This is a genomic window from Enterococcus sp. SMC-9 (assembly GCF_021011285.1).
GTDB classification, from domain to species: Bacteria; Bacillota; Bacilli; order Lactobacillales; family Enterococcaceae; genus Enterococcus_C; species Enterococcus_C montenegrensis.
This window is the reverse complement of sequence record NZ_JAILYE010000006.1, coordinates 114,657-172,327: the sequence shown is the minus strand read 5'-3', so window position 1 is coordinate 172,327 and position 57,671 is coordinate 114,657. Positions and strand designations below refer to the sequence as shown.

Below are 57,671 nucleotides of genomic sequence, written 5' to 3'. Positions count from 1 at the left end.
ATGCTTTAACTAAGCGAGCGCAACAAGTTCTAACAGAAGAATTGAATGGACATCAAATTATGGCGTTAGCAAAATCAGGAAATGAACAAATCTTGCAAGTTTTAGATGATTGGTTAGAGGATTTGGCGAAAGGTATTAGTACCATCATGTATCTGCTTAATCCCGAACAGATTATTTTAGGCGGAGGAATTATGGAACAGATAGACTTTATCCAACCGCGTCTAGAAGCGAAAATTACTGAACAGTTAATTTCGCCAATTTTTGGGGAAAGTCTGTTGTATTTTGCTAAACTAGGGAATAAAGCCGGAATGGTAGGCGCATTGTATCACTTTTTAGCAAGACAAATTAACTAGATGGTTTACTGACAACTAGAAAAGGGGGCCGGTAGCATGGATATCTTACAAACGATTCAACAAAAATATAATGAATTATCCGATAAAGAAAAGGCTATTGCCAATTATGTTTTACAAAATGATAGTAGTCTACAAAATATGAATATTACGAGTCTTTCCCAAGTAACTGGTGCCTCAACTTCAACAATTACACGTTTTTGTCGTAAAATGGGGGCAGTTTCTTATGTCGATATGAAAATGAAAATCAACTCCATTTCCAATCAATTTGAAGTGAAACAAGATGACTATTTTGATCAGATTTATTATTACTATAATAAAATTATCGATCGAACTAACAAAAGTCTTGATAAAAAATTGATTTATGAAGCAATTAAGAAAATTAAAACAGCAAAGCGAATTTATATTTATGGATTAGGGAGTTCCGGTTTTACTGCAGAGGAATTGAATCTACGGTTTTTAAAAATGGGAATGACCGCTCGTTGTTTAACAAATACTCATTTAATGTTAATTGGGAGTCGATCATTGACGGAAGATGATCTAGTTATTGCAATTTCTTCATCAGGCGCTACAGATGAAATTGTAGAGACTTTAGATATTTGTAAAGAACAAGGTGCTGGAATTATTTCCATTACTTCTTTTGCAGATAGTTATATTTCTGAAATCAGTGATATTTCACTCGTCGTTTTTAGCAGTAATTTTGCTGATGAGAAGAAATTCGTGAACACGCAATTTGCTATTATCTATTTACTGGACATCATTACAACAATTTTGATGAGTGGTGAAGAAGAGTATGAAAGAAATTATGAAGAAGTAGATGAGATGATGACAAAACGCAACCGTCATGATAAACACAATATTACTTCTAAAAGTCATTCTATTAAATAAATAAGCGAGAGAATCAGACTAGATTCTCTCGTTTATTTTTATGCTCATCCTCACAATAACTCCCACAATTTTTCTAACGCAGGCAGATAATTATCACTAGCAGGGCGTAACGCCGTAATTTCATTATGGAGTTTTATTTTAGAGACGGAGATTTCTACCAGTTCCTTTTTTTCTAGTTGGTTAGCCACTAAAGAGTATGGCAATAAGCTAATGCCCATTTTCTTCTTGCTGGCGGCAATTAAGCTAGCCGAGTCAGTACTTTCCCACAGAGGATAGCACCGTAGTCCTTTTAGCGTTAGGAAGGCTTCGAAGGTTTCTCTTACAGCTGAGCCGCGCTCTCTTAGCAGCAAGGGCTGATTTAAAAGTTCCGGCAAAGTCAGCTTGCCAGTTGCCGTGGGTAAAAAATTTGGTGCCGCCACAAAAACGAGGGGGTAGTTCGCAATTACTTTTTGCTGATACTTTTCACTGGGAACCCGCCCTTCTAAAATGGCTAAATCGACTTTTCCTGCCGCTAATTTCTTAAAGCAATCATCAGCAGGAGAAATATGCACAGTGATTTTTTGCTGCGGTAGTTGTTTTTTGAACTGCTGCAATACTTCAGGCAAGGTGATTTCACCATATGTAATGCAGGAAGCCAGCCGCAAAGGTGCGCTTTGTTCCAAATTTTGTAGTTGTATTTCGACTTGCTGAAATTTTTCGACCAACGGCGTAACAGCAGTCAGTAGCGTATTACCGGCCGCGGTCAGTTCGATTTTACGATGGAGGCGTTCAAATAAAGGGATGCCTGCTTCTGCCTCTAAATCTTTCATGGTATGGGAAATGGCAGATTGGGTCATAAAAAGTTTTGTAGCCGCCCGGGTAAAACTTTTTTCTTTTGCCACAGTATAAAAAATTAAACATTGACGATATTGCATCAAATTCACCTCATTTTGCATGAATTTTACTCATGTTATTATGCAAATAATAGCATTTCACACATGTGAAAACAAACCCTATACTTAAATAATGATAGGTAAAAATGACTGAAATTTTATGAGGTGAAAAAATGGAGAAGTTGAAATTTTACGCATGGATCTGCCGCGTTAATTTATACATTAGCGCCTTTACCTTTGGTGGCGGTTATGTTGTGGTACCCATGATTCGTAAATTTTATGTAGATGAAAAAAAATATTTTTCCCAAGACGACTTGATGGAAATGGCGGCGATTGCTCAATCTTCACCAGGTGCAATTGCGATTAATTTAAGTGTGTTAGCAGGAAAAAAAGCAGGCGGCTATGCAGGAGCGATTTTAAGTGCTGTTTGTGGCATTATTCCTCCTATTGTGATTCTCGCAGTGATTTCCAGTTTTTATGTTGCCTTCAGTCAAAATCTAATGGTAATGGCCGTCTTGCGGGGAATGCAAGCTTGTGTGGCCGCGATGATCGTGGATTTGCTCATTGATATGGTGCAGTTAATTGTGCAGGAAAAACAGCTACTACTAACCATATTAATTCCTTTTAGTTTTATCGCCAATGCCTTTTTTCAAGTCAATGTCTTAGTGATTTTAGGCATTACGGCGGTCTTGTGTTTCGCAACAGTCTACAAAAAGGGGGAGTTTTAAATGTTGGAACTTTTTTGGCGCTTTTTAACCATTGGCTTTTTAAGCATCGGTGGTGGTTATGCGATTATTCCGTTAATCCAAGAACAAATTGTGACTGAACTTCATTGGCTGTCAGAAAAAGTTTTTACCGATATTATTACGATCTCGCAAATGACGCCAGGACCTTTGGCTGTGAATACTTCAACATTTGTGGGCATGCAGCTCTTTGGTATCCCAGGGGCTGTCGTGGCCACGGTCGGCTGTATTGCCGGCGGAGTGGTTATTTCCTTAGCCTTGGCAGCCTTTTTTCAAAAAAAGCGAAAATCAAAACCTGTTCAAAGCTTACTTGCTGGTTTAAAGGCAGCTTCGGTTGGATTAATCATGTCAGCGGGGTTAACGATTTTATTGCTAACACTTTTTAATAATAGTGATTTGGCGCGTTTTAATTGGGCCAAATTGGATTGGATTGCCTTAATCTTAATGGCAATTTCACTTTTTATTATGCGAAAAACTAAAATCAACCCCATCGTACTAATGATCGCTGCCGGCATCATCGGCGGCCTTGTTTATAAGTAGAAAAGTTTTACAGAGTCGCACAACTCCCAAGTGGTAAGGGCTCATTTTAATAAATTGCACCTCAAATTTTTTTAAATTAGAGCTTAATGCCGTAGGGAGTTCGTCTGTAAAACTAGCCAAGTAGAAAAGTTTTACAGAGTCGCACAACTCCCAAGCGGTAAGGGCTCATTTTAATAAATTGCTCCTCAAATTTCTTAAAATTAGAACTTAACGCCGTAGGGAGTTCGTGCGGCTTTTCTTATATTTGGTAGTTTACCTGCAGTGAAACGGTTAAAATAATTCACCAAAGAAAACGCCTTTGAAAAAGGAAAGACTCAAAAAGATCAACATTAAAACGGTAAACTGAATCGGCACACCTTGTAAAAGTCGTGGAATGGGTGCGATTTTAAGTCGCTCTAAAATACCCGCAGAAAACATACTGACAACTAAAAAGAACAATAAGCTAAGTAAGTAGGTGTACCAAAAATCAGAAGAGCGGTCTATTTGATCTACAGGTACGAGCGCCAAATTTAAAATCAGCGGTAAAATCACAAGACAAGATTGTAACGTAGTACCTATTTTTTTCTTTGTAAACATGAGGATAACACCACTTGTTAAAAAGCTCATCAAACCGACTAAAAACGGGAGCATCACTACTTTATTACTGCCATTTATTCCGACTAAGTGGTAGTAGAGCGAAAATAAACTAGCGCCGCCCAAAGCAGCAATTACAATTAAACAGGTGAGTTGAATTTGTTTTAAAAACGGAGTAGTTTCTTTTTTACCGACTTTTGCTGGGGTTTGATTAACGACAAGTTGAAGTACTAAAATAACGAAAAAACAGGTTAAACGTAAAGGTAAAGTCATTGCTTTTGCCTCCTATCTTCTTAATTTTAACCCAAAAGGCAGTCCAGTTTGTTCGCCTAAAACTCGGCGGCGCAATAAGCGGTCAATAAGTGGTGTGGCACAATTCATAGTTAAAATTGCATAGCTGACTCCTTCGCTTGTCGCACCCCAAAAACGAAAGACAATAATCAAACAGCCAATGCCAAAAGCATAGAGGCATTCGCCAAATTTTAAAGCAGGGCTAGAAGCGTAATCGGTAGCCATAAAAATGGCACCTAATAATAATCCGCCGCCAAACAGGTGCCCGGTCACTGTTTGCCACGGTGCCAAACTACCGTCGCCAGCAAAAAGCCAAGCGCCGATAGCAACAGTGATTAAAATAATGAGGGGAATGTGGAGTTGAATAATTTTTTTGCGCCATAAAACCAAGCCCGCCACTAAAATCAGCAGACTACTGGTTTCGCCAATTCGACCGCCAGTCACCCCTAAGAAATTTTGCCACAATTGGGCTGGACTTAATGTTTCTGTTTTCATCTGTGCTAGTGGTGTCGCTTTGGTAAGAACATCTGGAGAGAAATTGGCAAATGGTGGGTTGGGCCAGCTGATTTTAAACATATCTTGGAAAAATAAGCCGACTAATAGTGCACGACCGCCCAATGCAGGATTTAAAAAATTATAACCTAAGCCCCCAAAAAATTCTTTTACAACAATAATGGCAAAAACAGCGCCAATCACAGGGAAATACCAAGGGGCAGAAGGGGGCAAGTTCATGGTCATTAATACAGCTGTCACAATAGCGCTCAAATCCCAAGTTAAATCTTTTTTCAAAAATTTAAACCAGATGATCTCACACAATTGGGCCGTAACAATTGCGATTAAAAACAACAGATAAATGCGCCAACCAAAGAAATAACCAGCAGTAAGCACAATTGGCAGTAAAGTAATTAAGACCCATTTCATAATTTCTCTGGTGGTGGTATCTCCGTGTAAATGAGGGGAGTCGGCCATTTTTAATGAAATTTTATTTGTTGGCATCTGCTAGCGCCTCCTTTTCTTGCTTAATTTCACCACTAGCCTGCGTAATATTGGCTGCTAAATTGCGTCTAGCCGGACAAACATACGTACAACAACCACAGTTAATACAAGCTGTGGCCAATAATTGATCACAGGTAAATAAATCGCCACTTCGATAAGCTAGATCAATATTTTGCGGTTCTAAGCGAACAGGACAAACCTCTACGCAACGATTGCAACGAATGCACGGGGATTCAGGGTATTTACCATCGTGGGCTTCGTTAAAAACAATGATGCCGTTACTACCTTTTGTTAAAGGGAGCGCTAAATCTGTGACGCTTTTTCCCATCATGGGTCCACCGTGAATAACGCGAGAAGGTGTTCCGATAAAACCGCCACAATAGTCAATTAAGTCTTTCACTTGTGTACCAAGTGGGAAACAAATTACTTGTGGCATTTTAACATCGCCGCAAATAGTAACGTAACGATGGGTCAAGGCTTTTCTTTCATCGACACTTTCTGAAATCGCAAAAGCCGTGGCTACGTTAATCGTAAAGGCACCCGTTTCAACCGAACGACCATCAAGAGGAGACTCAGCAGCGATTAAAGTTTCCAAGAGCTGTCCCTCACCGCCTTGAGGATATTTCACTGGCAGTGGGATGACGTGGCAATTGGGGATTTTTGCAGCAGCTTTTTTCATCGCTGTAATAGCTTTTGGTTTATCTTTTTCGATGCCGACTAAAATCGTTTTAGCACCTAAAATTTCTCTGGCAATTTCACCGCCGCGCAAAATTTTTCGGCTTTCTTTTTGCATTAAAAAATCGTCAGACGCGATAAACGGTTCACATTCAGCACCATTCAAAATGATCGTTTGGACATCGATATGACTAGCGGGATTTAATTTGACGTGAGTTGGAAATGTTGCACCACCAAGACCGACAATCCCGGCTGCCCGGACAGCTTTTTCAAAAGAAAAATCAGGAGAAATTAAACTTTCAGCAGTATTTTTAGACGGATCTCGTTTGATTACTGCGGCTGTTTGTGTTTTGCCACCAAGTGCAGGTACTTCGCAAACAGCGATGACTTTCCCAGTAACAGAAGTATGGACATGGCCGCTAATATCGGCAGAATTTTTGGCGATAATTTCTCCTTTTGTGACAAAGTCGCCGACCTTTTTGATTAATTTATTGGGAGATCCGATATGTTGATCAAAGGGGATAACGACTTTTTCAGGCTCAAAGTAGGCGACGTTGTTTTGCTTTACTTGAAATAATTCTTTTAATTTATTCGTACTGGCGTCAAAAAAGAAACCACCAGAAAATTGCTTTATTTTCATGCTTGTCCCTCCTTTTGAAAACGCTATATATTTATCGTAACATAAGGAAAAAAATCACAAAAGAAATATGGGAAAAACCAAAATGGTGAAAAAAGCGCAAAGCCGCCTTAATAAAATCTTAAAAAATAAAAAAGTATTGCTGAAATTCGGATAGGGCAAGTTTTAGATAAAAGTTATTTCAACTAAAAAAGAAAGCGGATACATATTGTTTGAAGTGTGTTTCCTTTATTCTTTATACTGAAATTAGCGAGGTAAATGTAAAGTGTTACGATTTACCTGACCTTAAGTAAAACAAGTTAAATAGGAGGAGATTCGGTGAAAAAACCTGCAGAATTACTGGATGACAAGTATTTGTTGTACATTGATGGAAATTGGACCCAAGGTGTTAAAGGAGAAACGTTAACTTCTAAAAACCCCAGTGATGGTACTACTTTAGCAACTTTTATTAGCGCAGAAGAAGAAGATGTGGATAATGCGGTAAAAGCTGCAACAGCAGCATTTGCTACTTGGAGTGTGACCAGTGTTGAAGAACGTAGTAAAATTTTGCTAGAAATTGCAGACGTCTTGGAAGCAAATGCAGAAAAATTGGCGTGGATTGAAACTTACGATAACGGAAAACCATTGCGGGAAACTAAAAATGCGGATATTCCGTTGGTTGTCGATCATTTCCGTTATTTTGCCGCACTTGTTCGTTCAGAAGAAGGTACGATCAAAGAGCTAGATGAGCATACACTGACGATGGTTTTAAAAGAACCAATCGGCGTTGTCGGACAAATCGTGCCTTGGAATTTCCCTTTATTAATGGCAGCGTGGAAAATTGCGCCGGCATTGGCTGCAGGAAATACAATTGTCATTCATCCTTCGTCCTCGACACCCCTTAGCTTATTAGAAGCAACAAAATTAATAGGGCCACTGTTGCCAAAAGGGGTATTAAATGTGATTACAGGCAAAGGTTCAGAGTCAGGGAATTATATGTTGACTCATCCTGGTTTTGCCAAAATTGCTTTTACGGGTTCGACTGAAGTAGGCTATCAGGTCGCAAAAGGAGCTGCTAAAAATTTAATTCCAGCTACGCTTGAATTAGGTGGAAAATCAGCCCATATCATTTTCAGTGATGCGAATCAAAAAAGGGCTTTAGAGTTTGCTAAAAATGGTATTTTAACCAATCAAGGCCAAGTTTGTTCTGCTGGGAGCCGTTTATTAGTACAAGCCGATATTTACGATGATTTCATCGCTAAGTTAGCAGAAAGCTTTGAAGCAGTAAAAGTGGGCTTGCCTTGGCAAGAAGATACGGTGATGGGATCACAAATTAATGAAGGACAAGTCGAAACGATTTTAGATTATATTGACATTGGCCAAAAAGAAGGGGCTCGCGTCGTCACAGGTGGAGATCGTTATACGGATGGTCCTTTGTCTCAGGGGGCATTTGTTAAACCAACAATTTTGGCCGATGTTACAAATGATATGCGCGTCGCCCAAGAAGAAATTTTTGGTCCGGTAATTGTAGTGATTAAATTTGAAACGGAAAAAGAAGCCATTGCGATTGCGAATGATTCAGATTACGGATTAGCTGGGGGCGTCTTTACTGAAAACATCAACAAAGCTTTCCGTGTAGCGCGAGCTGTTCGCACAGGAACGATGTGGGTCAATACCTATGGAGAGCTGCCGGCAGGTACACCTTTTGGCGGTTATAAAAAATCGGGAATTGGACGAGAAACCTATAAAACAATTCTCGATGCCTACTCTCAAACCAAAAATATTTATATGCATATTGAATAAGTTAGATTTTTAGTTGATAGTGTGAAAAAACGACCTGCTTTCTTTAATAGAAAGCAGGTCGTTTTTGCCTGTTTTGATTTTTAGCGTAAACTTTTTTGACTAATCTTTTTTTCCAGCTGTATAAATTGGCAAAAAGCCGTCTAAAAATTCGATTGTTAAAGGTAAGGCCGGTCCCTTGTCGCCGTCGATACGACTATAAATGGACTTTTGTTCCAAAGATTTGACAGTAATTTTTTTTGGTTTCAAATAAGTTAAAGTATTATTTTCTTTTTGACGCAAGTTACCAGTCAGTACAAAAAATAGCAACTGAAATAATTTTCCTAGACGCATATTGTGCAAGATACTAACATGAAACGCGTGGGGACTGGAAGCAACGTAATCGATACCTCCAACTAAGTGCGTGGTGGTGAGTAAGAAAATCCAGACTTTCATTTTTTTATCGAAATTTTCGGCTTGAATGTGAACATGATAAGAAGCTTTTTGACTAATCTGCTTTAGACCTTTTAATGGATAAATCAGTAAGCCAAATTTTCGCTTTTCACTTTGACGAACTTGGTTGGAGATATCTGCTAACGTACCGAAAGTCAAGGAGCTAACGATCGCTTTTTGACCGTCTTGGCAAGAACCGATCCCGACATGTTGTAGCTTTTGCGCTAAAATTAAAGAAATTGCCTGATCCAAATCTGTAGGGATTTCCCAACGAGTAGCAAAATTATTGATTGTCCCACCGGGAATAATCCCCAGCGGAATCGTTTTGTTTGCTTGTAAGAAAGCCGTGGCTACTAGGTTTAACGTTCCGTCACCACCAATTGAAATCAGCGCATCGTAATCTGTTAACGAGTTGCGAATTTTTTTGACGGCTTCTTCTGGATTGGGTGCAGTCAAAGCTTCAGATGTATGACCTGCTTTCTTTAATTTTGTGGCAATTTTTTTTGCGGTTGCTTCATTATCGCCACGTCCTGCAGTTGGATTATAAAAAATAGCATAATGCATTGCTATCACCTCTTCTTAAGGGTAACACTTTTTAGCTGGAAATAAGGAATAAAAGCGCCTAAATTTACTTTTTAATCAGCTTATTAAAATTCTAAAGTATTGAAGCCAGCACGCCTATTGGCGAGTTTCTTTCACTTCATTTTTATTTGGGGTGACAAAATCGCATAGGCGTGCTACCGCCAATTCTTTTGTATCTAAGCATTCCACGATGGCCACATTCTGATATTCCTTCACAAAAATAACTTCATGGACACCTTCTAAACCGACTATTTTAGCTTGGCATGTTTTTTTCGCATTCATGTTTGTCATTAGGCAACAGTCCTTCATTTTTAGGTAGAATAACCCATTTAGATAAAATAATCGAATGATTCGTCTTATAAGCGGCAAAATTACGAATTATTTATTTGAAATTTGAGCAGATTGATTTTTTGTCGTGGGAAAAAAGCGTATGATGAATAAAAGTAGCTATTTTAAAGTTAGCTTTTGACTATAAAAAGGAGGCAAGAAAGCGAGAAGATGAAGAGAATTGGACAGTGGTTGTTGTGTGTAATCGGCGTTGAAGCCGTTGGGATTTTATCAGGATTGCTAGCGGGGGATATTGCGGCTACCTATGCAAAATTGGACACACCGCCGTTTTCACCACCGGGAAATATTATTGGAATTATTTGGACAGTTTTGTATGGCCTAATTGGAACGGCGCTATTTTTCATTTTAGAGGCGAAGACAAGTAAGAAAGTGAAAAATCGCGCCTTATTTTTATTTTTCCTACAGCTACTATTAAACTTTATTTGGAGTATTGTGTTCTTTGGCGCAACGAATTTTTGGGTGGGCGTAGTCATTGTTTTATTGCTATTAGCAGTAGTTTTGGCTTGCATCATTTACTTTTATACAATTCAAAAGCTGGCGACGTTTTTATTTACCCCTTATTTTATCTGGTGTGTGTATGCCGCATACTTGGCTATCGGCTTGGCTATCAAAAATTAAAAAAATGAGGAGAAAACTACTGGATTTAGCAGTAGTTTTTTTTGTCCGTAAACCTCCAGTATACCCGCCATGGGTATACTGGAATTTCGTTGGAGTGTTATTTTCCTAAGTAAATCAGGCGCTTGGTTTGACAAAGAGCCTTTTCTACTATTAAATATACCTATTAGGGTATATAAGGAGCGAAGCGATGTTTTCTTTTTTTTCAAAGATAAAAAATATTACAACAATAGAGTTAGCAACAAAATTAGCCGATAACATTGTATTGTTAGATGTTCGGACGCCGTCTGAATACCGGCAGGGGCATATTGCAAAAGCAAAAAATGTTCCGCTAAATAAAATTGCGGCCTACAAAGAAAAAACAGATCAAAGAATTTACGTGATCTGCCAGTCGGGCATGCGTAGTAAACAAGCAGCAAAACAATTAAAACAAAAAGGCTATGACGTAATCAATGTTAAAGGCGGCATGAATCAGTGGTCTGATAAAGTTAGAGGAGGAAAATAATGAAGGTAATTATTGTAGGGGGTGTTGCTGGTGGTATGTCAGCAGCAACAAGACTTCGCCGCTTGGATGAAACAGCAGAAATTATTATTTTGGAAAAAGGCCCCTTTGTGTCTTTTGCCAACTGTGGCCTGCCCTATTATGTTTCAGGTGAAATAACAGAAAGAGAAGCGTTGCTTGTGCAAACGCCCGAAAGCCTGAAAGCACGCTTTAATCTGGATGTTCGCCCATTTAATGAAGCAATAGCAGTCGATGCCGTAAAAAAAGAAGTAACAATTCAAAATCAAAATGAAATCTATCGTGAAAATTATGACGTTTTAGTTTTATCGCCGGGGGCAAAACCCTTCATCCCACCAATTACAGGACTGAAGGAGGCAAAAAATACATTCACACTCCGCAATGTACCAGATTTGGACAAAATCATGCAGGCGTTAACACCTGACGTAAAACGGGCAACGGTTATTGGTGCAGGTTTTATCGGTTTGGAGATGGCGGAAAATCTACAAAAAGCCGGATTAGCAGTGACAATTGTGGAAAAGGCACCACATGTTTTGCCACCATTCGATCAAGAGATGGCAAGTTTTATTCAAAAAGAATTGGTGGAAAATGGGGTTAAAGTGATTACGGGTCAATCAGCAGTAGCATTCCAACAAGCCGGAGAAAAAATTATTCTTGAAGATGGCAGTAGTTTGACAACTGACATCACAATTTTATCTGTGGGGGTTCAACCAGATACGACGCTGGCTAAAGAAGCCGGCATTCAATTAGGTATGAAAGGTGGCATTATTGTTGATGAAAATTATCAAACGAATTTAGCGGGAATTTTTGCAGTGGGAGATGCCGTTGTGACAAAACAACAAATCACCCACGCAGATACGTTAATTTCGTTGGCCTCACCGGCTAATCGGCAAGGGCGCCAAGTTGCCGATGTAATTTTTGGTTTGCCTCGCAAAAACAAAGGAAGTATTGGAACCGCAATTGTCCGCGTCTTTCATTTAAGTGCGGCAGCAACTGGACTTAGTGAAACAGGCACCCTACAAGCAGGATTAGATTATGAGGTTATTCATATTAGCGGGAAAGATCATGCCGGCTATTATCCTGATGCGACTGAATTAACTTTGAAATTAATTTTTAATCCTAAAACGGGCGCTATTTACGGGGCTCAAGGTGTGGGAGCCAAAGGTGTCGACAAACGCATCGATATTTTGGCGACGGCAATTAAAGGCGGGCAGACTATTTTTGACTTACCAGAATTAGAGTTCACCTATGCGCCACCTTTTGGCTCGGCCAAAGATCCAGTCAACATGTTGGGTTATAGTGCTTTGAACATCCTAGAAGGCTTCAGTCAAAATATTCAATGGCATGAACTTGCTGAGGAAATGAAAAAAGGCAAGCTATTATTAGATGTCCGGAATAAAGCAGAATTAACTAAAAATGGAAAGTTTTCACAAGCTGTGAATATTCCTTTAGATACATTACGGGATAATTTAGCACAACTGGATAAAGAAAAAGCCTACATTGTAACGTGTCACAGTGGGTTACGCAGCTATATCGCCGAGCGAATTTTAAAGCAAAATGGCTTTGATGTGGTAAATTTAGATGGCGCTTTTGCTTTGTATAAAATGGTCAAACCAGAGGAGATTGAATATGAATAAAACAATTACAAATGATGAATTTGCTAAATTATGGCAAAATGTAGCTCTTGTGGATGTGCGAGAAGACGATGAATTTGTCGCCGGACATATCCCTGGCGCCCAAAATATTCCGTTAAGCCAATTAGAAAGCCGCTTTAAAGAATTAGACAAAGACACCCATTATTATGTTATCTGTCATTCTGGCAGACGTTCGGGACTAGCATGCGATTTTTTAAGTCAAAAAGGCTATCATGTGACGAATGTTTTAGGCGGAATGGTGGAATGGAGAGGGGAAATAACCGATGGCCACATGTGATAAAAACATATTAAATCGTTTAAAGCGCACGGAAGGTCAAATTCGCGGCATTCAAAAGATGATTGAAGATGAAAAAGAATGTGTGGATGTGATTACCCAATTAAGTGCTGTCCGTTCTAGTATTGACCGCGTCATGGGCATTATCGTGGCAGAAAACCTAAAAAATTGTTTGGAAAACCCAACAACGAATGCAACAATTCAGCAACAAAAAATTGATCAGGCCATTCAAATGATTATTAAAAAATAAAAAAAAGCGACGAACCTACCACTGTATGAAGATTGCCTTCAATAAATACAGCTTGTAAGTTCGTCGCTTTTTAAATGAGCTTTTAGAAATACTAGGTCCCACTAGGCCTGACTATAAAAGTACGAAGAAAACCTTTCGAGTAGTCTAGTTTTTAAAACTTTCCGAGCGTTCTAGTTTTAAATCTTTTCTTAACGCCAGCCTAATTCTGGGGCCACATCTTTAATGATTGTTTCCAAAATATGCATGTTATATTCAACGCCTAGCGTATTTGGAATCGTGATTAGGACAGTATCGGCTTCTTTGATTGCTTCGTCTTCAGCTAATTCTTTTACTAATTTGTCTGGTTCACCAGCAAATGTCCGACCAAAAATGGTTGGATTGCGGTGGTAAGCCAAATAGCCAACGGAGTCTTGTTGCGGTTGTCCGTCTTGGCCGAATAATTGACGATCCAAGTCCGTTGTAATTGGTTGGATTGAGCGAGTAACGAGGGTACGTGGTTCAAAATCGTGACCAGCTTCTTTCCAAGCTTGTTTAAATGCACGTAATTGATTAGCTTGTTGTACATGGAAAGGCTCGTTACTTTCATAATTTACCAAAGTAGAAGATTGCAAGTTCATTCCGTGTTTCGCTGCCCAAATCGCAGTTTCTTTTGAACCAGCACCCCACCAAATACGTTGACGCAAACCTTCTGAATAAGGTTCAATCCGCAATTTACCAGGTCCTTGTGGGAACATCGGTTGAGGATTTGGTTCGGCAAAATAATTGCCCTCTAATAAATCAAGAAATTCTAATGTCCGTTCCCGCGTAATTTCTTTAATTTCATCTTCGCTATAGTCATAGCCAAAATATTTCCAACCATCTAAAACTTGTTCTGGTGAACCACGGCCCACGCCAAGTTGCACGCGTCCTTGGGTAATAATATCTGTTAAGCCAGCATTTTCAGCCATCATATACGGATTTTCATACCGCATATCAATTAGACCGGTTCCAATTTCAATCTTGCTTGTTTTAGCACCAATTGCTGAAAGAAGTGGAAATGGTGAACCAATTTGAGGTGCAAAGTGATGAACGCGATAGTATGCACCGTCAATGCCGATTTTTTCGGCTTCAACAGCTAATTCAATCGATTGCAAATAAGCATCTTTAGCGGTCTTAACCAATGACCCCCGGTCCATCCAATGACCAAAACTCAAAAAACCAATTTTTTTCATGATGGATATCCTCCTTTATTTCTTTTATCAGCATAACCTTGCTGATAAATTACCATGAGTTTACTACGATTTTTTTTAAAAGACGAATAATTGTGCCGGAAAGAAAAATATTGCGAATATTGATCGAATTTCATATTTATTTTTTTAGAAAATGCAACATTGAGTGTAGTAATGTTTACGCAAAAAATAGTTTTTCCAATCAATCTTTTTTTTATCTTTGTCGGAAAGATTTGATTGGGGACTATAGCGCAATAGTACCCGATATATTTTGCGAGTTTAAATAAATGCAGGAATTAAAGTGATGCTTTTTATAAAATTATCATTTTTTTTTGTAAATCTATGAATTTTTGAAAAAAAGGAGGGCGTGTTTTTTTTATTTTATTGATTTATTTTATTAATTTTGAGAAATGGGTTTCAAGAATTTTTATATACTAAAAATGTGGCCTAAAAAAATTAGGTGTAGGTAAAACTGGCTTAGGTCGTTGGTTTTACTAAATAAACAGACGGAATATAAAAAGGAAGAGGGGGAACGAACATGTTTGGTAAGAAGAAAAAGGATGATTTGTTGGCTGAATTGGAGGAATTAGGATTTCAGAGTGACGGTGATGACGAAGTGGTTTCAGAATTAGAAGCAAAGAATACTGCACTCAGCAAAGAAATAGAAGCGTTGAAAGTAAAAAATGAAATGATAGAAAAAGAAAAGTTGACTTTAACAAATGAAAAAGAAAAATTACAAACTACTATTGAGAATATGGAGAACGAGTTAGCTTCTGTTCAGGCAATCCCAGCTGATTATGATGGACGTGTGGCAGAAGTGGAGCGATTAAACCAAAAGATTGAAACACTTAAGGCGGAGAATAAACAGTTAACAAACAATTTAGAATTTGCGAGTAACCGCGCAATGGAACTAACGCAACGTTTGGAAAGTCACGAACTTAAAGCCAGTAGTGAAGATAAAATTGATCCAATAGAGTTAACTGAATTGCAAGTGAAATATCAAAAAGTTCAAGAAGATTACCAACGAGTAAAAGAAGAGTTAATTTCGTCAAAATCCAATTCAGTACAGGATGAGTTAGAACTTACAAAAAATGAATTAGCAGACGTTTTAATAGAAGCAAAGTCTAAAGCTAAGGAAATTGTGCGAAAGGCTGAATTTGATGCTCATGACATAAAAATGAAGTCCGAAGAAGAATTAGATGAACTAAAGCAAGGTTGTATTCGTTATCAAAATTATATTGAAAAAATGCGGGATGAATCAATCGTATTGTTGGATCAATTGCTACAACAATCACAGCGCGCAACAAAATAATAAACAAAGTGAGGGGGATATCCATGAAAAAAACATTCGCACTTTTAACAGGTACATTTTTTGCTGTTTCTTCTTTTACAACGTTCTTTGCAGAGCAGACAAAAGCTAAAAATCTTGATGAAGATTTTAGTAGTCAAGATGAGAAGGGTGAAAACGATAAAATGGAAATTCCCCTCGTAAGTAGTGAAGCGTTAGATAAAACAGATGAAACAAAAGAATTAGATGAAGCAGAAAAAGAGGATGAAACGGCTGAAGTGAAAGAGGATCAGGATTCTTCTGACGCAATGGAAGAATCTCAAGAGGAAACAAACGAGTCGACAACGGAATCCGAAGAACCCGAAGAATCCGCTTCATCTGAAACTACAAGTGTTACAACGGAACAGTCGTCTGAAACAAGCAATGAAGGTGATAAAACAACATCTGATTCCAATTTTAATACAAATTCACCCCAAGTTAGTTCACCAACTGCCATTGAAAAAAATAGCCCGGTATCTGCTACGAAACAAAGTGAGGGTTCAATCGCAAAGAAAACGACTAAAGTAACGAGTCCCAAAAGTAAAAAAGTTGGTGCTTATCCATCATCTAAAAAACAGGCTTCCTTCATACCTACAAAAGTTACAAACAAGTCAAGTGGAATCAACGGTAACGAGTACATCGGTGAAAATAGTTACACTTTTTCACCCAATTTCACAACGCAACGCTTTGTTCAGGTTATTGGGGAAGACGCTAGGCGACTAGGGCAAAAGCACGGATTATACGCATCGGTGATGATTGCGCAAGCAATTTTAGAAAGTGCGTCAGGTAATAGTTCGCTTGCAAGCCCGCCTAATTATAATTTATTTGGTATTAAGGGAAGCTATCATGGGACAAGTGTTAATTTTGCAACGCAAGAAGATGACGGAAGTGGCAATCATTTTACTATTCGAGCAAATTTTAGAAAGTACCCTTCATACAAAGAGTCATTGGAAGATTACGTTCATCTGATTCGGGGGGGATTGCCTTATAATCATGGCTTTTACAGTGGTGTGTGGAAAAGTAATACACAAACATATCAAGATGCCACTCGATTTTTAATGGGGCGCTACGCAACCGATACTAGTTATGCTGCAAAGCTGAATGGTTTGATTAAAGCCTACAATTTGACCATTTATGATACACCCAATGGAAAAATTGAAAATATTGCTTCTACTATTATTTTAAGTGAAAAAAATGAGGTAGCAGATGTTAGAAATAGAAATACTACACCAACCAAAATACAAAGGAAACAAAAAGAAACAAGAAAAATAGAAAACAAAGCAACTGTGTATCACGAGGTTCAAGTGGGTGAATCATTGATTTCAATCTGTCGCTTGTATCAAGTTCCGCTTAATCAAATTGTTTCACACAATGATTTAAGCAGTTACCTTATAACAGTGGGACAAGTACTAGATATTGGTAAAACAATTCGGCTGAAAGAAGAAGAGAAATTAGATTATGCAACAGGATATTTTGATATGAACCTTGAGCATTTTAGTAAGCCAGCAGGAAAAGATCTGTTTTTGAGATTGAACACACCCTTTTTCAAAAATTATTCCGTCAAGGCCTACAGAGAACGTCCTGCTGGTTTTTATAGTGTTCAACGTGGTGATACGTTAGCTAAGATATCAAAACGTTTTGGGATATCGGTTCAGTCGCTACGAAGATGGAATAATTTAAATAGCTATTTAATCTACGAAGGACAACAACTGCGGTTAACACCTTGGTTGAATGATCCGCTTAGCCAAGGTTTCATCACTATTTAGTGATTGAAAATAACGCCCATTGCCTTTCTCCAATGAGCAGAAATTAGTATAGAAAGGAGTTGAGAATTGAATGAAAATAGAGAAAAAATTGTTTGTTGCAATAGTAATGATTGTTGGGTTGTTAGTGGTAGGCAATTCTGTGAGTTGGTTACACCCGTTGTTTGCACAAGAAAAGCAAACAGTGACTACTTTTGAAAGTTCTAGCATGTTAAGTTCGCCAATTGAAGAAACGTTAAAAGCTACCAGTGAAACAACAGAAACTAGTGGAAATATAATAGAAGGTTCTGAAAACTCGGATAATCTTACTAATGAAGATGAAAAATCTTTGCAAACAGATAACGCTATTCAGCCATTGAATATTGGCGTTCAAGCTGACGAAGTGGTTGCTGAAGTCACAAACTGGGCAGAATTAGTTAAAGCATTTGGTACAGTTACTGTGGATCGTATCGTTGTTAAAAATGACTTTGCTATCCCAACTGATTTACGGGAAGGGTTTGCATCTACTGCAGAAGCTAACACCTATATTGGACGAGATTATTCAACTTCAAGCGGAGGAGCAACCTATCCCAGGATGCAGCCCGCTGGTATAGCCAGAAAGCTAGTTGTCGATTTGAATGGTAGCACTATCGATTTTGGTGGTGTATGTATTATTTTTCGTGATGCAAATATAACCGGAGCCGGTAGTAGAGGAAATTGGGATATTACTTGGCAAAATGGAACTATTTATCATGGAAACTTCTATGGCTTTACGACATTGAATGATTTGAGTAACAATATTCAACAAAATTGTAAAATCACGTACAAAGATTTGACGAATATTGGAAATCAAATGATTCATTCTCCTTATACGGATGTTGAGATTCAAGGCCAAGTTTCTACTAAACAAGAAAGTCCATTTACCTCAGGCCTTAGAACAGATGCAGATGGAAACGTTATTTCATGGGAAAATAATGCAACCAATCAGTATAACATGCTTATTACCAATTTACATGTTGCTGAAGATGCTGTTTTTGAGATGAGTACTTTACAGGCTGGTAATGTTCGTTTAGAAAACAATGGTTCCCTGACCATGGGGAAAAACTCAAAAATGGAAATTGTTGCTTCTCAAGTAGGCGGAGCAGATGAGTATCAAGGTGTAGCGCTTGACTTACAAGGAAGTATCATCATGGATGAGGGGGCAAAGCTAGATATTGTTCCTAGGAAAAATGATAGTGCTATAACGTTACGGAATTCGGGAAATACTGTGCAAATCGGTAAAGATGCAGTTTTGTCGGTGAGATCTGACGGACACACAAGTAATGGTGATGGAACCACAACCAATATTATTAGGCTTCAAACAGGTGCGAAGCTGACTGTGGATGAAGGCGGTACTCTTGATGTTCAAGCTGTAAATATGGCCAATTCAAGTTCTAATATCATCTATGTAAATGGGACAGGAACCTTCGAGGTGAAAAAGAAAGGGATATTTAATGTTGTAAGTGATAGTACCAATAATTCTCAAAGCTTACTTTATTTTTCAAACAATAGTTCTACGTTCCGGTTCGCAGATGCGCAACGAGTAAACTTGCAAAGAACAGGGACAATTGGGAGTGGAAGTAACGGATTAATAAATATTGGCGGCAATGGCGGAATACTGGGTGTTGATATCCAGAAAGTGAGCCGTTGGAACCAAGGAAATTTAACTGATACTCCTACAAAGGTTTGGACACCAATGTATGGCATGGAAATCTCTTATAATAGTCTAGTTTCAACTGTTAAAGAAGCAACCTCCCTCACTGTAGATGCAGCAAATACGTTCAAGAGTGAGTTTAAAACAGATAGCACCCAACGTGTTTTGTTTGAATACATTCCTGACGTAAACGTTAGCATCAACAGTGTAGCAACCGATAATGTCAATGATGATTCCTCTTATGTTATTCGAGGAAATACCAATCCGGGTGCGTATGTTCGTATTTGGGATGAACCGGTCAATGATACGGTAGAGGCGGCGATGGATCCGGCTGATAACGCAATTGCAAGTCCAGCTGAAATGGATTCACCTAATCAAGATGAGGAGCTTGATTTCACAAGCAACTTCACTCTACAGGCGGATCCTGTAACAGGTAATTTCGAGTACACCATTCCTAATGGTAAAAAGTTAGTGGCTGAAGGAAAGGTGAAAGTATTTGCTTTCTTAGAAGGTAAATATGATGAGGCGGAACAAACAGTCTTAGATAGGACTGCGCCAACTGCTGATCCGAAGTCTTACTTTATTAGTGTCGGTGATGCTGCACCTGATCCAAGTCTTTTAGTAGAGAATGTTCAGGATACCAATCCATTAGAACAAACCTTTACTTACGCTTATGCTAAGCCAGATGAAGTAAATGCATTATTAAATACTCCTTCAGAAGAAGGACATAATGTAGATATCATCGTATATGATAACGCTGGTAATGGGGGTACGATTACTTCTAAATTAATTATCTGGGATCTTGGCGAAGAGCTAAAAGGTGAGGACTTTAGTGTTAAATCCAATGATGTTTCTGGTAAAACAGAAGAGGAGTTGAAACAACTCGTTCGCGATCACGGAAACTTGTCCGCTTTCAAACTATTTGAAGGTGCCAAAGTCGATTTAACTGATCGAATCGAGATTACAGATTTAGGTGGTCTTAAACAAACGCCTGGTGACTATACCGTGACACTTAGTGTTGCTGCTGATCCAAGTATTGGGTTAGATGCACCATTATCTGCAACACTCGTGGTAACCGTTAGCGATGATGTTCCACCAACTGGAACAGGCAAGCCAACACTAGTACCACTTGATAAGCCAGAATATATTACTGGGGCAGATTTAAAAACCTTCTTATCTGAGTACAGCGATAATGTTTCGGCTAACGAAGATATTACGGCTGCCTTAGTTGATCCTGATGGTATTGCAGATTTAGTTGCAACAGTTGGCGAGAAAACGATACAGATTACTTTAACAGATGAATCGGAGAATACGAGTGAGCCAATTGATGTTCCAATTCATGTCGTTAAAGGAGAAGTGAGCGGTGATGTCGCAATAACAGGACAAGATTTCCGTATAGATCGAAGTGAATGGGAAGAGGCTGACGCTAACAATACCTTGAAAGATTTCATCCTAAATAAAGGAGAAGTTCAAGCTTTGGAAATGATTGGCGGCGTAGTTACTCCGGTTACTGATTTCGATAAAATTAGTATCGATGATACAAACGTTACTGTTGATAGCGGTCATGAAGAACAACCGATGGAGATTATTTTAACAATTGATAATGGCAAAGATCATATTTCTCAAACTATTAAAGTTACTTTTAACGATAAAACTGCACCAACAGCTGATCCAAAACCAACGGATATCAACATTGGTAATGTAGCTGCCATACGGGATAGTGATCCGAATGTTTTTCTTAGTAATATTAAGGACAATGTCAGTACTGAAGATAAGATCAAAGTAAGCTATACTGCAGGGCAAGATTTTGCTGTGATGGTTGAAACTCCTGGTAAGAAAGATTTAAAGATTGATATTGAAGATGAGGCAGGTAATAAAGCAACGATTAATGTTGAAATCAATGTCTTTGATAATAGTCTTACCATTCGTTTTGTAGACAGCAAGGATAAAGATATTGTGACAGCAGTTGTGATAAGTGACAAGATTCCTGGAAATAAAGTAGACCTAACACAAAATCAAGATGTTCTTAGGGCCTTAAAAGATGCAGAAGATTTGAATTATCAGCTTTTAACAAGGCCAGACGATGAAACAGAAGTCGAAGTTACTTCAACTGGAAAAATTGTGAAATACGAATTTGATGGTACGTTGTTTATTTCATCTTATCCAGAGGTGCTGGATTTTAAAACACATGAAGTCTGGTTTTCTAATATACGTGTGGATAAGCCACAATATCAAAATCCATTAGTGATTTGGGATAATCGCGGGACAAAAGCAGACTGGACCTTAACAGCTACTTTAACCAAAGATTTTACGCTTAAAAATGGTGATGAGGCAGATCCTAACTTTGTTTTAACAGATGTATTAAGTTATCAAGTAACCGATGAAGAAACAAGTGCAGTACTATTGCATGATCAAGCCGAGCCTGTTTTTACAGCGAAGCATACCGAGGAGCAGGCAGAGTATAACATCAGCGATACATGGACTGAAGACGGGGCAGGGTTGAAATTTGAAACACCTGTTTCTAAAGTGAAAAAGCTGGGAGAATATCAAGCTGAAATTCTTTGGACATTAGGGGACGCAAGGTAGAAAGGACGTGAGAAAAAATGAAACGAAGATTTTTTAGTCTTAAACAAAATGTAACAACTGTCGTTATTTTTCTTGCGTTTTTCGCATCCTTTAGTGTAGCGAATGCTGAAGAACAAGGTCAGAAATCTCAAAGTGTCACAACAGAAGGCGTAATTATCTTTGAGGAAGGAACCGATGAAGTACAAGATTCCACAGGACAATCTCAAAGCATTACACCCGTGGTAAAACCAACTGGTACACCAAAACCAGTTGGTAAAAGTTATCCTGCGACAGGTGAAATAGTGAAAAAGAGCTTAATGTATCTAGGCATTGGATTAATCGCTTTATTCTTCTTGTTATTCTGGAAAAAACGTAAAAAGGAGGAGGACAAAGTATGAAAAGAATCATTTTACTGTCTTCACTACTTTTATTCACGCTTCCAGTTACAGCGCAAGCGCAAAGCGATGGAATAGGTACAGGAAAAATAGAGTTCACAGACAAGCAACAAGTAGCAGATCCAGAAAATCCAACCATACCGATAAAACCGGAAAATCCTATTCCACCTAATTCCAATCCCTTGCGTTTAGATTATGTTCCAAGTTTAAATTTTGCAACGCAAAAAAGTGATGGAAAAGATCAAATGTATGCCGCAAATGCCATGATGTTTGAAGATGAGACGACACCTCGGGCGCAATTCATTCAAGTGACTGACAGAAGGGGAACAAATGCTGGTTGGACTGTAAGCGTGAGACAAGAAAAGCAATTTGCAACAGATGAAAAAGTTGAATTGGATGGTGCGATGCTTTCTTTTGATTACTCTTGGGCAAATGGCTCTGATGAAAGTCGAACGCCAATTGTAAAAAAAGACATTATTGAAATGAAAATTGGTGAAACACAAGAAATAGCGAACGCTAAAAAAGGTACGGGGGATGGAACTTGGTTTATCTCGTTTGGCGCTTCCCAGCATAACTCAGCTGGTGTGGCGAATACTTTGGAGCCAAGAAGAGATAGCAACAACCAGGTGACTATTGATACTAGATATAATAAACCGTTATTTTTTAACTCCGCTGTTCAATTATCGGTACCTGGAAGAACTAAAAAAGTTATAGGTAAGCCTTACAAAACGGAACTGACTTGGATTTTATCTGAGTTACCATAAAAAATTGGAGGAAAAGAAGATGAAAAACATTACAAAATTAACTACAGCAGCATTATTGGGAACAATGGCATTAGGCGTGGTGGCTCCAGCAGCACATGCAGCAACAGATGTAGCCGGGAAAGGATATATTGAATTTAAACAAGAGAAACCGGAAAATCCTGATCCAACACCAGGGGGGGAAGATGGGCCAGAAATTACGGAACCAACACCTAATCCAGATCCCAACCCATTGAAAATCGTTTCTGTAACAGAAATGGATTTTGATATCAATGAAGTACCAGTGGGAAATGCTGCTCGGTCTTATGATGTTTTGCCATTTGAGACAACGAAAGTTGCTCCAGAAGGAGAGGAAGAAACTCCTCTCAAAACAGCACACTTTGTTCGATATATGGATGTTCGAGCTGATGGATTTGAAAACCACCATACAATTAAAGCAGAATTAACCCAACAATTTGCTCATAATGATCATTCAGAAAAATTTTTAGATGGAGCAACATTATTGTATAAGAAAATCACATTAGAAGCAGGAAATGGTACGGCTGACACGAATACACCATCGGCTTCAGCTGTAGAAGATGCGGCAAGCGCAGAAATTAAAGAAGGTACGCAAACGACAATTGTAGAAAATAAAGAAGCGGGTAAAGGCCGGGGTGTTTTCGATATTATTTTTGATAAAAAGGACGATGAATCAAAATACACTAAAAAAGATTATAAAGGCGTGTCATTAGAGGTACCTGCTGCGGTTAATATGCTAACAGGAGTCTATACTGGTGAAGTTACGTGGACAATTGAAGATGCGCGATAATTAAGAAACATAGTTTGATCTATCAGACGACTGCTTTGTGTGGTCAGTATGAAAGCAGTCGTCTGATTAATGACTAAAGGGGTGTGTACCATGAATAAAAAGGCCTGGGTGGGAATAATCTTAGTCTACATAATGGGATTATTTCTTGGAAATACGATAGTTAGCTATGCTGCTGATAGTGCTGAGGCTCAAGGTGGTTTTTCATATGAGGTTGTTCGACCGGAAAATCAAATTGATAAAGGTGTCGGCTACTTTGATTTGAAAATGGAGCCGGAACAAAAACAGACTGTCAAAATAAAACTGCATAATACTGGAGATAAAGAAATTACTATTTTAGTGGGTGCCTATGGAGGAAAGACTAATAGTAGTGGTGTAATCGAGTACAGCAACAATGCTATTGAAAATGACAAGTCGTTGAAGTATCCTTTTGAATCCGTCGTAAAAGTACCCAAAGAAGTTAAGTTAGCTGCAAATTCTTCACAAGATTTAAATATTGACATCACTATGCCAAAATCTGAATTTGATGGTTACATTGCTGGAGGCATTTTACTACAGGAAAAAGATGCAGAAGGTACAAAATCACAAAGTCAACAAGGGATGGTTGTTAACAAGTTTGCCTATCTAACTGGGATGCTATTGAGTGAAAAAAATCCAAATACAAATAAAGAAGAAATGAAATTAAATCGCGTTTATGCGACGTCAAAAAATCATCGTAATGTAATTAGTATAAATTATTCAAATATCCAGCCCATTTTTGTAGATGATATGACAACAGATGTTCAAATCATGAAGGGAGATTCAAATGAAGTCGTATATGACGCTAAAAAATCACAAATGCGGATGGCGCCAAATACGATGATTGATTTTCCTGTTAGCTTGGAAGGCTCGGAGATGATACCTGGAGATTATCGTGCTAAAATATTAGTAACGACAGAAAAAGGCGGACGCTGGGAGTGGGAACAAAAATTTACCATTACTGATGAAGAAGCAGATAAATATAATGCACGGGATTTGACTTTGGTTCAAGATCCAGGCCTTAATTGGCGGCTGATAGCAATGATTGTCGGTGGTTTACTAGTATTACTACTTATCATCTATTTCATTGTTCGCAAAATTAACAAAGAGCGTGAAAAGAAGAAATTAATCGAGCGAAAGTTAGCTGCAAAAAATAAAAAAAGATAGGAGCGAGGAGTGATGGAACTACTAGACTGGCTTTTTATAATCCTCCTCTCCCTTGCAATTTTTGCAATTATCTTTATGTTTATTTCGATTGCTGCTTGGGTAACCAACCAGCAGAAATTAAATAAAGTCAGCGCAATGAAGCCCAGCAAAAAACAACGTCGGGCTTGGTTGCGCTATTGCGTTGATTTGATGGATAAGGTAAGTAAAAATCGAAATAATGTGATTTTTGCTGTGATTTTTTCAATAGTATTCGCAGGTGGAAGCTATTATATCCGCTATTACCAATCCACAAGCTTAACGGCAACGGATTCTGAAAATGTTGTTCAAGGCTACTTCATTGTTCAAGAATTGGAAAAACAGTTAAAAGAACTATCAACCACCAGTAACGAAAAAAAAGCGCAAAGCACAATCTACGATTTATCTTCTCGTTTAGTTAGTTATGGTTCGAATGTTCCGGAACCTCGTTTAGGAAAAGATGAAAAATTGGTATTGAAACAGTTGTATACACGAATGAAGCAGTTGGGTATCAATTTAGCCGGACTTTCCATCAAACAGCTAAAAAATAAGGAAGTTAATTCCGGCTATTTAAACGACATTAAGCGAACGCAAGCTGCTCAAGAACAAGTTTTTAATCACTTTAAAGTAGATAAATCAGCCCTCCAACAAGAATAGGAGGGAACTGATGAAAAAAAGATTAAATCAACAACAATTACAACTACTTGCGCAAAGCATCCGGAAAAAAAGGCGCAGGCGCTACCTTCAAGATTTATTTGTTACCTTTGGAATTTTTGTTACAGTGGTTATGGGAGTATTCTTTATTTTTTTTCAAATACAGACAGTGAATGACTTCAGCATGTTGCCAAATTTGCAAGCGGGAGACAGGTTGATCTTAGGAAAGTATAAGGAGATTGAGCGGTTTGATATCGTTGCTTTTCAAGTTCCAGGAAGAAAGCAACAATCGATTCGACGTGTTATTGGTTTACCAGGAGAAGAACTTCGCTATCATGAAGATATTTTGTACGTAGGTACGCGGGAAATACCCGAACGCTTTTTAAGTGATGATTTAGTTGCAGCAAAAGATAAAGCGTATCAGCTGACACCAGATTTTACTACCAGTGATATTAGAGGTGTAAAGAATCAACGAATTCCCGCTGATTATTATTTAGTTTTGGCGGATAACCGTAGTTTTGGTGTTGATAGTCGGGATTACGGATTAGTACCAAAGGAAAATATTCTTGGTGTTGGCGCAGCAATATTTTTACCAGTTTCCCGTATGACGCAATTGTAGGAGTTGAAAGTTATGACAGAAAAAAAACAAGAAAACCCTCGAATTGTGTCGCAAGTGGCTTCAAAAAAAAAGATGCGAAAAAAATTGACCTCAGAGCAAATAGAGCTAATTTTGCAGCGTCGGCGAAAAGAACAAATACGAAAATACTGGGATCTATTCTTACTGTTAATGACAATAGTAGTGTGTGTTCTTTTCTTAATAAATGTTAAAGCGCATCAAATTGTTGGTGAGTCTATGATTCCAACGCTTCATAATGGAGACCGAATTTTAATAAAAAGAACACAAGAAGTCCAACGCTATGACATTGTGACGTTTACACCAGACGGCAATGACTCACAAGGCAAGACTTATATTAAGCGTGTGATTGGTGTTCCAGGTGATAAATTTGTTGTTCAGGGCTCAACTTTGTATTTATTTAACCAAAAAAATATTGATACAGAGTACGATGCTCTTCGATATTCAGTTAACTTGCCGGATAGTACGCAGATTTTTGAATTAGATAAAAAACTTGCTGACAATTTACGGAATCAGACACAGATTCCTAAAAATGCTTATTTTGTATTGGGGGATAATCGCAAAAACTCTGAAGATAGCCGTATTATTGGATTTGTACAAAAAAACGCAATCGAAGGAGTTATGAAATTACGTTTTTATCCATTCGATAAAATTGGCTGGGTACACTGAACAATATTTTAATAGTATGATAATTTAAAATACAGAACTTTTGAGACTAGGCTAATGAGCTTAGTCTTTTTTTTATATTGAAATTAATGTTGAAATAGTACATCAAGTGTATTATAATCGCATCTAGTAAATTAGATGTACTAAATTAGTGAGGAGAAATAGTGATGGATAATTTTATACACGCTTCAGAAGAAATCGCGCTTTTTTGTCGCATGAATGTTAACGTGAAAAAAAATTTACCAATTCGTTCTAGTGAGATGGGAATGTTGATCTATTTAGTTAAAACAGAAGGAGAGAAGACACCCAATGCAGTGGCAAAGTTTTTTAATGTGACAAAAGCGATGGCCACTAATATGACGACTTCTTTATTAAAACAAGAATATATTGTAAAAGAACAGTCGATGATAGATAAGCGCAGTTTTAGCTTAATTCCAACGAAAAAAGCTGTTGAATTAGTGGAGAGCGCATATACAGAATACTTTAAAACAATGACATTGTTGCAAGAAAAAATGGGAAAAGAAAAGTTTGCAGAATTTATTGACTTGTTAGAACGTGCTAACGAAATTTTAGTGGAGGAAAAAAAGAATCATGAGTAGAATTTTAGTAACCGGAGCTTCGGGAAATGTCGGCAAGTACGTCGTAGAATATGCATTAAAAAATGGCCAGCAAGTGACAGCTGCCGGGACACATCCAGACACGTTAACAAAAATGTTTGGCAATAATGAAAATGTCCGCGTTGTCCCCTTTGATTTTATGGATGAAAAGACCTATGCAAAAGCGTTGCAAGATGTACAAGCAGTCTTTATCATGCGCCCGCCTCATTTAGGCAATCCCGCTGATTTATATCCTTTTATTGATACATTAAAAAACAGCGGTAAAATCAAATTAATTAGCTTTTTATCATTGATCGGGATTGAACATAATCCTGTGCCTCCTCATTATAAAATTGAAAAATATATTGAAAAATCTGGCGTCCCTTATTGCCATATTCGCCCTAGTTTTTTCATGCAAAATCTAAGTGGTGTACACGCTTTTGAAATTAAACATTTCAATAAAATTGTTGTACCAGTTAAAAAAGCATTAACTAGTTTTATTGATGCTGAAGATATTGGTGAATTGATAGCAAAAGTTTTGACTAACCCAGCGAAGCATCAAAATACAGCGTATGCCATCACAGGTAGTGAAGCGATCGACTACGATCAAGTTGCAGACACATTAAGTGAAGTTTTACAGCGCAAAATTTCTTACGCTAATCTTGCGCCACGTTTGGCTAAAAAATATTGGATCACCATTCGCGGACTAGACAAAGAATATGCGACAGTGATGGGGATGCTTTATATGATGACACGCCTAGGAACAGCTAAGAAAGTCACGGATACATTTAATGTCATCATGGGTAAAAATCCTCGCAGCTTTGCAACGTTTGTCAAAAAAAATGCTGCCGCTTGGCAATAAAGAAAACTTAGTGATCACTAGGGAATTAAATAACGAAAAAACTTATATGAAAAAATCGGATAAGTTTTTTTATATTTGAAATTGTAATGAAGAATCAACATGATCAAATAAATTGTACGGATAAATTATTTACAATTCAAAACTGTCACTTTTCTTTTTATATGGCAGGCTTTTATTTCGATAATTGGATAGTTTAACATACAAGTAAATCAAATCATCAGGCAGTTTGTATTAATGAAAAAAGGTCTTAAGTCTCTTTACTTTCTAGTCAGGATACAGTAGTATTACAGTACTGAATAAAACAAAGAGGAGATTGTATATTATGACTGCATCCATGAAATTGCGTATTGAACTTTTGAATAGCTAATTAAATAAATTCAAAAGTCTTGGAAAGAGCGATTTCAAGGGATTAGTGTGTACTTTTCCTGAATATAGAAATCAAAGGATAGTCCTAGACTATCCTTTTTGTGTACTCTTTTTCCCGAGAAGAAAGAGAAGGAAATTAATGGAAAACTTAGCACTTAAACTAACGAATATCCGAAAAAATTTGGGTACAAAAGAAGTAGTAAATATACAAGAATTGACAGTTTATGAAAATAATCGCATTGGTATTATTGGTGATAATGGGACGGGAAAATCTACTCTGTTGAAGATAATACAAGGCGAAATAGTACCAGAAACCGGTTCTATTCAACGGGAAGTATCTTTTAGTTATTTTTCACAAATACCAAAAGGAACAAAGGTCATTGATTCTGAGAGAATGGATTGGGGGCTTGTTAGTCGCTTTAAAGTTCCCAAAAATGAAATCAACACATTAAGTGGTGGTGAAGAGACCAAATATCGCTTAGCTCAGACCCTATCTACCTATCAAATGGGTCTGTTACTAGATGAGCCAACCACTCATTTAGATCGTAATGGGGTTGACTATTTAATTGAAGAGTTAAGATATTATTATGGCACACTTATTTTTGTTAGTCACGATCGCTATTTTCTAAATCAATTAGCAACTAAAATTTGGGAGATTAGGGATGGTCAAGTTACCGAGTATATTGGTAATTATGATGCCTATAAACAGCAAAAAGAAAGCGAGAAATTAGAGCGGCAAAGGGCGGCTAATAACTATACTAAAGAAAAAAAGAAGTTGGAAGCTGCAATTTTTCAAAAAAAGAAGCAGGCAGCCAATTCTGAAAAAGTATCTGCCAAGAAAAAAAAGCAGAATGTTCGACCTGACCGTCTATCTTCTTCAAAGCAAAAAGATACTGTTCAAAAGGGGCTTCAAAAATCGTTTAAGTCAATGGAATCTCGTTTAGCCCAGCTAGATGAGCCTATCCAACCCGAGAGCAAAAAGCACATTCTATTTCCAAAAGTTAAATCAGTTGAAATCCATAACAAATTTCCTATACGTGGAGAGCAAGTATCTTTAAAAAAGGGAGAGAAGAGTTTGTTGGAGAAGTGTGATTTTCAGTTTTCCTTGGAAAAGAAAATTGCTATTGTTGGGGACAACGGGACTGGAAAAACAACCCTATTAAATCATATTGTATCAAATGGAGAAGGCATTATTCTTTCTCCCAAGGTCACCTTTTCAGTGTATCGACAGATGGATTATAAATTTAGTGAATCAGAGAGTATTTTGTACTATTTAATGGAGCGTACTGAATATTCAGAAGCAGTTGTTCGAAGTATATTAAGTAATTTAGGATTCTCTCAAACAGATATTGGAAAACCATTGACTTCTCTAAGTGGGGGTGAATCAACACGGATTTCATTAGCTACAGTTTTTACTATACCCTCCAATGTCTTGATTTTAGATGAGCCAACTAATTTTATAGATTTGACAACGATTGAAGCATTGGAAGAATTAATAAAGGCATATGCCGGAACGGTCCTGTTTACTTCTCACGATTCTCATTTTGTTGAGAAATTGGCAGATGAAGTATATATATTAAATAATAAGCAATTAATATTAAAAAATTGATGTTTTTTTCCTTACTGTCCGATTTTTTCGACAAATGGATTGAGTTCAAACTGAAAAAAATATAGGAAGAGTTTACAGAAAATGACCTGACTCCCAGAAGTTAGACCAAAAATCTAACTTCTGGGAGTCAGTATATTCAGCGTGATCTTTTTTATTTAAAGGAAGATTCATACTAGCATAAGCGATAGAAAAACAAAGCGGAGAAAGCATTTGCTTCTATAAAAAGAAGGGAGAACTAATTACTATGAAGAAAAAATGATTTTATTTTCGACGCTCATTTTGTTATTGATTTATCCATATCAAGTATTTGCATCAAACATGGAAAATAATACTGCAAGAAAATTACTTAATCAGGCAGAGTTAGTTGCAAGCATAACTAATCTGAACGAACAAGAAAAAGAAGTAATTAAATTACAAGAGATATTAGAAAATTATGATGTAGATATCTCCGAATCGTATTGGACACCAGAAAAAAACGAAGCGTTGACACGTGGTTATGGACAGTGGCATGATTTAAGGAAAGGTTAAAGGACTAAACGATTACAAAAAGGCTCAAAAAATTTAAAAAATATGAATGCTGCTCGTTCAAAAATTAAAGCTCGAAAATTAAATATGAAGAAAGCGACTGATATTGTAATTGCAATTGGAATATTTATTGCTGTAGTTGATTTTGCAATTTTCGCTGCTTCAGCAGTGGCTAGTTGGGGCGCGTTTTTCTTAGTATTCATATAGATAAGGAGAATGTTGGTAAATGGAATATTTTGTTAATGATGAACACTGGGATATTGAGGGTTATTCTAAAAATTTAGAACAGTTATCAAAACGTTTGGGTACTTCATATCAATTCCTAAAAGATAATTCTTTTCACGACTATCGATTAGTAAAGATGGAAGTAAAAGAATTAGAAAATTTAGTAATAGAAGTTAATCTGTGTTTACGTAATCCTTATGAAAATATTGACTATATTATTAGATGGAAAAATATCAAAAAATTTTCTTTTCAGTATGATTACTCAAAGTACAAATTTTCCAATTTGGATGATTATGTTACGGATGATGGATATGGGACTGTTGCAGAAGATGAGATCACCGCTTATGATGAAAAATATTTACAACATGAACTTCTTTTTACTTCGAGAATGAAATTACATTTAGTGGGTGAAAGTATTGAGATAAATCGGGTATAACTACTAACGTACTAGAGCTTAATATGACTATGATTGTGTAAAAGTTTAGAGATATAGGTGATCCTTTTTTTGCTCGGGTAAGGCTATTTGTTAGTTTAAATTTAGCCTAACTTATCTAATAAATCCGACAAGTTTTGGCACTATGTTTATATTTATATATATCTAATAATAATCTCAAAATTTTATGTTGGGGAGGCTCATAAAAAAGGATGAAAATAATGAAGAATAAAGGTATGATATTAAGTCTGATACTCAATGTTTTGTTGATAGGTACAACGATTACATTCTTTGTCAAGGCGAACGACACTAAGGTAATGTTAAATACAAAAATCCTGAGTTCTCATACTTATATACCAAAGCGTGATTCCAAAAAGTGGGATAGTAGTAATCCTAAAGGGTACTATCTGTTCACTAAAGATGATCAAAGTATTGAAGTAACCACTTTTCAAGAAAAAATAATTCTAAGCTCAAAGTATAAGTTTGTTGGTAATGGTGTATACGAGCTTTCTGATTCTAAGGGATATATTATTGCAAAGGATAAAGGACTAGATATTTATTTAAAAGAGAGTAATCCCTTAGTATTTGAATCTTATATTATTTTTGATAAATAGGTTATGCGTATAAATTATTTCTAACAGGTATAGTTAGCGATACTGTTCATACTACGACGACCATCTATCACCTCTGAAATGATAGGATATTTTTCTTCTGGAGAATAAAGACTTCTCTTAGACATACAAAAACTCCCTATAAAGTAGATTTGGAAGTTTTGTTTTTCCTTGTCTACTTTATAGGGAGCATATCAGACAACGTTCTAGGCTTATTTTTATTTCCACTCAATTACAATTGTTTTCTTTGAGAAGTCTATAAATAGCACACTCATAGGATTGCCATGAATCTAACAAAATTGACGGTAGATTTTGATGCTAAATTTAGAGTTGGTCTTTGGATTTGGAACATTAGAATCAAAACCAGCGGATTACTTTTCCGAAACGTTTGTAATTGATTAGAAAATTATTATATAATGATTAGTAGTTGTGTGGAAAATTAAAAAAGGAGAAAGATATGAGAAAAATAAAAAGTTTTCCTAAATCATTTTTTGTAGAAGAAAAATATCGCGCGAAAATGGTCAAAGGGAAAAAAGGTTGGGTTATCAAAGGTATGTTGTTTGCGACTTTGCTTGGTGGAGGCATGTTGGTTACAAACTCTACACAAGCAAATGCCGCTGAATGGGTTCCAAATTCAGTTCAACAAATTTCTAATCGGATACAATATTGTTTGCTTTGATAATATTAGGGCTAGATAACGAGAATAAATAGAAACTACTAAAAAATTAAGAAGATAGGATATTACTTTTACTGTTGATTTCAATTCTACAGTAATACGCTGGTATTCTGTGAGTTTAAAAAATAGAAATGAGGATTTTAAATGGAAAAAAGTTATCTTGTTGGTAGCCGCATAAATAAAAATATTTCAAGAATTAAACCTAGTGGGTACTTATCTTTTCAGTTTGATTTGCCGTTTCAGTTACCTGTTCCTAAGGGAATTAATTTAGGATCGACCTATGCGAAAAAAATGATTATTTGTAGGGAAAAATATCGTGAAATTAACGAGACTACAAAGCAGTATTATTCAAGCATTGAAGTTGTGAGTTTTCTATTAAAATCCGGTAGATTAGATTTTTCTGATGATCTTTTAAGCGATTATCTGAATGATTCTATAGAGTTTATAAATAACACAATAGAAAGTATTCTTAACTATCATCAATATACGGAATTAAGAGAAATTTCGAGATTGGATTTACCACAGCATTTCCCAGTATTTTATTTACCTTCATCAATAATTAATGAAAATAAAATTCGAACGATGATGTTTGTAAACAAGGAGTATGATAATTCTCTTTTTCCTATACCTATGTTGAATGTGGAGCAACTTGAAGAAGTTGCCAACTTTTTGGAGAATAAAACAGATGAAGTGTTCTTATCATCAACAAGATATCATAGTAGAGGAAGGTATGATATAGATCATGGATATTACCAAGAAGGTCTAATAAAATTGCAAACAGCAATGGAGATCTTTCTATACACAGTTACAAAATTCATTATGATTCATGAAGGAGAGACCAAAAAGAAAATTTCTAATGTTATGAAGAGGACTAATTTTAAGAATTTAATTGATCAACATTTAGCTCCTTTTTTTAAAAAAAATGGACTTTCCTTTGATCGAGAGAAAAACGGAACTATTCTGAATGATTATTGGAGATTAGTATATTTATTAAGAAATGAAGCTGTTCATGAAGGGAAAAAAATATTTGAAGAAGATGCGCGTAGAGCGTTAGATGTTGTAAATAGTTTCATTAAAGAAATGGTTGATACTATTCTCAAAAGTGATTTTAAGACCTCGATTTATGATTTTTCCAACTTTATAAGATAACATCAGTAAAAACAACTAAGCCTACACAATTAATCAAAAGAAATGTCAAAGGAGATCGTTTGAACATGGATTCATATTATATGCCTGATGATTTAGGAGTTTCTTTGGAGAATCTGTATGCTCTGGAATTGAACTCCCAAGATAAAGAAATTTTTGAAAAGTATGTCGAGATAACGAGATACGTGCAAGAGGTAAATAGTTTATTCCTTATTTTTAGATGTAACTTAACTAATATTCTTAATACTTTTGAATTGAGATTAAATGGTGCTTTAAAAAGAAATAAAAATATAGGTTTTACAGAGGATAGTTATATCTTGGTAAATGCATGGACAAACAATTATATTAGTTCTGCGCGGACATTAACCGAATCAATAGAGAAATGGCTCAAAAATAACGATGTAATACTATTCAATAAATTCAAAAAAGATTTTCTTAGTAAAACCTATGATGAGAAATTTTCATATCGTTTTTTTAACCAAATAAGAAACTTTACACAACACGGACACCTAGCAGTTGATTTTGATTTGGAAGGGAAATTTTGTTTTGATTTTCGTAAAATTTTAGACGTAAAAAATTTTAGTATTTCAAGTACGATGAGTAAAGAGTTGGAAAGTATAAAAAAAGAAATACGCGAGACTTACGGAGATGCTCCGTACATTTCATATGTGCGTACTATTGCTGAGTATAATTTAGCTATCACAAATATTTATAATAGTTTTCTAAATGAAATTGAACCTATTTTGAATGTTAGAATAACAAGTTTGAATGATTTATTGAAGGATGTGACAGATGATCTGTCTGCGAAAAATTTTGTAAAAGACAATCTCTTAATTTATGATTTTGAAGAAGAAACAGGTATTCTACATGTTCTTGACATAAAAGAATATTTCAAAAGAATATTTTTGAGCATAAAAGAGGAATCATGTAAAATCTTAACTCAAGAGAAGAAATTTTTACAAGAAATAGAAATGAAAAGTAAGAAATAGCTAAGGTTTGTAAACTTTATCGTAGAATTGAAATAAAAAATCCTTTGTCAGAGTGACCGACAAAGGATTTTTTGTAGGGAAAATGGTAGGGAACCATCTCGTTTTTAATGAAAATCAAGCATTTTAATAGTTGAAAAACGTTGATTTATCGGCATTCCCCATCCATATTCTGTTAGCTCTTTATTCCCACTCTGTTTTAAGGGTATGGCATATAAGCGAAAATGCTGTAATATCAAGGATTTTGGAAACGTATAAAATCGAATAAATTATATTTAAAAAAATAAAAAGTGCAATAAAAGTGCAGTATTTGCACCTAAGCAGACCTGATTAAATTCGAAATGGAATTCTAAACTCAATATTCATTTAAATGATAGACGTTCATAATGAGCGTCTATTTTTTATGCTTTGAAAGGTTGTGATACTAACAAATTTTTAAATGAATAAAGTAAGCCAAAAATATTTTATGTGAGAAAGGAACGATACACTTATGGAATTAAAATATGTCATTCCCAATATGGAAAAAACATTTGGTCAATTAGAATATGCTGGTGAAGGGAATATTGAACAACGTCGAGTCAATGGCAGACCAACTATTCTCTCTCGTAGCTACAATTTATACTCAACGATTCAACGAGCAGATGATATTGTTGTCATTCTTCCCTCCGAAGCTGGCGAGAAACATTTTGAATCCGACGAAAAAGTCAGACTCATCAACCCACGTATTACCGCAGAAGGTTATAAAATTGGCAATAGAGGATTTACCAATTACATTATGCACGCAGACGATATGGTGAAAGCTTAAGAAAGGAAAGGTGAAAAAATATGAGATTAGCAGAAGGTATTGTGATTGAAAAAGACCAGACATTTGGCACATTGAAATTTTCCGCTTTACGTCGTGAGGTTCGTATTCAAAATGAAGATGGTTCGGTTTCCGAAGAAATTAAAGAACGTACCTATGACTTAAAATCAAAAGGACAAGGACGCATGATACAAGTCAGTATCCCCGCTTCTGTTCCTTTGAAAGAATTTGACTACAACGCAGAAGTGGAATTAATCAATCCTGTGGCAGATACCGTAGCGACGGCTACTTTTCGAGGGGCAGACGTTGATTGGTACGTGAAAGCAGACGATCTTGTATTAAAAGGACAGACAAAACCTCATCAGAAATATAAAAAAGAAGCGTCCGAAAGTGAAAAATAGGTGTTGCTTATGACAAACACACCATTGATTTTGAAAGAAATTCCGAAAGATGAAGCCATTTCTTTTATTCGGCAATACCATTATTCAAAGATACTCCCTAGATTGTGTAAATACTTTCTAGGGATTTTTTCAGAAGAAAAATTATTAGGCGTTGTGGAATTAGGCTGGGGTACGCAACCCCTACAAACCATACGCAAACTCTTTCCCGACAGTTCCCTTCAAACCACAGATTATTTAGAAATTGGAAAGATGTGTTTTCTTCCAGAAATGAATCAAACCAATTATTTTGGCAGTCAAGCTCTTTCAGCTCTAATTAAGTGGTTGAAAGAACATACGGACTGTCATTTTTTATATACATTGGCAGATGGAATTGAGGGAAAATGTGGCTATGTCTATCAAGCGTCCAACTTCTTTTACTGCGGGTATTTCAAGACAAGTGTCTATCGTGATAAACAGTCATGGGAAAAGATACACCCTCGAAGTGCTCGCCTTTTATTAGAGGAAAATGCTCGTTTTGAACAGGTAGAGAAAAAGCATTGGCTTTCCCAGGCATTTTGCGAATACAAAGGGATTGAGAAAATCAATGGACGCATGTTTCGCTATCTCTATCCGTTGACAAAAGAAGCGAAAAAACTGTTAGGACACACGCTCTATCGACGTCATTATTATCCGAAAGAAAAAGATTTACGCTTTGAAAAGCGAATCGCTTATCGGAAATATGAAGCCATTTCTCAACCAACTTTTGATAAACAGGCTCGTATCTACAATACACAATTATTTTGATAGATGGAAAGGAGGATTTTTATGCCATTGCTTCATGACAGAGGAAAGCGAATCAAAGCCAACGATAAGGACTTGGTCTATCATTTTGTGCTGATTTCATTGCTGATAGTTTTTCTAGTCGTTCTACTCCCTTTTCATTGGAGAACGTTACAATCGGTGAATTGGCAAACAGTTCAGTTAGATACATTTTTCTATCAACTGCATACGCCATACTTTTGGAGCAGTATTCTCACTGCTTTTTTTGTATGCGGACTCATCAGCTGGCTCTATTATCACTATCGCATAGATTCTATAAAACAGTTAGAGCACCGTCAAAAGTTAGCTCGTATGATTTTAGAAAACCATTGGTATGAAGCCGAAGAAACTCAATCAGAGGGATTCTTTAAAGACTTATCCAGCAAGAAAACCAAACAACGAATCCGCCATTTTCCTAAAATGTATTACCGAATGAAAGATGGACTGATCCATATTCATGTAGAAATCACTTTAGGGAAATATCAAGATCAGCTCTTGCACTTAGAAAACAAACTAGAAACAGGCTTGTATTGTGAATTAGTGGAAAAAACGTTGAAAGATTCTTATGTAGAGTATGTTCTACTTTATGACACCATTGGCAATCGAATTGGCATTGAAGATGTGGTAGCTCAAGATGGACGTGTCAAATTGATGGAATCGGTCTATTGGGAGTTTGATTCTCTCCCTCACATGTTAATTGCTGGGGGCACGGGTAGTGGAAAATCCTATTTTATTCTCACATTGATTGAATCTCTCCTGCATACAAATGCGAAGCTTTATATTCTCGACCCTAAAAATGCTGATTTGGCAGACTTAGGAGCGGTCATAGATAATGTCTATTACCGTAAAGACGATATGCTGGCATGTATTAGTCAATTTTACGACGATATGATTGCCCGTAGTGAAACCATGAAGCAACACCCGAACTACAAAACAGGAGAAAATTATGCGTATCTTGGTCTACCTGCGAACTTCCTGATTTTTGATGAATATGTGGCGATGATGGATATGTTAGGTCGTGATAGTGCACAAGTTATGAATAAACTCAAACAAATTGTTATGCTCGGACGACAAGCAGGCTTCTTTTTAATTCTTGCCTGTCAGCGTCCAGACGCAAAATATTTTAGTGATGGTATTCGAGATAACTTTAACTTCCGTGTGGCTTTGGGTCGTATGTCTGAAATGGGCTTCGGTATGATGTTTGGAAGCGATACACAAAAACAATTTTTCTTAAAACCCATCAAGGGAAGAGGTTATGTGGATACAGGAAAAAGTGTGATTAGTGAGTTTTATACACCCCTTGTACCAAAAAGGTATGATTTCTTAGGAGAAATAGGAAAAGTCATTCAAAAAAAGCAATCTGAGCCTGTACCGCACGAAGTGAAAGGTACAGGTTCAGACTTGCTTTGATTGGTGTGGCGTTAGCCACGCCAATCCTTTAGCCCCCTCTACCTAACAGGGGGGCACAAATACAACTGAAAACAGGCAATTCTCATCAACCAATGTTGATGGTACAAGGAATTGCGGAAAATAGGAAAGATGTAAACTCAAGGGTCATAGTTTACATCTTTTTTAGATTGGAGGTTTGCGAATGGAAAACGAAAAAATTTGGATTAAGGAATTGAAAGAAAAGCGACTGGCTTATGGCGTTTCTCAAAATAAACTGGCGGTTGCTTCTCATATTACCAGACCTTACCTATCGGATATTGAAACAGGCAAGGCAGTCCCTACTCAACAGGTGAAAGAAGATTTACTGAACGCTTTGGAACGCTTCAATCCCGATAACCCATTGGAGATGTTATTCGACTATGTACGGATTCGATTCCCTACCAATGATGTGTCTCAAATTATCGGTGAGGTTTTACGCTTGAATATGGATTATATGCTACACGAAGACTTTGGCTATTATTCTTATCCCGAACACTATCGTTTCGGTGATATTGTTGTCCTAGTCTCTCATGATGTAAGTAAAGGGGTTTTATTAGAACTGAAAGGAAAAGGCTGTCGGCAATTTGAAAACTTTCTATTGGCTCAACATCGGAGCTGGTATGGTTTCTTTCAAGATTGCATGGAACATAAAGGTATTTTCAAACGCTTGGATTTAGCCATCAACGATAAAACAGGGATTTTGAATATTCCAGAATTGGCAAAGAAATGTAAACAGGAAGAATGTATTTCCGTCTTTCGGAGCTTTAAAAATTATCGCAGTGGTGAATTGGTTCACCGTGATGAAAAACCAGACATGGGAAACACCCTTTATATTGGCTCATTAAAAAGCGAAGTCTATTTCTGTATATATGAGAAAGATTATGAGCAATACGTGAAAAATGATATTGCCTTAGAAGACGCAGAAATAAAGAATCGCTTTGAAATTCGTTTGAAAAACGACAGAGCCACTCAAGCCATGAAAGATTTGTTGGAACATCAAAATGCAGAAAAAACAGCGTTTGAGATTATCAATCGTTATATTCGCTTTGCCGATAAGGACGAAACCAAGCGACGGAGTGATTGGCAAACCAATGAACGCTGGGAATGGTTTATCGGCAAAAATCGTGGAGCATTACGCCTAACCATACAGCCAGAACCTTATTCTTTTGAACGAACATTGAACTGGTTACATCATCAAGTCGCCCCTACATTAAAAGTCGCAAGCATTTTAGATATTCTCAACGGTACAACCATTATTTCCACCATGATTCATGAAGCCAAACTGACAGAAAAACATGAGAAATTAATTGAACAACAACATCTAGGCATGGAGGATTTGATTACATGAGCCTCTTAACAGAAGAATTAAAGAAGTTAGGGTTTCAAGCGTATATACAAAATACAGGGAAATATACGTCTCTCATTATTGAGGGAAAACGGCAAGCTGGTGATACCATCTATACCTATGATTTTTACAAAGTGAGCTTTTATAAGAATTATACCAGTCGAATAACTGTTTATGGAGAGCATTTAACTCCTTTTCAATTATTAAAGCGTGTAAAAAGCTATATCTACTATCGAGAAAAATATCTTAAGGAAAGGAGGACAATCACATGAATTTTGGGCAGAATTTGTACAACTGGTTCTTGGATAATGCACAGTCATTGGTATTGTTAGCGATTGTCGTCATTGGACTGTTTTTAGGTTTTAAACGAGAATTTTCAAAACTTATTGGCTTTTTGATTATTGCTTTAATCGCCGTCGGACTTGTGTTCAATGCAGCTGGCGTGAAAGATGTGTTATTAAACTTATTTAACCGAATCATTGGTGCTTAACAGATATTTTTCATGATAAAATAGGAAGTATATATTTTGTTATGAAAGGATCCATGAATATGTTTACAAATGATCAATTTAAATCTCTTTTAATTAAAACATTAGAAAGAAAGAGCTCTTCAAATTATTATGAAGGAGGTAACGAGATTGTTTCTAAAATGAAAATATCAGAGGTAACTTTAGATGAGACTAACGAGTTTACTTATTATAAAGGATACAAAAGGGATTGGAATACGCTTTGCACCTATCTTAAAATAAGAGCTCCTTTTGATGATTTAGACTTTTTTGAAAGTCATAAAGATTTGCTTACCCAGACAGCAAGCTCCATATATGATAAACAAGGTGATAATGTATTAGTGGATACTATTTTAGTACCACTTCCAGAGAATTACGAAGTAATTAACTTTAGTCAGTTGAAAATTAGTGATGTGATTTCACAAGCTATTGAAGACGCTGAGTCTTTCATGAGTAATGGTGAATATCAACGTGCCTTTGACAGAGTTCACACTGCTTTTCATGGATATTTAATTGAAATACTAAAAAAATATGAAATTACAGTTCCTAGAGACGAAAATCTATCTAAATTATATAGTAGGATACAACAATTAATTGAAAAAGAAATTCAACCTACTGAACTTGCTGATATAGTGAAGACAACGATAAGGTCATCAAATGGAATGATTAGCTCTCTTAATGAAGCAAGAAATAGGCATTCACTTGCACATCCTAATACAAATATTATTGGAAAGAGAGAAGCAAAACTAATAATAGGTATTTCAAGTACAGTTACAGATTATATTAGCGGATACCTTGATAAGTAGCGTCATTAACTGATTGCTACTTTTTTTTTGACTATATTTTATAAAAAGGATGTGATAAGAATTGGAATTGAAAGTCTATGTGGCAAATTTGGGACGGTATAATGAAGGTGAATTAGTTGGATCATGGTTTACTCCACCAATTGATGAGGAAGAAATGGCAGAAAGAATCGGTTTAAATGAGAACTACGAAGAATACGCCATACATGATTTTGAGCTTCCTTTTGATGTGGACGAATACACGCCAATTAGTGAAATCAACCGTCTATGTGAAGCCATTCAAGAAATCGAAGGTACACCTATTTATAATGAACTCAAAGAAATTCAAGGCATGTGGTTTAGTAGCTTGGAAGAATTACTGGAAAACAAAGAGAATATTCATTGTTATAGTGAATGTGATTCTATGGAAGATGTCGCCCGTTATTATGTGGAAGAAACAGGACAACTTGGTGAAGTACCTTCTAATTTACAAAATTATATTGATTATCAAGCTTTGGGACGTGATATGGAAATAGAGGGAAATTATCTTATCACCTCTCATGGAGTATTTGAGTATTCTAATTAACATGGATTACTCTAAACTAGCAATACTGCTATAATAATTTTATACGTTCTGAATTAAGGAGGATTGTTCAATTGGTAATAATAGATGTTTATGGGAAAATAACAAAAATAAAATTGTCAGATAAATTGAAACTATATATATCTAATGTTTCTGATGACTGGAAGGAAAGCATTATAGAAGACATGTTACAAGAAATTCGACAACAAAAAGTTGACATGGCAGATAATTTGAAAAGGTATGGTAAAACATTTCAAACAGAATATTCTATATCTTATTTGAAAGAAATCGTTCACGCCAATGTTGAAGACTATACAAAATATAATTTAGATTCTATTGAGTCATGTCTTCAATGCCTTGTTGATAATATGATATGTCTATTCTTTGACTATGAATATCAGGATATGCCTTTTTTTGATTGGACAAGCAATTGCTTTGATGGTCGTTTTTGTGAAGAGGATTACGCTGAAAAAGTGATGTATTTTAGTAACTTTGTAAATCATGATATACAAAATGGTATTCATATGAACTGCATTTATACAAGTAATATGAATCCTAAAGAGCATACTAGGATATTATCAAATCTAAGTTTTAGAATTGATTCAAACTTTAAAGGGTGCAGGACTACAGACGACTACATTACGGAACTTAAAAAAATGGGCAACCGAATTGATTCTATACTAAAATCGGAAAACGATTATTACAAATTAGATTATATTATGAACGGGATATATAGTGATAATAGTTATAATCAAAATCATTATTTAAAGACTTTTACTTTGTTAGAACTTGTATTATTAAAACCAAATCAGAATACAAATGAAATTGACAAATTACTAATACCTTATCTTGATAAGAAATATGGAGAGGTTTCGAGTGAAGTAGCAAAATTATTAAGACAAATGAGAAATAAAATCGGACATGGTGATTTCAAAGGTTTTAACGAAAAAGCAGAAAAATTCGCTCAAAAATTTATGAAACACTTTCATTTTGACTATACAGAATACAGTAGATTAAATTGGGTATTACTTCATACCTGCTGTCTTTTAGATGATTTACTCAGAATAACTATTTTTCAACAATTAAAAGTCACAAAATAATTATTATTTTATAGAGCAATCACCTATTTTGATTGCTCTTTTTCTATTTTTACGGAAAGGACGTGAAGACATGAAAAAAATAAGAAGTTACACCAGTATTTGGTCAGTAGAAAAAGTGATTTATGCAATTAATGATTTACAACTCCCTTTTCCCATAACCTTTACACAAATGACATGGTTTATCGTTTCTTTGTTTGTCGTTATAATCTTTGGCAGTTTACCACCACTTTCCTTGATTGACGGAGCACTACTCAAATACTTAGGGATTCCCGTTGTCCTCACTTGGTTCATGTGTCAAAAAACCTTTGACGGGAAGAAACCCTATGGATTTTTAAAATCTATTATTACCTATGCTCTACGCCCTAAAATAACCTATGCTGGCAAACAAATACGATTAAATAAAGAAAAAATGAATGAATCAATCACGATTGTAAGGAGTGAACAATTAAATGGCACACCCCATTAAATATATCGAAGATAATCTCGTATTTAATCATGATGGCGAAGTATTTGCTTATTATGAATTAATTCCCTATAATTACAGTTTTTTAAGTTCCGATGAAAAAGTTCAAGTTCATGATAATTTCCGTCAATTGATTGCCCAAAATCGTGATGGTAAGATTCATGCCCTGCAACTAGCAACCGAATCAAGTATTCGAGCGACACAGGAACAATCGAAAAAAGAAATCACTGGACGATTAAAAGAGATAGCTTACGAAAAAATAGATGAACAGACCGAAGCGTTAGTTTCTATGATTGGTGACAATCAAGTGGACTATCGCTTTTTTATTGGTTTTAAACTCTTGCTGAATGAACAGGAAGTATCGGTCAAAAATATTGGCAAAGACATTCAAAAAGCATTTGCGGAATTCTTTCATGGCGTGAATCACAAGTTGATGGGCGATTTTGTTTCTATGCCTATGTCAGAAATCGAACGCTTTTCTAAAATGGAACAGTTATTAGAAAGTAAATTATCCAGACGCTTTCACATTCGCCCATTGGGGAAAGATGATTTTGGGTATATCATTGCCCACCTTTACGGTCAAACAGGGATTCCTTTTGATGACTACGACTACCATTTACCCAAACGATATGAAGATAAAAAAGTGTTGGTAAAGAAATACGATATTATTAAACCCACTCGCTGTTTAATCGAAGAAAAGCAACGCTACTTACGGATGGAACAGGAAGATACTACCACTTATGTGGCGTATTTTACGATTAACAGTATCGTCGGCGAATTGGATTTCCCCAATAGTGAGATTTTTTATTACCAGCAACAACAGTTCACTTTCCCGATTGATACCAGCATGAATGTTGAAATTGTTGCTAATAAAAAAGCTCTGTCTACCGTTCGCAACAAAAAGAAAGAATTGAAAGACTTGGATAGTCACGCATGGGAAAGCGACAATGAAACCAGTACCAATGTGGTGGACGCTTTAGAATCTGTCGACGAATTAGAAACCAACCTAGACCAAACCAAAGAATCCATGTACAAACTAAGCTATGTGGTACGGGTATCGGCAAAAAATCTGGACGAGTTGAAACAACGTTGTGATGAAGTAAAAGATTTTTATGATGATTTGTCTATCAAATTAGTACGACCTTTTGGCGATATGCTAGGCTTGCATAATGAATTTATTCCCTCAAGCAAGCGATATATCAATGACTATATTCAATATGTCACGTCGGATTTTTTGGCTGGTCTTGGTTTCGGAGCTACACAAATGCTTGGTGAAAATTCTGGTATTTACGTCGGTTACAATCTCGATACAGGCAGAAATATTTATCTCCAACCCAGCCTTGCAAGTCAAGGAATTAAAGGCTCTGTGACGAATGCGTTAGCGTCTGCTTTTATTGGTTCATTAGGTGGCGGAAAATCATTCTCTAACAATATGCTGGTCTATTATTCGGTACTCTTTGGCGGACAGGCAATCATTGTAGACCCAAAAGCTGAACGTGGCAAATGGAAAGAAACCTTACCTGATATTGCCCATGAAATCAATATCGTTAATCTCACGAGTGAGAACGACAATAAAGGGTTACTTGACCCTTATGTGATCTTAAAACTCCCGAAAGATTCAGAAAGCCTAGCCATTGATATTCTCACGTTCTTAACAGGCATTTCCAGCCGAGATAGCGAGAAGTTTCCTGTCCTGCGTAAAGCGATTCGGAGTGTCACTCAAAGCGAACAACGAGGGTTGTTATTGGTGATTGATGAATTGCGAAAAGAAGATACACCCATCAGCAATAGTATTGCTGACCATATCGAAAGCTTTGTCGATTATGATTTTGCCCATCTGTTATTCAGTGATGGCAATGTCACCCAATCCATTAGCTTGGAAAAACAACTCAATATTATTCAAGTGGCAGATTTGGTCTTACCCGATTCCAATAGCTCTTTTGAAGAATACACCACCATGGAATTATTAAGTGTGGCAATGCTGATTGTCATTAGTACCTTTGCTTTAGACTTTATCCACTCTGACCGTTCCATTTTTAAAATTGTTGACCTTGATGAAGCTTGGAGTTTTTTACAAGTGGCACAAGGAAAAGCTCTATCTATGCGTTTAGTTCGGGCAGGGCGTGCCATGAATGCAGGGGTCTATTTCGTTACTCAAAACGCCGACGATTTACTAGATGAAAAGATGAAGAATAATATTGGCTTGAAATTCGCCTTTCGTTCCACTGACCTAGTGGAAATCAAAAAGACCTTAGAATTTTTTGGCGTGGACAAGGAAGATGAAAACAATCAGAAACGCTTACGTGAATTAGAAAATGGACAATGTTTAGTTTCAGACATCTATGGTCGTGTAGGGGTTATGCAGTTTCACCCGATTTTTGAAGAGTTGCTTCATGCCTTTGATACCAGACCGCCTGTGCGAAATGAGGGGGAAAAATGACACAAAAACAAAAGAAATTTCTTCACTATAGTTGGATAACGCTCCTTTGTGTGGGCGTTATTTTACTTTTATTAGGCACGCTGGGCAATGCAGTACAAGCAACAGGCTTAGTTGATGAAACCATTGATACAAGCAACGAGTATTCCAAGTATGGTTTAAATCATTATCAGCTTGATTATTATGTGGACAATAGCTGGGGCTGGCTGCCGTGGAATTGGAGTGACGGCATAGGGCAATCAGTGATGTATGGACTGTATGCCATTACCAATTTCATTTGGACGATTTCTCTTTATCTTTCCAACGCCACAGGCTATTTGGTCAAAGAAGCCTACGCCTTGGATTTCATTAGTCAAACGTCTCAAGCGATTGGTGAGAACATGCAGACCATTGCAGGGATTACACCGAATGGCTTTTCCAGTTCGGGTTTTTATGTCGGCTTCCTTCTTCTTTTTATTCTGATTGTTGGAATCTACGTTGCCTATACAGGACTGGTGAAACGAGAAACGACCAAAGCTATACGAGCTGTGTTAAATTTTGTGGTGGTGTTTATTCTATCAGCTTCCTTTATTGCGTATGCTCCCGATTATATTGCGAAAATCAATGATTTTTCCAAAGATGTGAGCACTGCCAGTTTAGATATTGGGACAAAGATTGTCCTTCCCGATACGGATAGTCAAGGCAAAGACAGTGTGGATATGATACGTGATAGCCTATTTTCTGTTCAAGTCAAGCAACCGTGGTTATTACTTCAATATGGCTCAACCGATATAGAAACCTTAGGTGAAGACCGTGTGGAAAAGTTATTGGCTACCAGTCCAGATACAAACAATGGTGAAGATAGAGAAAATGTAGTGATTGAAGAAATTGAAGATCATGACAATACCTATTTAACACTCCCGAAGACCATTTCCCGATTAGGAACGGTCTTCTTTTTGTTTGTATTCAATATTGGTATCTCGATTTTTGTTTTCCTTCTAACAGGAATCATGATTTTTTCGCAAGTGCTATTTATTATTTTCGCTATGTTTTTGCCAATCAGTTTCCTATTAAGTATGTTGCCGAGTTTTGATGGCATGGGCAGGCATGCCATTACCAAGTTATTTAATGTGATTATGACAAGGGCTGGTATTACCTTGATTATTACCGTTGCCTTTAGTATTTCCACTATGCTTTATTCGCTGTCAGCAAGTTCTCCCTTTTTCATGATTATGTTTTTACAAATTGTGACCTTTGCAGGGATTTATTTTAAACTGGGCGATTTAATGAGCCTATTCTCTTTACAAAGCAACGACTCTCAAAACATGGGCAGACAAGTGTTTCGCAGACCTCGTCAAATGATGAATCGACAAACCAGAAGATTTCAACGCAGTATGAGTAAGATTTTTCGTGGAAAAGCAGGGTCAACGAAGCAAAAGACAATGACAACAAAGCAGAATCAAACCAATAAAGCTAACCATACTCGTCAAAATGAACGGACTACACCAAAGAAAGAAACAGCACTTTCCAATGTGAAAAAGCAACAAGGCGGTATCGGGCAACGATTAGGTGAAAAGACAGCCCATGTATTGGACACGAAAAATCGTCTAGTCAATAAAAGAAAGCAGGCTAAACAACAGATACAGGCGACACCAACCCATGTCAAATATGCCCTTCATCAAGGAAAAGAGAATGTCACTCATAATGTAACAGACTTTAAACAATCTATGGCAGATACCAAAGCTCAACGCAAACAACAGCGTATGAACCAGCAGGAGCAAAAACGAAAGAACATTGCTCAAAAGCGTTTGGAGCTGGATAAAGCAAAAGAAAAAAGACGAAAAGAAAACCCATCATCTCCTGTTCAGAATAACCAGCAGCATGTTCGCAAGCGTCAGCAAACCGTCACGCCTGTTTTGTCACAAAACACTAAACGTGAAAATCATCAGCGACCATTGAAAAAAGAGCAAAAACAAAAGACACCACCGAAGCAATTCAATCAGAGGAAGCTAAATAAAAGAACGGATAAGCGAGGACAACAAACATGAAGCTAAAAATAACAGTGATTTGTAGTGTGGTCTTCTCTCTCTTCTTTTTTCTCTTATTATTCCTAGTCATTTTCTTTGCAGATGATACGGACAGTGGCGAAAACAACAAGGATTCTTCTATTTCACAAGGCGGTGTGACCGTTTCACCAGAAGTGTTGGCACACCGTCCGTTGATTGAAAAATATGGTAAGGAATATGGGATTGAAGACTATGTTTCTTATATCTTAGCCATTATGCAAGTGGAATCGGGCGGTACAGCAGAAGATGTTATGCAAAGTTCCGAATCTTTGGGTTTACCGCCCAACAGTTTGAGTACCGAAGAGTCCATCAAACAAGGGGTTAAATATTTCAGTGAATTATTAACCAGTGCAGAACAACAAGGAGTGGATATAGATTCTGTTATCCAATCTTATAATTATGGCGGTGGCTTTTTAAATTATGTGAGGAGTCATGGGAAAAAATATACCTATGAATTAGCCGAACAGTTTTCTAAAGAGAAGTCGGGTGGTCAAAAAGCAGACTATCCCAATCCCATAGCCATACCTGTGAATGGTGGTTGGCGATATAACTATGGAAATCAGTTTTATGTTCAGTTGGTTTCACAATACCTAACCGACACTTCCCCAACAGAATTTGATGATGAAACCGTGCAAGTCATTATGGACGAAGCCTTGAAATACGAAGGGTTTCCCTATGTCTTTGGAGGGGCGTCGCCTACCACCTCTTTTGATTGTAGTGGCTTAATACAATGGGTGTATGACAAAGCTGGCATTTCTCTCCCTCGTGTCGCCCAAGATCAGTATGACGCTACGCAAGAAATCTCTATGGAAGAAGCCCAAGCAGGCGACCTTATCTTCTTTCATTCAACCTATAATGCAGGCACATATGTGACTCATGTGGCGATATATTTAGAGGGAAATCGCTTTTATCATGCAGGCGACCCAATCGGTTATGGCGACTTAAGCAGTCGTTATTGGCAAGACCATCTGATTGGGGCTAGACGTGTTATTCATAACTAAGAAAGGAATGAATCAAATGATTATAAAAATCGAGCGAAAAGAAAAGAAGGAGAAACCAAAGAAATCTAAAAAACCGAGCAAGCAAAGAAAAGTTCCGATGATTAAAGTTGGCACGCATAAGAAATTAACCTTTGTTTTATGGGTTTTATTGATTGGTAGTGTCGGATTTGGAATCTATAAAAATTTTACTGCCATTGACACTCATACTGTCCGTGAAACAGAAATCATTAAACAGCAGATTGTCGATACCAACCAAGTAGAAAGTTTTGTGAAATCCTTTGCGAAAGACTACTTTTCGTGGCAACAATCCCAAGAAGCCATTGATAAACGAAATGAAAAATTGACCCATTATTTGACGGAAGAATTGCAGGTATTAAATGAAGAAATGATTCGTAAGGATATTCCTACTAGTTCTAGTGTGAACGATATACAGGTGTGGCAGGTTTCTCAAGTGAATGAGAACACCTTTGAGGTACTGTTTTCTGTTGAACAAGTTATTACCGAAGACAAAGACAAGGAAACTATATCGTCTAGCTTTCATGTGGTTGTCCATATAGATGAATCAGATAATATGGTTATTATCAAAAATCCGACAATGAGTAAGAAACCTCAAAAATCGGACTACCAACCCAAACAGCTAGAAAGTGACCATACAGTAGATACAGAAACGATGGACGAAATCACTAGCTTTTTAGAAACGTTCTTCCAGCTCTATCCTACCGCCACAGAAAAAGAATTGACTTACTATGTAAGTAATCATGTGTTACCTATGATTAACAAGGAATATGTTTTCGAGGAATTGGTGAATCCTATCTTTACCAGAAAAGATAACCAAGTAATCGTGAATGTCGCTGTGAAATATTTAGATCAAGAAACAAAGGCAACCCAAATCTCGCAATTTGAGTTGATATTAGAAAAACAAGATAATTGGAAGATTGTAAAATAACAAATATTGGTACATGATTACAGATACTTTGTAATCATGTACTCTTTTTGATAAAAAATTGGAGATTCCTTTACAAATATGCTCTTACGTGCTATTATTTAAGTGACTATTTAAAAGGAGTTAATAAATATGCGGCAAGGTATTCTTAAATAAACTGTCAATTTGATAGCGGGAACAAATAATTAGATGTCCTTTTTTAGGAGGGCTTAGTTTTTTGTACCCAGTTTAAGAATACCTTTATCATGTGATTCTAAAGTATCCAGAGAATATCTGTATGCTTTGTATACCTATGGTTATGCATAAAAATCCCAGTGATAAAAGTATTTATCACTGGGATTTTTATGCCCTTTTGGGTTTTTGAATGGAGGAAAATCACATGAAAATTATTAATATTGGAGTTTTAGCTCATGTTGATGCAGGAAAAACTACCTTAACAGAAAGCTTATTATATAACAGTGGAGCGATTACAGAATTAGGAAGCGTGGACAAAGGTACAACGAGGACGGATAATACGCTTTTAGAACGTCAGAGAGGAATTACAATTCAGACAGGAATAACCTCTTTTCAGTGGGAAAATACGAAGGTGAACATCATAGACACGCCAGGACATATGGATTTCTTAGCAGAAGTATATCGTTCATTATCAGTTTTAGATGGGGCAATTCTACTGATTTCTGCAAAAGATGGCGTACAAGCACAAACTCGTATATTATTTCATGCACTTAGGAAAATGGGGATTCCCACAATCTTTTTTATCAATAAGATTGACCAAAATGGAATTGATTTATCAACGGTTTATCAGGATATTAAAGAGAAACTTTCTGCCGAAATTGTAATCAAACAGAAGGTAGAACTGTATCCTAATATGTGTGTGACGAACTTTACCGAATCTGAACAATGGGATACGGTAATAGAGGGAAACGATGACCTTTTAGAGAAATATATGTCCGGTAAATCATTAGAAGCATTGGAACTCGAACAAGAGGAAAGCATAAGATTTCAGAATTGTTCTCTGTTCCCTCTTTATCATGGAAGTGCAAAAAGTAATATAGGGATTGATAACCTTATAGAAGTTATTACTAATAAATTTTATTCATCAACACATCGAGGTCCGTCTGAACTTTGCGGAAATGTTTTCAAAATTGAATATACAAAAAAAAGACAACGTCTTGCATATATACGCCTTTATAGTGGAGTACTACATTTACGAGATTCGGTTAGAGTATCAGAAAAAGAAAAAATAAAAGTTACAGAAATGTATACTTCAATAAATGGTGAATTATGTAAGATTGATAGAGCTTATTCTGGAGAAATTGTTATTTTGCAAAATGAGTTTTTGAAGTTAAATAGTGTTCTTGGAGATACAAAACTATTGCCACAGAGAAAAAAGATTGAAAATCCGCACCCTCTACTACAAACAACTGTTGAACCGAGTAAACCTGAACAGAGAGAAATGTTGCTTGATGCCCTTTTGGAAATCTCAGATAGTGATCCGCTTCTACGATATTACGTGGATTCTACGACACATGAAATTATACTTTCTTTCTTAGGGAAAGTACAAATGGAAGTGATTAGTGCACTGTTGCAAGAAAAGTATCATGTGGAGATAGAACTAAAAGAGCCTACAGTCATTTATATGGAGAGACCGTTAAAAAATGCAGAATATACCATTCACATCGAAGTGCCGCCAAATCCTTTCTGGGCTTCCATTGGTTTATCTGTATCACCGCTTCCGTTGGGAAGTGGAATGCAGTATGAGAGCTCGGTTTCTCTTGGATACTTAAATCAATCATTTCAAAATGCAGTTATGGAAGGGATACGCTATGGTTGCGAACAAGGATTATATGGTTGGAATGTGACGGATTGTAAAATCTGTTTTAAGTACGGTTTATACTATAGCCCTGTTAGTACTCCAGCAGATTTTCGGATGCTTACTCCTATTGTACTGGAGCAAGCCTTTAGAAAAGCTGGAACAGAATTGTTAGAGCCATATCTTAGTTTTAAAGTTTATGCACCACAGGAATATCTTTCACGGGCATATAACGATGCTCCCAAATATTGTGCAAATATCGTAAATACTCAACTGAAAAATAATGAGGTCATTATTATTGGAGAAATTCCTGCTCGATGTATTCAAGATTATCGCAATGATTTAACTTTTTTTACAAATGGGCTTAGTGTTTGTTTAGCAGAGCTAAAAGGATATCAGGTTACCACTGGCGAACCTGTTTGCCAGACCCGTCGTCTAAATAGTCGGATAGATAAAGTAAGATATATGTTCAATAAAATAACTTAGTGCGTTTTATGTTGTTATATAAATATGGTTTCTTATTAAATAAGATGAAATATTCTTTAATATAGATTTGAATTAAAGTGGAAAGGAGGAGATTGTTATTATAAACTACAAGTGGATATTGTGTCCTATTTGTGGAAATAAAACAAGACTACGAATACGAGTGGATACTATACTTAAAAATTTCCCTTTATACTGCCCCAAATGTAAGAACGAAACTTTAATTAATGTTCAAAAAATGAATATAATAACAATCAAAGAGCCAGACGCCAAGACGCAGAGCCGATAATTTGAGAAATGAAACTCTCATCTTATCGGCTCTTTTTGTTTATCTGAATTTTACTGACTAGCCTTCAATATTTCTTGCTTCATTGATACCTTTTGCTAGTGCTTCCATTAAGGATAGTTCTTTGTCTGTAAAGCTATCCATGTATTTTTCTATCTGTAGCCTTCGAGTGCTTTTTATCAAATTATCTGTAGGTAAGAAAAATTCATCAATAGACACATGGAGTAATGATACAAGATCATAAAGCACCTGTGTACTTGGGTGTTGCCCTTTATTTTCTATATTTGTTAAATAACGTGGGTCAATTTCAATGATTGTTCCTACTTGTTCACGGGTGAGACCACGTTTTATTCGAGCCTCTTTAATCGCTAGACCAACGGCTCTAAAATCGTATTTATCTTCTTTTTTACGCATAATAAACCACCTCTATACATTTTACTGTTCCTATCCAAGTGGAAACAGGTATAGAAAAACGTGTTATGTAGTTTGTGAGTTCTTTTAAGAGCGCTATTATGCTTATGAATGTGATAAATCCAATCTCAAATAGAAAGGTCGCTGATTTTATTTACCCATACAACTATATAAAATTTAGTTATGCTGCTAAAAAGTAGATAAAATTGGCGACTGAATGGAGGTCACAGTCGCCATGAAAAAGATACGTCACTATCTAATTCTCTTAATTAGGTTCTTATCAAAAAAACTTACCCACCTACACTAGATAAATATGACCATCAATGTGGTTTTACAAATCGTATAGACAGAACAATTGAAGCACATGAACAGAGAAAACAATCTGTTTATGTGTTTTTTTGGCTACTTCGTGAATATCTTTTAAGATTTTTCTTCACTTATGCAACAAATCCCCCTTTCGTGTCGGGACTTAGTATGAAGGGAGATAAAGAAGTACATGCCACTCCCTTTCACGACAGAAAGGGGGTGAAAAACATGAAACCATCTTCTTTTCAAGAAACCATAGAAAATCAGTTTGACTATATCTGCAAACAAGCCATTGAAGATGAACGGAAAGATTATTTCAAACATCTAAGCAGACTGTCCAAAAAAGAAGTTTCATTTTCTGAAATAGATAACTACCTTGTCACCTCTTTTTCTACGGTTGATACGTATGTCACTGATTTTCAACTATTCACATTGTATGGATTAAGAATCAATGTTGAAAGTGATTTGTTAAGCGAAGCCTTACGCCACCTTCCAGAGAACAAGCGGAACATCATTTTACTTCATTATTTTATGGATATGAGTGATGTGGAAATTGCAGAATTACTAAATGTAAATCGTTCAACAGTTTATCGTCATCGAATAAGTGGACTAGCCATGATTAAAGAATTCATGAAGGAGTGTAAAGAATGAAAACAGCCTATCCAAGGGTTCCCTTCCCCCTCATTGTAAAGGCGACAGATGGCGACGTGGAAGCAATTAATCAGATTGTTAAACATTATCGAGGGTATACCTCAAAACGTTCTTTGCGTCGCATGACAGACGAATATGGCAATTCTCATATGGTTATTGATGAAACCCTACGTGGCAGAATGGAAACAAAACTCATCACCAAGATTTTAGCGTTCGAAATTAAATAATCTCATTTTTTCGTGGAAGCGTGTTGAACCGTTCCACGCTTCCCGATTTGGGAGGTTTGTTATTCCATCAAAGCCTACTGTATGTTCAGTATGTTTTGATAGGCTAACAAGCCAAACGTTCTTTGACAATTGAATAAAGCCAATCGAATACGTTTCGATAAGAAAAGAGCCAACGAACTAACACGCCATGATCTATGAAGATAGCGAGCGATTCATGTTAAAACTTCGTAAACAATCTTTAGCAGGATTGTTGCCATGACTTTCTTATCGTGATAATGATACTCCCGTATAGCCACAGTCCGAGCGTTAGTAGCGTCGCAGACAATGGGTACGGCTACATGAAAATCATGCAGGGGTGAAATGCCCGTGAGCTTTGCTAGAGCTGTTCGATTGCTGGGATATTCTTCTCTTGTCAATGTATTATCATAAAAATATTTGATATAATTATAGGTGAATATTGGAGTTTTCCTAGCCTATAATGGGAAAGGAGTAATAATGATAACGGTCACAAAAAAAGATTTAGTTGAGCTAGGATATGGAACTTCTTTTTCAGCAGACATCATAAAAAAAGCAAAAGAATTGATGATTACAAAAGGGCATACCTACTATCAATCTCGAAAGTTAGATAGAGTCCCTCGTGAAGCTGTTGAAGAAATTCTAGGAATTCGGTTTTCAAATGAAAACAGGTCTGAGTAGTTTTTGCACAGTAAGGAGTAAAAACTATGGTTAAAGACCCAATAAAAAAAGCAAAGAATGGAACCTATTATTTTCGTGCAAATCTAGGTTATGATTCTAAAGGAAAAAAAATTCAAAAATATCGTAGTGGATTCACTACTAAAAAAGAAGCAAGAGAAGAATATTCAAAACTACTACTGATGAAACCAGAAGAATTAAGTGAGAATAAGGATAAAATGACGTTTAATCATTATATCTTTGAAATTTTTCTTCCATGGTATAAGACACAGGTAAAGCTCAGAACATATGAAAATCGCTTACCAACTATTAAGAAACATTTCTCTTATTTTGATAAAATGGCTGTTTCCGATATTGAGCCTATTGATGTGCAAAATTGGCAACTAAAATTATCAAAGAAATGTAAGTCTTCTTATGTGAGAGCTGTTCAAGGACTATTTTCAGTTGCTATGGATCGAGCAATTGTCCTTGGGATAACCACCACAAATCCATCTAAGATTATTGGCAATGTGAAAAAGCAAAAGTCTAAAATTGAATTTTGGACAAAAGAAGAATTTGAAAAAGTAATCTCTCTAATTTATAAAGAAGATTACTATCAACACTTTTTATTTATCTCTCTGTGGTTTTTATTTATGACTGGAATGCGAATTGGTGAAGCTACTGCCATTCAATGGGAAGATATTGATTTTGACTCTGGAGTACTAACCATCAACAAAACACTTTATTACAAGAATCAATCGGATTATAGATTTGTTGAACCAAAAACAAAGGCGAGTGTTCGTCATATTGTATTAGATGAATGTACTCTAAATTATCTATCCGAATGGAAGAAAGCACAACAAAATCTAATTCAGACAGACTTTGTAATGAGCTATAACGGTATTCCTACCCAAAAACATACGCTAGCACATGCTATTGAACGCTATGCTAAGCTGGCTAGTATTCATCGAATCAGAATTCATGGTTTACGGCATTCGCATGCTTCCTTGTTAATCAGTATGGGAGAAAACCCACTCATCATTAAAGACCGTTTAGGACATGAAGATATTGAGACGACTTTAGGAACGTATGGACATCTTTATCCTAACAGTAATTTTGAGGTAGCTAACAAATTAAATGGAGCCATTTCCTTTAAAGAAGCAAAACAAAATTATGATACTTCACCAAAGAATCAATTTACTGTAGACTACTTGCGAAACAAAGAAATGAAAAAAGTGCAATAAAAGTGCAGTAAAAAAATAAGAAGAGCCAGAAACCCTTGATAAACAAGGATTTCTGGCTCTCCTACAACTACTCCCACTCTACAGTTGCAGGTGGCTTAGAGGTAATATCGTACACGATTCGGTTTACGTGGTCTACTTCGTTGACGATGCGGACAGAGATTTTTTGTAAGACATCCCAAGGGATACGAGCAAAGTCTGCTGTCATGCCGTCGATTGAAGTAACGGCACGAATACCGACAGTGTAATCATACGTACGGCCGTCTCCCATTACGCCAACTGAGCGAATACCAGGTAAGACAGTGAAGTATTGCCAAATGTCACGGTCAAGGCCGGCTGCGGCGATTTCTTCTCGTAAGATAGCATCTGATTCTCGCACGACTTCTAATTTTTCTTCGGTTAATTCACCTAAGACACGAATGCCAAGACCAGGGCCTGGGAATGGTTGGCGCCAAACGATAGCATCAGGCATGCCAAGCTGTGTTCCTAATTCCCGCACTTCGTCTTTAAATAACGTGTTTAATGGTTCGATTAATTTAAATTGCATATCTTCTGGTAGACCGCCAACATTGTGGTGAGACTTAATGGTTTGTGCTGTTTCTGTACCAGATTCAATGACGTCAGTGTAAAGAGTACCTTGAGCTAAAAATGAGATACCTTCTTCACCGGCAAGTTTTGTTGCTTCGTCATCAAAGACATAGACGAATTCGTTACCGATAATTTTACGTTTTTGTTCAGGGTCAGAAACACCTTTTAATTTGTCTAAGAAACGGTCGCGAGCATCAACTTTAATGATGTTTAAGCCAAATTTACCGCCAAGGCTTTCCATTACTTGTTTGCCTTCATCTTTACGTAAAAGACCGTGGTCAACGAAGATACACGTTAGTTGGTCCCCAATGGCTTTTTGTAATAAGACGCCAACAACAGAGGAGTCAACGCCGCCGGATAATCCAAGTAATACTTTTTTATCACCGACAGTTTCACGGATCTGCGCAATTTGCATTTCGATGAAGTTATCCATTGACCAGTCGCCTTTACATTGGCAGACATCCATTGCAAAGTGACGCAATAATTCATTGCCGTATTCAGAGTGACGAACTTCAGCATGGAATTGGATACCGTAAATTTTTTCTTCTTTATTTTGGATAGAAGCGATTGGGCAATCTTTACTTGTTGCTACAACTTCAAAACCTGCTGGTGTTTGTGTTACCAAATCACCGTGGCTCATCCAAACGTTTTGTTTTTTCGGTGTACCGACAAAAAGTTCTGCGTCATCGGCAGTTACTTCTAGTTCAGCTTTACCGTATTCTTTGTTTAACGCGGGCTCAACCTTACCACCTAATTTATAAGTGATTAGCTGCATGCCGTAACAAATACCTAGAACTGGGATTCCCAATTTCAAAATCTCTTCATCAATGCCAAAGGCGCCTTCATCATAAACGCTGTTTGGTCCGCCGGAAAGAATAATTCCCTTTGGATTAATGGCTTTGACTTCTTCTGCGGTGATTTTGTGGCTCATCAATTCAGAAAAGACACCAAATTCACGAATGCGGCGTGTAATCAATTGGTTGTACTGGCTACCATAGTCCAAAACGATAATCTTTTCGACTGTCGGCAGGTGGTCAACATTTGTCACAGTTAAATCCCTCGATTCTTCAGATTATTTATTGTAAAGAAGTAAGCTTCTTACAAGCAGTTTAACAGGCATGAAAATAAAATCAATATTTTCGCAAATAGATTTCATCAATTAAATGATGGTTTGTTTTATGGAGAATTATATCTGCTCTGCTTCTAGTAGGCAAGATGTACTCTTCTAAATTCTTCAAATTCACATTTTGCCAGACGCTTTCAGCCATTTTAACCGCTTTTTTGCGATCGCCAATGGCAAATTGATAATAATAATTGGTTGGATCTAAAAAGGCGGTATCCAGTAATTGTTCAAAACGTTCCAAATACCATTGTTCAATTAATTCGGGCTTAGCATCGACAAAAAGTGAGAAATCAAAAAAGTCGCTAACGTAAATTTGTTGGTTTTGTGGTAGTTGCAACGTATTAATCCCTTCGACAATTAAAATATCTGGTTGTTCAATCAATTCAAATTCATCGGGGATAATATCGTAAACATTATGGGAATAAACAGGTACTTGAATGGAATTCTTGCCAGATTTTACTTCATTTAAAAACTGGATCAAACGTTCCATGTCGTAACTTTCGGGAAAACCTTTGCGATCCATGATCCCTTT

At 36.6% G+C, this 57,671-nt stretch carries 60 protein-coding genes and 1 pseudogene (2 of these 61 cut by a window edge); 51 read left to right on the top strand and 10 right to left on the bottom strand.

Going from position 1 to position 57,671, the window contains the following annotated elements; all coding sequences use genetic code 11:
- Together K4422_RS10850 and K4422_RS10845 are read left to right on the top strand one after the other, a co-directional pair.
- Nucleotides 1-353, top strand: partial view of an ROK family protein gene (locus tag K4422_RS10850; RefSeq protein ID WP_230711107.1) — the 3' end only. The gene continues 529 nt to the left of window position 1, outside the view; 353 of the gene's 882 nt are visible here — the last part of the coding sequence; its start codon lies beyond the left edge, outside the window; the stop codon is at nt 351-353.
- Between the two features lie 36 nt (nt 354-389).
- Nucleotides 390-1,238, top strand: coding sequence for a MurR/RpiR family transcriptional regulator (locus K4422_RS10845; protein ID WP_230711106.1), 849 nt, complete (start codon nt 390-392; stop codon nt 1,236-1,238).
- 50 nt (nt 1,239-1,288) lie between these two features.
- On the opposite strand, the gene K4422_RS10840 is transcribed toward K4422_RS10845, so the two are convergent.
- The gene (locus tag K4422_RS10840) at nt 1,289-2,173 is read right to left on the bottom strand and encodes a LysR family transcriptional regulator (protein ID WP_230711105.1); all 885 of its coding nucleotides are present in this window, start codon (nt 2,171-2,173) and stop codon (nt 1,289-1,291) included.
- A 110-nt stretch (nt 2,174-2,283) separates the two neighbouring features.
- Here K4422_RS10840 and K4422_RS10835 point away from each other — a divergent pair, with 110 nt between their 5' ends.
- Nucleotides 2,284-2,838, top strand: a complete 555-nt coding sequence (locus K4422_RS10835; protein ID WP_206903300.1) for a chromate transporter — start codon at nt 2,284-2,286, stop codon at nt 2,836-2,838.
- Entirely contained in the window at nt 2,839-3,393 is a 555-nt protein-coding gene (locus K4422_RS10830; protein WP_230711104.1) for a chromate transporter, read from the top strand.
- A 270-nt stretch (nt 3,394-3,663) separates the two neighbouring features.
- Here the strand turns inward: K4422_RS10830 and K4422_RS10825 are convergent, their stop codons facing one another.
- The 3 genes from K4422_RS10825 to rsxC are packed head-to-tail and all read right to left on the bottom strand — an operon-like array spanning nt 3,664 to nt 6,568.
- Nucleotides 3,664-4,239, bottom strand: a complete 576-nt coding sequence (locus tag K4422_RS10825) for a hypothetical protein (RefSeq protein WP_230711103.1) — start codon at nt 4,237-4,239, stop codon at nt 3,664-3,666.
- A 12-nt stretch (nt 4,240-4,251) separates the two neighbouring features.
- Nucleotides 4,252-5,253, bottom strand: a complete 1,002-nt coding sequence (locus tag K4422_RS10820; RefSeq protein ID WP_230711102.1) for an RnfABCDGE type electron transport complex subunit D — start codon at nt 5,251-5,253, stop codon at nt 4,252-4,254.
- Complete coding sequence (rsxC, locus tag K4422_RS10815) at nt 5,240-6,568, bottom strand: electron transport complex subunit RsxC (RefSeq protein WP_230711101.1); 1,329 nt, start codon at nt 6,566-6,568, stop codon at nt 5,240-5,242. Before rsxC ends, K4422_RS10820 begins: the two co-directional genes overlap by 14 nt.
- Before the next feature lie 315 nt (nt 6,569-6,883).
- On the opposite strand from rsxC, the gene K4422_RS10810 reads away from it, so the two are divergent.
- Nucleotides 6,884-8,347 (top strand): aldehyde dehydrogenase family protein, encoded by a 1,464-nt coding sequence (locus K4422_RS10810; protein ID WP_230711100.1) that lies wholly within the window; start codon nt 6,884-6,886, stop codon nt 8,345-8,347.
- Between the two features lie 99 nt (nt 8,348-8,446).
- On the opposite strand, the gene K4422_RS10805 is transcribed toward K4422_RS10810, so the two are convergent.
- On the bottom strand, nt 8,447-9,340 hold the full coding sequence (locus K4422_RS10805) for a diacylglycerol/lipid kinase family protein (protein ID WP_230711099.1): 894 nt from the start codon (nt 9,338-9,340) through the stop codon (nt 8,447-8,449).
- A 114-nt stretch (nt 9,341-9,454) separates the two neighbouring features.
- Nucleotides 9,455-9,649: a hypothetical protein gene (locus K4422_RS10800; RefSeq protein WP_206903307.1), complete on the bottom strand. Its 195-nt coding sequence runs from the start codon at nt 9,647-9,649 to the stop codon at nt 9,455-9,457.
- A gap of 207 nt (nt 9,650-9,856) precedes the next feature.
- Between K4422_RS10800 and K4422_RS10795 the strand changes: the two genes are divergently transcribed.
- The 5 genes from K4422_RS10795 to K4422_RS10775 all read left to right on the top strand — a co-directional run bounded on the left by K4422_RS10795 (nt 9,857) and on the right by K4422_RS10775 (nt 13,020).
- Nucleotides 9,857-10,324, top strand: a complete 468-nt coding sequence (locus K4422_RS10795) for a TspO/MBR family protein (protein ID WP_206903308.1) — start codon at nt 9,857-9,859, stop codon at nt 10,322-10,324.
- Between the two features lie 187 nt (nt 10,325-10,511).
- On the top strand, nt 10,512-10,826 hold the full coding sequence (locus K4422_RS10790) for a rhodanese-like domain-containing protein (protein ID WP_230711098.1): 315 nt from the start codon (nt 10,512-10,514) through the stop codon (nt 10,824-10,826).
- A complete protein-coding gene (locus tag K4422_RS10785) occupies nt 10,826-12,478 on the top strand; it encodes an FAD-dependent oxidoreductase (protein WP_230711097.1) in 1,653 nt (550 codons plus the stop codon). Before K4422_RS10790 ends, K4422_RS10785 begins: the two co-directional genes overlap by 1 nt.
- A complete protein-coding gene (locus K4422_RS10780; protein WP_206903311.1) occupies nt 12,471-12,773 on the top strand; it encodes a rhodanese-like domain-containing protein in 303 nt (100 codons plus the stop codon). The genes K4422_RS10785 and K4422_RS10780 overlap by 8 nt, the downstream gene beginning before the upstream one ends.
- Nucleotides 12,760-13,020: a metal-sensitive transcriptional regulator gene (locus K4422_RS10775; RefSeq protein WP_206903312.1), complete on the top strand. Its 261-nt coding sequence runs from the start codon at nt 12,760-12,762 to the stop codon at nt 13,018-13,020. Before K4422_RS10780 ends, K4422_RS10775 begins: the two co-directional genes overlap by 14 nt.
- Nucleotides 13,021-13,208: 188 nt before the next feature.
- Here K4422_RS10775 and K4422_RS10770 read toward each other — a convergent pair whose 3' ends face one another.
- Nucleotides 13,209-14,231 carry an LLM class flavin-dependent oxidoreductase gene (locus K4422_RS10770; RefSeq protein ID WP_206903313.1) on the bottom strand — a complete coding sequence of 341 codons (1,023 nt, stop codon included), beginning with the start codon at nt 14,229-14,231 and terminating at the stop codon, nt 13,209-13,211.
- Nucleotides 14,232-14,766: 535 nt separating this feature from the next.
- On the opposite strand from K4422_RS10770, the gene K4422_RS10765 reads away from it, so the two are divergent.
- From K4422_RS10765 to K4422_RS10585, 37 genes and pseudogenes are all read left to right on the top strand, one after another.
- A complete protein-coding gene (locus K4422_RS10765) occupies nt 14,767-15,540 on the top strand; it encodes a hypothetical protein (protein WP_206903314.1) in 774 nt (257 codons plus the stop codon).
- Between the two features lie 23 nt (nt 15,541-15,563).
- Nucleotides 15,564-17,321 (top strand): glucosaminidase domain-containing protein, encoded by a 1,758-nt coding sequence (locus K4422_RS10760; RefSeq protein ID WP_230711096.1) that lies wholly within the window; start codon nt 15,564-15,566, stop codon nt 17,319-17,321.
- 70 nt (nt 17,322-17,391) lie between these two features.
- The gene (locus K4422_RS10755) at nt 17,392-21,576 is read left to right on the top strand and encodes a pectate lyase-like adhesive domain-containing protein (protein WP_230711095.1); all 4,185 of its coding nucleotides are present in this window, start codon (nt 17,392-17,394) and stop codon (nt 21,574-21,576) included.
- 17 nt (nt 21,577-21,593) lie between these two features.
- Nucleotides 21,594-21,953: an LPXTG cell wall anchor domain-containing protein gene (locus K4422_RS10750; protein ID WP_206903317.1), complete on the top strand. Its 360-nt coding sequence runs from the start codon at nt 21,594-21,596 to the stop codon at nt 21,951-21,953.
- Nucleotides 21,950-22,714, top strand: a complete 765-nt coding sequence (locus tag K4422_RS10745) for a WxL domain-containing protein (protein ID WP_206903318.1) — start codon at nt 21,950-21,952, stop codon at nt 22,712-22,714. Before K4422_RS10750 ends, K4422_RS10745 begins: the two co-directional genes overlap by 4 nt.
- 19 nt (nt 22,715-22,733) lie before the next feature.
- Nucleotides 22,734-23,519 carry a WxL domain-containing protein gene (locus K4422_RS10740; RefSeq protein ID WP_230711094.1) on the top strand — a complete coding sequence of 262 codons (786 nt, stop codon included), beginning with the start codon at nt 22,734-22,736 and terminating at the stop codon, nt 23,517-23,519.
- A 90-nt stretch (nt 23,520-23,609) separates the two neighbouring features.
- Entirely contained in the window at nt 23,610-24,701 is a 1,092-nt protein-coding gene (locus K4422_RS10735) for a DUF916 and DUF3324 domain-containing protein (protein ID WP_230711093.1), read from the top strand.
- A 12-nt stretch (nt 24,702-24,713) separates the two neighbouring features.
- Nucleotides 24,714-25,373, top strand: coding sequence for a hypothetical protein (locus K4422_RS10730; RefSeq protein ID WP_206903321.1), 660 nt, complete (start codon nt 24,714-24,716; stop codon nt 25,371-25,373).
- Between the two features lie 10 nt (nt 25,374-25,383).
- Nucleotides 25,384-25,989: a signal peptidase I gene (gene lepB / locus K4422_RS10725; protein ID WP_230711092.1), complete on the top strand. Its 606-nt coding sequence runs from the start codon at nt 25,384-25,386 to the stop codon at nt 25,987-25,989.
- 12 nt (nt 25,990-26,001) lie between these two features.
- The gene (gene lepB, locus K4422_RS10720) at nt 26,002-26,673 is read left to right on the top strand and encodes a signal peptidase I (protein WP_230711091.1); all 672 of its coding nucleotides are present in this window, start codon (nt 26,002-26,004) and stop codon (nt 26,671-26,673) included.
- Nucleotides 26,674-26,837: 164 nt separating this feature from the next.
- Complete coding sequence (locus K4422_RS10715; protein ID WP_206903324.1) at nt 26,838-27,269, top strand: MarR family transcriptional regulator; 432 nt, start codon at nt 26,838-26,840, stop codon at nt 27,267-27,269.
- The gene (locus tag K4422_RS10710; protein ID WP_230711090.1) at nt 27,262-28,128 is read left to right on the top strand and encodes an NmrA family NAD(P)-binding protein; all 867 of its coding nucleotides are present in this window, start codon (nt 27,262-27,264) and stop codon (nt 28,126-28,128) included. Before K4422_RS10715 ends, K4422_RS10710 begins: the two co-directional genes overlap by 8 nt.
- Before the next feature lie 505 nt (nt 28,129-28,633).
- Nucleotides 28,634-30,103, top strand: coding sequence for a ribosomal protection-like ABC-F family protein (gene abc-f, locus K4422_RS10705; protein WP_230711089.1), 1,470 nt, complete (start codon nt 28,634-28,636; stop codon nt 30,101-30,103).
- Between the two features lie 318 nt (nt 30,104-30,421).
- Nucleotides 30,422-30,631 (top strand): hypothetical protein, encoded by a 210-nt coding sequence (locus K4422_RS10700; protein WP_206903327.1) that lies wholly within the window; start codon nt 30,422-30,424, stop codon nt 30,629-30,631.
- Nucleotides 30,632-30,854: 223 nt separating this feature from the next.
- Entirely contained in the window at nt 30,855-31,289 is a 435-nt protein-coding gene (locus K4422_RS10695; protein WP_230711088.1) for a hypothetical protein, read from the top strand.
- Nucleotides 31,290-31,507: 218 nt separating this feature from the next.
- Nucleotides 31,508-31,900: a hypothetical protein gene (locus K4422_RS10690; protein ID WP_230711087.1), complete on the top strand. Its 393-nt coding sequence runs from the start codon at nt 31,508-31,510 to the stop codon at nt 31,898-31,900.
- Nucleotides 31,901-32,354: 454 nt separating this feature from the next.
- Nucleotides 32,355-32,576 carry a hypothetical protein gene (locus tag K4422_RS10685; RefSeq protein WP_230711086.1) on the top strand — a complete coding sequence of 74 codons (222 nt, stop codon included), beginning with the start codon at nt 32,355-32,357 and terminating at the stop codon, nt 32,574-32,576.
- Nucleotides 32,577-32,717: 141 nt separating this feature from the next.
- The gene (locus tag K4422_RS10680) at nt 32,718-33,722 is read left to right on the top strand and encodes a hypothetical protein (protein WP_230711085.1); all 1,005 of its coding nucleotides are present in this window, start codon (nt 32,718-32,720) and stop codon (nt 33,720-33,722) included.
- A 65-nt stretch (nt 33,723-33,787) separates the two neighbouring features.
- A complete protein-coding gene (locus tag K4422_RS10675; protein ID WP_230711084.1) occupies nt 33,788-34,708 on the top strand; it encodes a hypothetical protein in 921 nt (306 codons plus the stop codon).
- A gap of 487 nt (nt 34,709-35,195) precedes the next feature.
- Entirely contained in the window at nt 35,196-35,510 is a 315-nt protein-coding gene (locus K4422_RS10670) for a YdcP family protein (RefSeq protein ID WP_000421280.1), read from the top strand.
- Nucleotides 35,511-35,530: 20 nt separating this feature from the next.
- Nucleotides 35,531-35,908, top strand: coding sequence for a YdcP family protein (locus K4422_RS10665; RefSeq protein WP_001234189.1), 378 nt, complete (start codon nt 35,531-35,533; stop codon nt 35,906-35,908).
- Between the two features lie 9 nt (nt 35,909-35,917).
- Nucleotides 35,918-36,691, top strand: a complete 774-nt coding sequence (locus K4422_RS10660; protein ID WP_000185760.1) for a Mom family adenine methylcarbamoylation protein — start codon at nt 35,918-35,920, stop codon at nt 36,689-36,691.
- Between the two features lie 21 nt (nt 36,692-36,712).
- Complete coding sequence (locus K4422_RS10655) at nt 36,713-38,116, top strand: FtsK/SpoIIIE domain-containing protein (protein WP_001130247.1); 1,404 nt, start codon at nt 36,713-36,715, stop codon at nt 38,114-38,116.
- 181 nt (nt 38,117-38,297) lie between these two features.
- Nucleotides 38,298-39,482: a MobT family relaxase gene (mobT, locus tag K4422_RS10650; protein WP_000426691.1), complete on the top strand. Its 1,185-nt coding sequence runs from the start codon at nt 38,298-38,300 to the stop codon at nt 39,480-39,482.
- Complete coding sequence (locus K4422_RS10645; RefSeq protein ID WP_000055367.1) at nt 39,479-39,751, top strand: hypothetical protein; 273 nt, start codon at nt 39,479-39,481, stop codon at nt 39,749-39,751. The genes mobT and K4422_RS10645 overlap by 4 nt, the downstream gene beginning before the upstream one ends.
- Nucleotides 39,748-39,969, top strand: coding sequence for a hypothetical protein (locus K4422_RS10640; protein WP_001009054.1), 222 nt, complete (start codon nt 39,748-39,750; stop codon nt 39,967-39,969). The genes K4422_RS10645 and K4422_RS10640 overlap by 4 nt, the downstream gene beginning before the upstream one ends.
- Nucleotides 39,970-40,028: 59 nt before the next feature.
- A complete protein-coding gene (locus tag K4422_RS10635) occupies nt 40,029-40,790 on the top strand; it encodes an abortive infection family protein (protein ID WP_000494842.1) in 762 nt (253 codons plus the stop codon).
- A gap of 61 nt (nt 40,791-40,851) precedes the next feature.
- Nucleotides 40,852-41,352, top strand: coding sequence for an antirestriction protein ArdA (locus K4422_RS10630; protein WP_000421245.1), 501 nt, complete (start codon nt 40,852-40,854; stop codon nt 41,350-41,352).
- A gap of 71 nt (nt 41,353-41,423) precedes the next feature.
- Nucleotides 41,424-42,449 carry a hypothetical protein gene (locus tag K4422_RS10625; protein WP_000234705.1) on the top strand — a complete coding sequence of 342 codons (1,026 nt, stop codon included), beginning with the start codon at nt 41,424-41,426 and terminating at the stop codon, nt 42,447-42,449.
- Nucleotides 42,450-42,519: 70 nt separating this feature from the next.
- Nucleotides 42,520-42,915, top strand: coding sequence for a conjugal transfer protein (locus K4422_RS10620; protein WP_000723886.1), 396 nt, complete (start codon nt 42,520-42,522; stop codon nt 42,913-42,915).
- A complete protein-coding gene (locus K4422_RS10615; protein ID WP_000941001.1) occupies nt 42,899-45,352 on the top strand; it encodes an ATP-binding protein in 2,454 nt (817 codons plus the stop codon). The genes K4422_RS10620 and K4422_RS10615 overlap by 17 nt, the downstream gene beginning before the upstream one ends.
- Entirely contained in the window at nt 45,349-47,376 is a 2,028-nt protein-coding gene (locus tag K4422_RS10610; protein ID WP_000192390.1) for a CD3337/EF1877 family mobilome membrane protein, read from the top strand. Before K4422_RS10615 ends, K4422_RS10610 begins: the two co-directional genes overlap by 4 nt.
- Nucleotides 47,373-48,395: a bifunctional lytic transglycosylase/C40 family peptidase gene (locus K4422_RS10605; RefSeq protein ID WP_000768374.1), complete on the top strand. Its 1,023-nt coding sequence runs from the start codon at nt 47,373-47,375 to the stop codon at nt 48,393-48,395. The genes K4422_RS10610 and K4422_RS10605 overlap by 4 nt, the downstream gene beginning before the upstream one ends.
- Before the next feature lie 16 nt (nt 48,396-48,411).
- On the top strand, nt 48,412-49,341 hold the full coding sequence (locus K4422_RS10600; protein ID WP_000584387.1) for a conjugal transfer protein: 930 nt from the start codon (nt 48,412-48,414) through the stop codon (nt 49,339-49,341).
- Between the two features lie 313 nt (nt 49,342-49,654).
- Nucleotides 49,655-49,702: pseudogene (locus K4422_RS13660) on the top strand (hypothetical protein); the annotation flags it as partial.
- Between the two features lie 15 nt (nt 49,703-49,717).
- Nucleotides 49,718-51,637: a tetracycline resistance ribosomal protection protein Tet(M) gene (gene tet(M), locus K4422_RS10590; RefSeq protein ID WP_000691737.1), complete on the top strand. Its 1,920-nt coding sequence runs from the start codon at nt 49,718-49,720 to the stop codon at nt 51,635-51,637.
- A 100-nt stretch (nt 51,638-51,737) separates the two neighbouring features.
- Nucleotides 51,738-51,923 (top strand): cysteine-rich KTR domain-containing protein, encoded by a 186-nt coding sequence (locus K4422_RS10585; protein WP_413926387.1) that lies wholly within the window; start codon nt 51,738-51,740, stop codon nt 51,921-51,923.
- Nucleotides 51,924-51,980: 57 nt separating this feature from the next.
- Here K4422_RS10585 and K4422_RS10580 read toward each other — a convergent pair whose 3' ends face one another.
- Nucleotides 51,981-52,334, bottom strand: coding sequence for a helix-turn-helix transcriptional regulator (locus K4422_RS10580; RefSeq protein WP_001227349.1), 354 nt, complete (start codon nt 52,332-52,334; stop codon nt 51,981-51,983).
- A 531-nt stretch (nt 52,335-52,865) separates the two neighbouring features.
- Between K4422_RS10580 and K4422_RS10575 the strand changes: the two genes are divergently transcribed.
- The 4 genes from K4422_RS10575 to K4422_RS10560 all read left to right on the top strand — a co-directional run bounded on the left by K4422_RS10575 (nt 52,866) and on the right by K4422_RS10560 (nt 55,431).
- Nucleotides 52,866-53,288, top strand: coding sequence for an RNA polymerase sigma factor (locus K4422_RS10575; protein ID WP_000804878.1), 423 nt, complete (start codon nt 52,866-52,868; stop codon nt 53,286-53,288).
- A complete protein-coding gene (locus K4422_RS10570; RefSeq protein WP_000845144.1) occupies nt 53,285-53,515 on the top strand; it encodes a helix-turn-helix domain-containing protein in 231 nt (76 codons plus the stop codon). Before K4422_RS10575 ends, K4422_RS10570 begins: the two co-directional genes overlap by 4 nt.
- A gap of 495 nt (nt 53,516-54,010) precedes the next feature.
- The gene (locus tag K4422_RS10565; protein ID WP_000633909.1) at nt 54,011-54,211 is read left to right on the top strand and encodes a DUF3173 domain-containing protein; all 201 of its coding nucleotides are present in this window, start codon (nt 54,011-54,013) and stop codon (nt 54,209-54,211) included.
- A 26-nt stretch (nt 54,212-54,237) separates the two neighbouring features.
- Nucleotides 54,238-55,431, top strand: a complete 1,194-nt coding sequence (locus K4422_RS10560; protein WP_000237798.1) for a site-specific integrase — start codon at nt 54,238-54,240, stop codon at nt 55,429-55,431.
- Nucleotides 55,432-55,498: 67 nt separating this feature from the next.
- Here K4422_RS10560 and guaA read toward each other — a convergent pair whose 3' ends face one another.
- Nucleotides 55,499-57,064 (bottom strand): glutamine-hydrolyzing GMP synthase, encoded by a 1,566-nt coding sequence (gene guaA / locus K4422_RS10555; protein WP_230711083.1) that lies wholly within the window; start codon nt 57,062-57,064, stop codon nt 55,499-55,501.
- 82 nt (nt 57,065-57,146) lie between these two features.
- On the bottom strand, nt 57,147-57,671 hold the 3' portion of the coding sequence (coaA, locus tag K4422_RS10550; RefSeq protein WP_230711082.1) for a type I pantothenate kinase. Its footprint extends 399 nt past the window's final position; only the last 525 of its 924 coding nucleotides appear in the window; its start codon lies beyond the right edge, outside the window — the gene reads right to left on this strand; it ends in the stop codon at nt 57,147-57,149.

Excerpts from the sequence above, each read along its gene's own strand:
- K4422_RS10845 (WP_230711106.1), top strand. The coding sequence starts at position 390 with ATGGATATCTTACAAACGATTCAACAAAAATATAATGAATTATCCGAT.
- K4422_RS10840 (WP_230711105.1), bottom strand. The coding sequence starts at position 2,173 with ATGCAAAATGAGGTGAATTTGATGCAATATCGTCAATGTTTAATTTTT.
- K4422_RS10835 (WP_206903300.1), top strand. The coding sequence starts at position 2,284 with ATGGAGAAGTTGAAATTTTACGCATGGATCTGCCGCGTTAATTTATAC.
- K4422_RS10830 (WP_230711104.1), top strand. The coding sequence starts at position 2,839 with ATGTTGGAACTTTTTTGGCGCTTTTTAACCATTGGCTTTTTAAGCATC.
- K4422_RS10825 (WP_230711103.1), bottom strand. The coding sequence starts at position 4,239 with ATGACTTTACCTTTACGTTTAACCTGTTTTTTCGTTATTTTAGTACTT.
- K4422_RS10820 (WP_230711102.1), bottom strand. The coding sequence starts at position 5,253 with ATGCCAACAAATAAAATTTCATTAAAAATGGCCGACTCCCCTCATTTA.
- rsxC (WP_230711101.1), bottom strand. The coding sequence starts at position 6,568 with ATGAAAATAAAGCAATTTTCTGGTGGTTTCTTTTTTGACGCCAGTACG.
- K4422_RS10805 (WP_230711099.1), bottom strand. The coding sequence starts at position 9,340 with ATGCATTATGCTATTTTTTATAATCCAACTGCAGGACGTGGCGATAAT.
- K4422_RS10800 (WP_206903307.1), bottom strand. The coding sequence starts at position 9,649 with ATGACAAACATGAATGCGAAAAAAACATGCCAAGCTAAAATAGTCGGT.
- K4422_RS10795 (WP_206903308.1), top strand. The coding sequence starts at position 9,857 with ATGAAGAGAATTGGACAGTGGTTGTTGTGTGTAATCGGCGTTGAAGCC.
- K4422_RS10790 (WP_230711098.1), top strand. The coding sequence starts at position 10,512 with ATGTTTTCTTTTTTTTCAAAGATAAAAAATATTACAACAATAGAGTTA.
- K4422_RS10785 (WP_230711097.1), top strand. The coding sequence starts at position 10,826 with ATGAAGGTAATTATTGTAGGGGGTGTTGCTGGTGGTATGTCAGCAGCA.
- K4422_RS10780 (WP_206903311.1), top strand. The coding sequence starts at position 12,471 with ATGAATAAAACAATTACAAATGATGAATTTGCTAAATTATGGCAAAAT.
- K4422_RS10775 (WP_206903312.1), top strand. The coding sequence starts at position 12,760 with ATGGCCACATGTGATAAAAACATATTAAATCGTTTAAAGCGCACGGAA.
- K4422_RS10770 (WP_206903313.1), bottom strand. The coding sequence starts at position 14,231 with ATGAAAAAAATTGGTTTTTTGAGTTTTGGTCATTGGATGGACCGGGGG.
- K4422_RS10765 (WP_206903314.1), top strand. The coding sequence starts at position 14,767 with ATGTTTGGTAAGAAGAAAAAGGATGATTTGTTGGCTGAATTGGAGGAA.
- K4422_RS10760 (WP_230711096.1), top strand. The coding sequence starts at position 15,564 with ATGAAAAAAACATTCGCACTTTTAACAGGTACATTTTTTGCTGTTTCT.
- K4422_RS10755 (WP_230711095.1), top strand. The coding sequence starts at position 17,392 with ATGAAAATAGAGAAAAAATTGTTTGTTGCAATAGTAATGATTGTTGGG.
- K4422_RS10750 (WP_206903317.1), top strand. The coding sequence starts at position 21,594 with ATGAAACGAAGATTTTTTAGTCTTAAACAAAATGTAACAACTGTCGTT.
- K4422_RS10745 (WP_206903318.1), top strand. The coding sequence starts at position 21,950 with ATGAAAAGAATCATTTTACTGTCTTCACTACTTTTATTCACGCTTCCA.
- K4422_RS10740 (WP_230711094.1), top strand. The coding sequence starts at position 22,734 with ATGAAAAACATTACAAAATTAACTACAGCAGCATTATTGGGAACAATG.
- K4422_RS10735 (WP_230711093.1), top strand. The coding sequence starts at position 23,610 with ATGAATAAAAAGGCCTGGGTGGGAATAATCTTAGTCTACATAATGGGA.
- K4422_RS10730 (WP_206903321.1), top strand. The coding sequence starts at position 24,714 with ATGGAACTACTAGACTGGCTTTTTATAATCCTCCTCTCCCTTGCAATT.
- lepB (WP_230711092.1), top strand. The coding sequence starts at position 25,384 with ATGAAAAAAAGATTAAATCAACAACAATTACAACTACTTGCGCAAAGC.
- lepB (WP_230711091.1), top strand. The coding sequence starts at position 26,002 with ATGACAGAAAAAAAACAAGAAAACCCTCGAATTGTGTCGCAAGTGGCT.
- K4422_RS10715 (WP_206903324.1), top strand. The coding sequence starts at position 26,838 with ATGGATAATTTTATACACGCTTCAGAAGAAATCGCGCTTTTTTGTCGC.
- K4422_RS10710 (WP_230711090.1), top strand. The coding sequence starts at position 27,262 with ATGAGTAGAATTTTAGTAACCGGAGCTTCGGGAAATGTCGGCAAGTAC.
- abc-f (WP_230711089.1), top strand. The coding sequence starts at position 28,634 with ATGGAAAACTTAGCACTTAAACTAACGAATATCCGAAAAAATTTGGGT.
- K4422_RS10700 (WP_206903327.1), top strand. The coding sequence starts at position 30,422 with ATGGAAAATAATACTGCAAGAAAATTACTTAATCAGGCAGAGTTAGTT.
- K4422_RS10695 (WP_230711088.1), top strand. The coding sequence starts at position 30,855 with ATGGAATATTTTGTTAATGATGAACACTGGGATATTGAGGGTTATTCT.
- K4422_RS10690 (WP_230711087.1), top strand. The coding sequence starts at position 31,508 with ATGAAGAATAAAGGTATGATATTAAGTCTGATACTCAATGTTTTGTTG.
- K4422_RS10685 (WP_230711086.1), top strand. The coding sequence starts at position 32,355 with ATGAGAAAAATAAAAAGTTTTCCTAAATCATTTTTTGTAGAAGAAAAA.
- K4422_RS10680 (WP_230711085.1), top strand. The coding sequence starts at position 32,718 with ATGGAAAAAAGTTATCTTGTTGGTAGCCGCATAAATAAAAATATTTCA.
- K4422_RS10675 (WP_230711084.1), top strand. The coding sequence starts at position 33,788 with ATGGATTCATATTATATGCCTGATGATTTAGGAGTTTCTTTGGAGAAT.
- K4422_RS10670 (WP_000421280.1), top strand. The coding sequence starts at position 35,196 with ATGGAATTAAAATATGTCATTCCCAATATGGAAAAAACATTTGGTCAA.
- K4422_RS10665 (WP_001234189.1), top strand. The coding sequence starts at position 35,531 with ATGAGATTAGCAGAAGGTATTGTGATTGAAAAAGACCAGACATTTGGC.
- K4422_RS10660 (WP_000185760.1), top strand. The coding sequence starts at position 35,918 with ATGACAAACACACCATTGATTTTGAAAGAAATTCCGAAAGATGAAGCC.
- K4422_RS10655 (WP_001130247.1), top strand. The coding sequence starts at position 36,713 with ATGCCATTGCTTCATGACAGAGGAAAGCGAATCAAAGCCAACGATAAG.
- mobT (WP_000426691.1), top strand. The coding sequence starts at position 38,298 with ATGGAAAACGAAAAAATTTGGATTAAGGAATTGAAAGAAAAGCGACTG.
- K4422_RS10645 (WP_000055367.1), top strand. The coding sequence starts at position 39,479 with ATGAGCCTCTTAACAGAAGAATTAAAGAAGTTAGGGTTTCAAGCGTAT.
- K4422_RS10640 (WP_001009054.1), top strand. The coding sequence starts at position 39,748 with ATGAATTTTGGGCAGAATTTGTACAACTGGTTCTTGGATAATGCACAG.
- K4422_RS10635 (WP_000494842.1), top strand. The coding sequence starts at position 40,029 with ATGTTTACAAATGATCAATTTAAATCTCTTTTAATTAAAACATTAGAA.
- K4422_RS10620 (WP_000723886.1), top strand. The coding sequence starts at position 42,520 with ATGAAAAAAATAAGAAGTTACACCAGTATTTGGTCAGTAGAAAAAGTG.
- K4422_RS10615 (WP_000941001.1), top strand. The coding sequence starts at position 42,899 with ATGGCACACCCCATTAAATATATCGAAGATAATCTCGTATTTAATCAT.
- K4422_RS10610 (WP_000192390.1), top strand. The coding sequence starts at position 45,349 with ATGACACAAAAACAAAAGAAATTTCTTCACTATAGTTGGATAACGCTC.
- K4422_RS10605 (WP_000768374.1), top strand. The coding sequence starts at position 47,373 with ATGAAGCTAAAAATAACAGTGATTTGTAGTGTGGTCTTCTCTCTCTTC.
- K4422_RS10600 (WP_000584387.1), top strand. The coding sequence starts at position 48,412 with ATGATTATAAAAATCGAGCGAAAAGAAAAGAAGGAGAAACCAAAGAAA.
- K4422_RS10580 (WP_001227349.1), bottom strand. The coding sequence starts at position 52,334 with ATGCGTAAAAAAGAAGATAAATACGATTTTAGAGCCGTTGGTCTAGCG.
- K4422_RS10575 (WP_000804878.1), top strand. The coding sequence starts at position 52,866 with ATGAAACCATCTTCTTTTCAAGAAACCATAGAAAATCAGTTTGACTAT.
- K4422_RS10570 (WP_000845144.1), top strand. The coding sequence starts at position 53,285 with ATGAAAACAGCCTATCCAAGGGTTCCCTTCCCCCTCATTGTAAAGGCG.
- K4422_RS10565 (WP_000633909.1), top strand. The coding sequence starts at position 54,011 with ATGATAACGGTCACAAAAAAAGATTTAGTTGAGCTAGGATATGGAACT.
- K4422_RS10560 (WP_000237798.1), top strand. The coding sequence starts at position 54,238 with ATGGTTAAAGACCCAATAAAAAAAGCAAAGAATGGAACCTATTATTTT.